Raw genomic sequence first — 54,868 nt, 5'->3', positions numbered from 1 at the left:
GTGCCGGCGGGGGCGGGGGGCGGGGGGTGGCGTTCTCTGTGCCTCTCCGCGCCGACGTGAATCGGCGCCTGGGGGGGGGGCGGGCTGTGCCCCGAGTTGTTTTTGCCAACGCCCGGCTACCGCGGCATGACGCTGGTGCTGGTCACACATGACCCGGTACTCGCGGCGCGCTGCTCGCGCCAGGTGTCGATGCGGTCGGGGCTGATCGAGGACGCGCCTGAGCCGGCCACCAGGGCCGGCAAGGTGACCGCCTGATGCCGCTGTCGCAAACACTGAGGCTCGCCTTTCGGTTTTCGCTGCGCGAAATGCGTGGCGGGCTGTCCGGCTTCCTGATCTTCCTTGCCTGCATCGCGCTCGGCGTCGCGGCAATCGGCGGCGTCAATTCGGTGGCGCAAGCGATTTCCGCCGGTGTTGCCGACCAGGGCCAGACGCTGCTCGGCGGCGATCTCCGCTTCCAGCTCAACCAGCGCGATCTTACCAGAGCCGAACGCAGCTTCGTCGACCGGCTTGGCGCGGTTTCGCACAGTGCCAACCTGCGCTCGATGGCCAGGCTCGAGGACGGCTCCGACCAGGCGCTGGTCGAGGCCAAGGCGGTCGACGGCGCCTATCCGCTCTATGGCGCGCTGGAGACTGAGCCGGTGCTGTCGCGAGAGGATCTGTTCGGCGAAAAATCCGGCGTCTTCGGCGCCGCCGCCCCGGCTCTCTTGTTCGAGCGGCTACATCTTGGCATCGGCGACCGGCTGAAGCTCGGCAGCGCGACATTCGAGCTGCGTGCAAGGCTGGTCAACGAGCCGGATGCGGTGTCGGATGGCTTCGGCTTTGCGCCGCGGCTGATGGTGTCGACCGACGGGCTTGCCGCTTCCGGCCTGATCCAGCCGGGCAGCCTGGTCGAGAACGCCTATAGGGTCCGGCTGCCCGGCGGCACCGGCGACGCACAGATCAAGGCGATCCAGGAGCAGGCGGCAAAAGAGTTCCCGCAGGCCGGCTGGTCGATCCGCACGCGCAGCAACGCGGCGCCGGCGTTGTCCTCGAACATCGAGCGGTTCTCGCAATTCCTGACGCTGGTTGGGCTGACGGCGCTGGTGGTCGGCGGCGTCGGCGTGGCCAATGCCGTGCGTGCCTATCTCGACGGCAAGCGCGGCGTCATCGCCACCTTCAAGAGCCTAGGGGCTTCGGGCGGGTTCGTCTTTGCCGTCTATCTGGTGCAGATCCTGATGATCGCCGCCCTCGGCATTACGCTGGGCCTGGTGCTCGGCGCATTGATGCCGTTCGCGGCCAGCGCCGCACTCCAATCGGTTATTCCTGTGCCGGCGGAAGGTGGGTTCTATCCCGGCGCCCTCGGCATGGCAGCGCTGTTCGGGCTGCTGGTGACGCTGGCTTTCGCCTTGCTTCCGCTCGGCCGCGCCCGCGACGTGCCGGCAACGGCGCTGTTTCGCGAAATGGGTTTCGAGGGCCGCGGTTTTCCCCACCCGCTCTACATCGCCGCGGCATTGGGCATCGCCCTGCTCCTGGCGGTACTGGTGATCCTGTTTTCCGGCGACCGCCGTATTGCCTCGATCTTCATTGGGGCCACGGTGTTGTCGTTCCTGGTGCTGCGCGTCGTCGGCTCGCTGGTGCAGTGGGCGGCGAAGAAAAGCCCGCGCGTGCGTTCGACCGCGCTCAGGCTCGCCATCGGCAACATCCATCGGCCAGGCGCCTTGACGCCATCGGTGGTTCTGTCACTTGGCCTCGGGCTGACGTTGCTGGTGACGCTGGCGCTGATCGACGGCAATCTCAGGCGGCAGATCTCGGGCAGCCTGCCGGAACGGGCGCCGAACTTCTTCTTCGTCGATATCCAGAGCGGCGACGTCGATGCTTTCTCTGCGCTGGTCGGCAAAGAGGCGCCGCAGGGCAGGCTGATCAAGGTGCCGATGCTGCGCGGCCGGGTGATGGCGCTCAACGGCGTCGCTGTCGACAAGGTCAAGGTTCCGGCCGAGGGCGCCTGGGTGCTGCGCGGCGATCGCGGCCTGACCTATGACGCAAAGCTGCCGGAGAATGCGACGCTGACCGAGGGCAGCTGGTGGCCGGAGAACTATGCCGGCGAGCCGCTGGTCTCGTTTTCCGCCGAGGAAGGCAACGAGATTGGGCTGAAGCTCGGCGACACCATCACCGTCAACGTGCTCGGCCGCAACATCACGGCCAAGATCGCCAATTTCCGCCAGGTCGAATGGGAAACCATGGGCATCAATTTCGTCATGGTGTTCTCGCCCAACACATTCGCCGGGGCGCCGCACGGCTGGTTGGCTACGCTGACCGAGACGAATGCGTCGGCAGCCGACGACGCGCACCTTCTCAACGCCGTCACGCGTGCCTTTCCCGCGGTCACGACGGTCAGGGTCAAGGACGCGCTCGAAATCGTCAACCGGCTGGTGGCGCAGCTCGGCACAGCAATCAGGGCGGCAGCGGGCGTGGCGTTGATCGCCTCGGTGCTGGTGCTGGCCGGCGCGCTCGCCGCCGGCAACCGGGCTCGCATCCACGACGCGGTGGTGCTGAAGACCCTGGGTGCGACCAGGAAAACGCTGATCGCCGCTTTTTCGCTGGAATACATGCTGATCGGCCTTGCCACCGCGATCTTCGCACTGGCGGCGGGCGGTGTAGCGGCATGGTTCGTCGTCGCGCGCATCATGACGCTGCCATCGCACTTCATGCCCGAGGTGGCGGTGGCGACCATCGGCTTTTCACTGGTGGTCACCGTCGGCATCGGCCTTGCCGGCACGTGGCGGGTGCTGGGCCACAAGGCGGCGCCGGTGCTGCGGAATCTTTGAGCCAGAGCCGGTTTTGATTAAATCTCGTTAATGTTTCGGGCGGGAAGGCCAATAAAACCGGATCTCTGGCACTTCACGGAGCATTACGTTTGGTTACGGTCTTGTCCTTTACACCAAGAACCATCATATTTCGGCGCAGGCATGCTGGAGCCCCGCCAGCGGCGCCTGGGTTCAAATGGACCTGACACCGGACGGGGCAGAAGCAATATGAGGATTTCCATGGCTGATCCCGTTCGCAATTATCAGACGCGCGCCGTGCCCGGCGCCGGCGTCGATGCTGCCATCGACCAGGGCCTGCGGGCCTACATGATCAAGGTCTACAATCTGATGGGGCTTGGCCTCCTCATCACCGGCCTTGCCGCGGTCGGCACAATCATGCTGGCCACGACCAGCGATCCCGCCTCGGCGGTCGCGACGTTGCCAAGCGGCGAGATGCTGACCTCGTTCGGCTACGCGATCTTCGGCTCGCCGCTGAAATGGCTGGTGATCTTTGCCCCGCTGGCAGCGGTGATGTTCCTGTCGTTCCGCGTCCAGTCGATGAGCGTTTCGGCCGCACAGACGACGTTCTGGGTCTATGCCGGCCTCGTCGGCCTGTCGCTGTCGTCGATCTTCCTGGTCTACACCACCGCCAGTATCTCGCAGACCTTCTTCGCCACCGCCGCCGCCTTTGGCGGGCTGTCCCTCTACGGCTACACGACCAAGCGCGATCTCTCGGCGTTCGGGTCGTTCCTGGTCATGGGCCTGGTCGGCCTGATCATCGCGATGGTGATCAACATCTTCCTGCAGTCGTCGGCGCTTTCCTTTGCCGTTTCGGCGATCGGCGTGCTGATCTTCGCAGGCCTCACCGCCTACGACACGCAGAACATCAAGGAGATGTATTTCGAGGGTGACGAGACTGATGTCGCCGGCCGCAAGGCGATCATGGGCGCATTGAGGCTCTATCTCGATTTCGTCAACCTGTTCATGTTCCTGCTGCAGTTCATGGGCGACCGTCGCTAAATACGGTTTTCCTGGACCAGGAGTGTGGAAAGGGCGGCCCAATGGCCGCCCTTTTCTTTTGTGCCGGCTTTTGCTGTGATATGGGGCAGATGAACGACGTGCCTAAATTATGAGCAGCATCACCTTGCGGGCCGCGACGTCGGCCGATCTCGACCGGATCACGGAAATCTATGCCGACGCGGTGACGAATGGCACTGCCAGCTATGAACTCGAGCCACCAAGCCGCACCGAGATGGGCGCGCGCTTCGACAACCTGATGGCGGGCGGCTTTCCTTATCTGGTTGCGGAAAAGGCCGGCAGCGTGCTCGGCTATGCCTATGCCGGGGCGTTCCGGCCGCGCCCGGCCTACCGCTTCGTCGTTGAGGATTCCGTCTATGTCGCGCCCGAGGCCAAAGGGCAAGGCGTCGGGCTGCTCTTGATGCAAGGGCTGATCGAAGCGGCCAAGGCGGCAGGTTTTCGCCAGATTATCGCGGTGATCGGCGACGGCCGGCCCGATAGCGCCTCGGTACGGTTGCACGAGAAGCTCGGCTTTCGTCATTCCGGCCGCCTGGAAGGCTCAGGGTATAAGCACGGACGCTGGCTCGACACGGTGTTCATGCAGTTGCCGATCAATGGCGGGGCGTCGATCCCGCCCGATCCGCAGTCACTGCCCGAGCGGAAGTTCCGCGAACAAAAATAAGAGGTTACGCTTCGACCAGCTTCAGCGTTCGGTCGAACACGCCAAGCACCCGGCCGAGCTCCTGGCCGCGCTTGAGGATGCGCCCGCCGGCGGCGATGACGGCGAACGCGCCTTGCCGGCGCGCCAGCTTCGGATCCTTGACGATCTGGAAAAGCGGCACTTCGCTGGTGCGGCGGAAGACAGAAAAAACGGCGCGGTCGGCGAGATGGTCGATGGCATAGTCGCGCCACTCATTGGCGGCAACCATACGGCCGTAGAGTCTGAGGATCTGGTCCAGTTCGCGCCGGTCGAACTGCACCGGCTGGTCGAGGCGTTCGCGTCTTGCCTCATGCAGCGGGATCAGTATTGCGGATGCGTCCCCATCCTCCATCCCGCTGCTGCGATCAGTCATGCCTGGATCCTCGCAATGAATCGTACGCCGACCAAAGTTGGCGCTTTCGTTGCCGAATTGCAAGGCCCGGCCGAGCAAGGGCAGCGTCGTGCGGTTTCTGCAGCGTCCAGTCACGTTTGCGAAACGCCTGTTGGAATTGGTGATGCTTCGCCACAATCCTGCCTTTTTTTATCCGTGCTCATGCCCCAATGTCCGACGAATTTACCGGTGTTGCCTGAGACGGTTCGGTCCGGCACCGGCTCGTAAACCCCAAGCCCCCCGCCCACGGGTCTGCGTCGGATCGAACCAACCTCGGTTTTTCCTTGGAAAGATCGGGTGCGACGATCCCAAAACCTAAATGACCGGCGTCAGAAGCAAGCTGACGCCGGTTTTTTATTGGCCGGAGCCGTGGCGGTGCGATCCCTCCAGACAGGCTGTCGTCGGAGGCTTGAGCGCGGTTATCCTCTTCTCCCACAGGGAAGAAGGGGAGCGCTCTATTTAAGGCTTGCGGATAAAGGCTGCACCCAGGATCGGACCGGGCATGCCGTCCTTGCCAACTGACTGCAGCAGCACGGCGCAGCCGCCCTTCTTGGCGATCTCGCTCATCGGCAGTTCGTAGCGCTGCGCCTTGCCGTGCCACATGCCGGCGGTCTGGATGCTGGTGACGGCGTTCCAGTAGGTCATGCTGCGGCCGCTGTTTTCGCCCTTGCCGATCTTTATCGTCTGTGGCGGGTTGAAATAGACGATGACGACATGCGCGTCGGCGGGGCCGGTCACGGCGTCGCCGGCATCGATCATGACGCGATCGCTGGTCCGGCTGACTTTGATGCCGACGCGCATGCCTTCGCCGACCCTCTCCATGCGGGCCAGCGCGCCGTCGACTTCCTTGCGGCTGGCGCCGTTGACATGGCTGCGGCCGTTTATGACGGCTTGCGGGGTGTAGACGGAACGGCTGCCGAAGGCGCGCATATACTCATATTGCCGCTCGGTATTTTCCTTGCGGCTCAGCGTGTCCTGCCAGCCGAGGTAATCCCAATAATCGACATGATAGGCGAGCGCGACGATGTCCTCCTTGGCGGCGAGCTCGGCGAAGAATTCGTCGGCCGGCGGACAGGAGTTGCATCCCTGGCTGGTGAAGAGCTCGACGACGCCTAATGGCTTGTCGGTTGGCTCGGCAAGGGCCCCGCCGGCAAACGCCGAGAGGGCCAGCGCAAGGGCCGCAAGCCGCAATGGTCTTCGAGATGGCATGGCCGTTCCGATCCCGCCGGTGACGCCGGCTTTGTTCTGGTTGTCGAAATATGTGGCAGAAGCGTCAGTCAACGGGAAGTCACGTTGCGGTGAAATTTTGCCGTTGCAACCGCTGGCAAGGGCGCAATAGGTGGACTTGCACTACACGATGGAAGCGATTCGGGCGGCAATCAGCATGTGGCAATCTCTCCTGGCGCCGGTCGACCTGTACTGCGAGCGGACCGGGCCGGAACTCTGGGCCGAACCGCTCAATGCGCTGAGCAATCTGGCTTTTTTTGCCGCCGGGCTGTGGGGTGTCTGGCAGGTGCGCAGGCGCGGCACCGGCATCTTCGCCGAAGTGCTGGCCTGGTGGGTGGTGGCGATTGGCGTCGGCTCGTCGCTGTTCCACACCTTTGCCAACCGTGGCACGGTCTGGGCCGACGTGCTGCCAATCGCCGGGTTCACGCTGGCCTACACGCTGTTCAACCTGCGGCGTTTTCTCGGCATGAAATGGGGCAAGGCGATCGCCATCTTCGTCGCCTTCTATGCCGTCGCCGGGCTGGTGACCTTTGCCGTGCCGGACTGGCTGCGCGAGGCGTCGAACGGCACGACCGGCTATCTGCCGCCCTTCCTGGCGCTCGCCTTCTTCGGCGCCTTGGTGGCGGCGAGCGGCAACCGTGCCGGCTGGTACAATCTGGCGGGCTCGGCGATCTTCGTCGTATCGGTCGTCTGCCGGATGATCGATCCGCTGGTCTGCGGCAGCTTCCCGCTCGGCACGCACTTCCTGTGGCACATCCTCAACGGGCTGATGCTCGGTGTGCTGCTGGCGGCGACAGCGCGGTTTGGAAAGCCGGGAATAGGGGAATAGGGGAAGCGTTCCCTACTCCCTTACTGCCCTACTCCTCTCTCTATGCTGCCAGATCGCGCAGCACGTATTGCAGGATGCCGCCATTCTTGAAGTAGTCGAGCTCGTCCAGCGTATCGATGCGGCAGATGATCGGAACCTCTTTGACGCTGCCGTCGCCGTAGGTGATTCTGGCGGTCATCTTCTGCCGCGGCTTGATGTTGCCCAGTCCGTCGATCTCAACCAGTTCGTCGCCCTTGAGGTTGAGCGAGGCCCATGAGGTGCCTTCCTCGAAGACGAAGGGGATGACGCCCATACCGACAAGATTGGAGCGGTGGATGCGCTCGAAGGACTGGGCGATGACGGCGCGAACGCCCAGCAAATTGGTGCCCTTGGCCGCCCAGTCGCGCGACGAGCCGTTGCCATATTCGACGCCGGCGAAGATGACCAGCGGCACGCCTTCCTTCTTGTAGCGCATGGCGGCGTCGTAGATCGATTCCTCTTCTTTCGACGGGTAATGGATGGTGTAGCCGCCCTCGCGGCCGTTCTCGCCCAGCATGTGGTTGCGGATGCGGATGTTGGCGAAGGTGCCGCGCATCATTACCTCATGATTGCCGCGGCGCGTGCCGTACTGGTTGAAATCGGCGACGCCGACGCCGTGGTCGGTGAGGTACTTGCCGGCCGGGGAGGCCGCCTTGATCGAACCGGCCGGCGAAATGTGGTCGGTGGTGATCTTGTCGCCGAACAGACCGAGCACACGCGCGCCCTTGATATCGCCGATCTTGCCGAAGCCTGACGTCATGCCGGCGAAATAGGGCGGGTTCTGCACATAGGTGGAATTGTCGTCCCAGGCATAGGTCTGGCCTTCCGGCGCCTTGACGTTCTGCCAGTACTCGTCGCCCTTGAAGACGTCGGCATATTTGCGGGCGAACAATTCGCGTGTGACGTTCTTCTCGATGAATTCCTGGATCTCGACCGAACTCGGCCAGATATCCTTGAGATAGACCGGATTGCCGTTGCGATCCTCGCCGAGCGGCTCGGTGGTCAGATCCTTGGTCACGGTCCCAGCCAGCGCGTGGGCGACGACCAGTGGCGGCGAGGCGAGATAGTTCGCCTGCACGTCGGGCGAGACGCGGCCTTCGAAATTGCGGTTGCCGGACAAGACTGCCGCAGCGATCAAGCCCTTATCATTGATGGTCTTAGAGATCGGCGCCGGCAGCGGGCCGGAATTGCCGATGCAGGTGGTGCAGCCGAAGCCGACCAGGTTGAAGCCGATCTGGTCGAGCTCCTTCTGCAGGCCGGATTTCTCGAGATATTCGGCCACGACCTGGCTGCCCGGCGCCAATGAGGTCTTGACCCACGGCTTCTGCTTGAGGCCGAGCCGGTTGGCGTTGCGCGCCAACAGCCCGGCGCCGATCAGCACGCTCGGGTTCGAGGTGTTGGTGCAGGAGGTGATGGCGGCGATGACGACATCGCCATGGCCAAGATCGTAGTCCGTCCCCTCGACGGCATAGCGCTTGTCGATTTCGGCGGCCTTCTTGTATTCGGTCTCCATCGCCTTGGCGAAGCCAGCCGGAATGTCTTCAAGTGCGACCCGGCCTTCCGGCCGCTTGGGGCCGGCCATCGACGGGACGACGCTGCCGAGATCGAGCTCCAGCAGGTCGGTGAAGACCGGATCGGCCGAGCCGGCATCGCGCCACAAGCCTTGCGCCTTCGAATAAGCCTCGACCAGGGCGATGCGGCCTTCGTCGCGACCGGACATGGTGAGATAGCGGAGGGTTTCGCTGTCGACCGGGAAGAAGCCGCAGGTTGCACCATATTCCGGCGCCATGTTGCCAATGGTGGCGCGATCGGCCAGCGTCATGTTGGACAGGCCCGGACCGAAGAATTCGACGAACTTGCCGACGACGCCCTTCTTGCGCAGCATCTGGGTGACTGTGAGCACCAGGTCGGTGGCGGTGACGCCTTCCCTCAGCCTGCCCGTGAGGCGAAAGCCGATGACTTCCGGCAGCAGCATGGAAACCGGCTGGCCGAGCATCGCGGCCTCCGCCTCGATGCCGCCGACGCCCCAGCCGAGCACGCCAAGACCGTTGATCATGGTGGTGTGCGAATCGGTGCCGACGCAGGTGTCGGGATAGGCGGTGGTCTCGCCGTCTTCGCTGTTGGTCCACACCACCTGGCCGAGGTACTCGAGATTGACCTGATGGCAGATGCCGGTGCCGGGCGGCACCACGCGGAAATTGCGGAACGCCTGCTGGCCCCATTTCAGGAATTTGTAGCGTTCCTCGTTGCGCTCATATTCAAGCTCGACATTGCGGGCGAAAGCCAGCGGCGTACCGAATTCATCGACGATGACCGAATGGTCGATGACCAGATCGACCGGCACCAGCGGATTGATCTTTTGCGGGTCGCCGCCGAGCGAGGCCATGGCGTCGCGCATGGCGGCAAGGTCGACCACAGCCGGAACGCCGGTGAAATCCTGCATCAGAACGCGGGCCGGGCGATAGGCGATCTCGACGCCGGCAGTGCCCCGGTCGGTCAGCCAGCCGGCGACCGCCTGGATGCTCTCCTTGGTAACGGAACGGCCGTCCTCGTTGCGCAACAGGTTCTCCAGCAGCACCTTCATCGAATAGGGCAATTGGGCAATGCCTGTGAGGCCGTTCTTTTCGGCCTCGACAAGGTCATAGTAGATGTACTCGGTGCCGCTGGCGGTCAGCGTGCGGCGGCAATTGAAGCTGTCGAGTGATTTGGACACGTGCGATCCCTAACTGTCGGTTGCCGGGAGGGAACGGACGCCAGTGGGCATGCAAATCACGCGCAAAGGTGCGGGTACGGCCATTTCCGCTGTCCGTTCCCAAGCGTCCGGGCCGTTCAAGGCGGCACGCGCGCTGGTTCGGCGCAAATTCGGTTCCCGTGCCGACCGCTGGCACGGATGATGCGGATATAGAGAATTTTCTGGAATAGTTCTAGACACGGAATCGCCATTTTTGCTGCGGCGCACCGAAGCCGCACTTGAACTTTTCGGCGAAGGGGAACGGATGCGGCTGATCGCCGAAAATCTGGGCGGCGAACGCGGCGGCGAGACGGTATTTTCCGGCATCGAATTCGCGCTGGGGGATGGCCAGGCGCTGGTCGTCACCGGGGCGAACGGCGCCGGCAAATCGACGCTGCTCAGGATCGTCGCCGGTCTGTTGCCGGTGGCGGCAGGCCGTGTGCGGTTCGAAGGTGGTGGCGAAGACTTCCCGTCGGTCGCCTCGGCCTGTCACTATCTCGGCCACCTCAACGCGATGAAGACGGCGCTGAGCGTCAAGGAGAATCTGTGCTTTTGGCGCGATTTTTCGGGCGCGGGCTCTGCGGGTGTCGAAGAGGCGCTGGAAACCGTCGGCCTGGGCCGCATCGGCCATCTGCCGTTCGGCTATCTCTCGACCGGCCAGCGCCGGCGCGCGGCGATTGCAAAACTGCTGGTCAGCCATCGGCCATTGTGGCTGCTTGATGAGCCGACCGCAGGACTGGACAAGGTTTCGGAGGAGAGAGTCGGCGAATTGATGGAGAAGCACCTCGAGAGTGGGGGGATCGTGGTCGCGGCGACGCATTTGCCGCTGGGGATCGAGCGGGCACAAGGGCTGGTGATGGGCGAGGCCGTTTGATGTTGGTGCTCTACGGCGCCCCCCTCTGTCCTGCGACGGAACTCCATCCTTTGCTTGGCCTTCACGCCTGCATCAGGACCAAACCATAATGTGGTCCCTCTTCCTGCGCGACATCCGCCTGAGCATCCGCGCCGGCGGCGGAGCGCTGACTGGAGTGATTTTCTTTCTCGCCGTCATCACGACCATCCCGTTCGGCGTCGGTCCCGACCTGAGGCTGCTGGCCCGCATCGGCCCGGCGATCCTGTGGATTGCCGCCTTGCTTGCCTGCCTGCTCGGCCTCGACCGGCTGTTCCAGGCTGATCGGGAAGACGGCTCTCTCGATCTTCTGGTGCTTGGCAACGACCGGCAAATGCTGGCCTTGACCGTGCTGACGAAATGCCTGGCGCATTGGGCGGGAAGCGTGCTGCCGCTGGTCGTCGCCGCGCCCCTGCTCGGCCTGTTCATGAACATGGAGCCGGCCGGCATCGGCGCCACGGCGCTGACGCTGCTGGTCGGCACGCCGGCGATTACCTTCATCGGTGCCGCCGGTGCTGCGGTGGCGGTAGCGTTGCCGCGGGGCGGGCTGCTGATCTCGGTGCTGGTGCTGCCGCTGACCATTCCCGTGCTGATCTTCGGCGTATCGGCAAGCTATGGCGCGGTAGCGGACCCCGATCCGTTCCTGCAGCCCTTCCTCATTCTTGCCGCGCTGACCCTGTTCCTTGCCGTGCTCGGGCCGGTGGCGGCGGCGCTGGCGCTGCGGCACGGAACGGATTGATGTGTTGGCTTCAGCTCATCCCTGCGGCGCGGCGAACAATTGCGGAGCCGATGGCGCGGCGTTAAGAGAGGACATGTCGGAACAAGGCGAGACGGACCGTTTGGAAAGCGCCGCGGAGCGAGAAGCATGAGCGTACACGCGCTTTATGTCACCGCCGCCTATGCGATCACGGCCGTGGTGCTGGGCGGGCTGATCGGCTGGATCCTGCTGGACCAGCGCGGCCGCAAGCGAGAACTCGCCGAGCTGGAAGCATCCGGCGTGCGCCGGCGCTCCGATAGGGCAGTCAAGCCATGAGCACGGAAACGGAAACACCGGCGCGCCGCCGCCTGATCGTGCTGCTGCCGCTGCTGGTCTTTCTCGGGCTGGCGGGATTGTTCCTGGCGCAGCTCTTGTCCGGGCGCGACGTGTCGGAAGTGCCGTCGGCGCTGATCGGCCTGCCGGCGCCGCAGACCAACCTGCCGGCGCTCGAGGGCACCAATTTGCCGGGCCTCGATTCAAAACAGTTCGCCGGCAAGGTGACGCTGGTCAACGTCTTCGCGTCGTGGTGCGCGCCGTGCCGCGAAGAGCACCCGGTGCTGCTGGCGCTGTCGCAGGACAGACGCTTCGTCATGGCAGCGTTGAACTACAAGGACCAGCCGGAAAACGCCCGTCGGTTCCTTGGCGATCTCGGCAATCCGTTCCAGGCGATCGGCGTCGACCAGGCCGGGCGCACGGCGATCGACTGGGGTGTCTACGGTGTGCCGGAGACCTTCGTCATCGGCAAGGATGGCAAGATCGCCTACAAGCATGTCGGGCCGCTGACGCCGGACTCGGCGCAGACGCTGCTGCTGCCGGAGATCGAGAAGGCGCTGGCCGTGCCGGGCTGATTGCCCGCCGTTTCATCAAAGGTCGACGGAAGACTCAGCCGTAGATCTGCTTGTGGACCTGGTAGAGCATTTCTGAGCGATCGGCGCGCATGTCGGCGAGGTCGCGGCTGGTGAAGCTGTCGATTTCGGCGACGAGGCGGTTGTAATGCCGGCGCTTGGCGATGCTGGCGCGAGCGCGGCTCATGAGGCTGTCGATGATCATAGCGAGTCTCCTTTTGCGCCGCATTTGCGGCCAGTTGTTCCTCCCTTGATCGATACGAAGCATGACATAGTTATGGTGCGTTGCAAAAATAAGATGTTGCAATGCACCATTGCGCTGGGCGCATAGCCGGTTAACCGGATGTGACCTGCCGTCCGCGCCAGCATTCGCTTCCATAAGGCTTCTGACGCATCATCGATCTTGCTATATCGAGCGTGGGCTGGCTTGATCGCGCCTCGCCAAGCGACTGCTACCGGGAGGAACCATGGCCAGCGAATTCTACGAAGTTCTCGATCCGCGCTTTTCGCGGCTGTTCAACGGCAATGCACAGGTCGACAGGCTGTTTACCGGCTGCCGATGGGCGGAAGGACCGGCCTGGTTTGCAGCCGGGCGCTATGTGGTATGGTCCGACATCCCGAACAATCGCATGCTGCGTTACGACGAGACCGACGGCAGTGTCAGCGTGTTCCGTCAGCCGTCGGGCAATTCCAACGGCAACACCGTCGACCGGCAAGGCCGGCTGGTTACTTGCGAGCATTCCGGCCGCCGTGTCAGCCGGACCGAGCATGACGGCTCGGTCATCACCATCACCGACAAATGGCGCGGCAAGCGGCTGAACTCGCCCAATGACGCGGTGGTCAAGTCCGATGGCTCGATCTGGTTCACCGATCCGAGCTACGGCATCGATACCGATTACGAGGGCGACAAGGCCGAAAGCGAGATCGGCGCCTGCCATGTCTATCGGGTCGATCCCGGCACCGGCGAGACCGAGGCGGTGATCACCGACATGGTCAGGCCCAACGGGCTCGCCTTCTCGCTCGACGAGAGCAAGCTCTATGTAGCGGATACCGGCCGTACGCATGGTGCGCAAAACCCGGCGCACATCCGGGTGTTCAATGTCGGCCAGGGCGGCAAGACGGTCTCAGGCGGAAAGGTCTTTGCCGACTGCACCGCCGGCCTGTTCGACGGTTTCAGGCTGGATGCGGACGGCCGCATCTGGACCAGCGCCGCCGACGGCATCCACTGCTACGATCCAGACGGGACGCTGATCGGCAAGGTCAAGGTACCGGAAGTCGTTGCCAATTGCGTGTTCGGCGGCAACAAGCTGAACTGCCTCTACATCGCCGGCACGACCTCGCTCTACATGGTCCGGCTTATGGTCAACGGCGCCAAAACCTACTGAGCGGATGCCAAGCATATCCAAGGGAGGGAACCATGCCGTTCGTGAACATCCGCCTGGTCAAGGAGGTGATTGCCGATGACCCGGCCGGCAAAAAGGCCGCGATCGCCGCCCAGGTGACAGCGGCTATCACCGCCGTCACCGGCCTGACCAACAACGATGTCTGGGTGGTCTTCGAGGAGGTCGCTGCACGCGACTGGTTCGTCGGCGAAACCGACGTCGAGACGCGGAGAGGCAAGGGTTGAGCGCCGCTCAGCCAGCGCGGATGAACTCGGCGAAATCCGAAACGGCGCCGCGCATCGCCAGCCGGTTTTCCGGTTCCGCCAGGATTTTCTCAACCTCCGGCCGCCTCTTGCCGAGCAGCGCGATTTCGAGCGCTGCTTCGTCATAGAGCGCGAAAGACATTGTCCGCATGACCTCGACCAGTGCGGCGCGGGCAAACAGCGAGCGCGGCGAAGCATGCACCAGCATGGCTGGCTTGCCGACGGCGGCATCGCGCGACACCAGCCAGTCGAGCGCGTTCTTCAGGCCGCCTGGCACGCCGTGTGCGTATTCCGGGCAGGAGACGATGACGCCGTCAGCGGCGGTGACCGCATCGATCAGCGCCGCTGCTTGCGGCGGCGTCCGCTCGCCTTCGTCGTCGGGGTTGAAGATCGGCAGCCGACCAAGCCCGTCATAGACGGAGATGTGACAGTCCGGCGGCGCGTTTTGCGTGAGGGCCGCGACCAGGGCCGAATTGGTCGAGGCGGCGCGCAGGCTGCCGGAAATGGCGAGAATGTTCAGCAAAGGGACCGGCTCGGCGATTCGTTGCCGGGCACGCTACCACATGGTCTGCTTGTAATCCTCGTCAAGCCAGCGGTCGGTGGCCTCCGCCGTTTCGGCAAGCGCCAGCTGGTCGCGCAGGATCTGGCCGAGCGTCGGCAGCGTCGCACGGTCGTACCAGGTTTCGGGCTTCCACAGTTCGGAGCGCATGAAGGCCTTGGCACAATGCATGTAGGCAGCCTTGACCGTCACCACGACGACGCTTTGCGGTGCCTTGCCGTCGACCGCCAGCCGCTCGCGCAATGCCGCATCGACGGTGATGCGGGCATCGCCGTTGACACGCAGCGTCTCGTTCATGCCGGGAATGAGGAAGAGCAGCCCGACCGAGGGATTGAGAAGGATGTTCTCCAGCGTGTCGAGCCGGTTGTTGCCCGGCCGGTCGGGGATGGCGATGGTCTTCTCGTCGAGCACTGCCACAAAGCCCGGCCTGTCGCCCTTGGGCGTCACATCGGCATTGCCGGCGCCGTCGGACGAGCCGATCAGCACGAACGGGCTCTTGCCGATGAAGGAACGGCAGTGGCCGTCCAATGTCTTCAATTCCTTGCGAATCGAGCCGTCGGTCGGCCGAGGCGTCTTGTAGATCGTCCTCAGCTCGTCGCGCGTGATGATGAATTCCATCCACGTCCCCTCCTATTCTGACGCAATTCCCAGGGGAAACCGCTGCACAGACCTTTTCCTGGAGTTGCTACTTGCCGGCCTTTCCCGCTTTCTCGGTCTTGTCCTCGAGCGAATGGCGCAGGATCAGCGGCATCTGGCTGAAGGTGAACAGAAGCGTGATCGGCATGATGCCCCAGACCTTGAAGGTAACCCATGTATCGGTGGAAAAATTCCGCCAGACCGCTTCGTTGACAAGGGCTAGGAACAGGAAGAACAGGCCCCAGCGGAAGGTGAGCTTGCGCCAACCCTCGGCGTCGAGATTGAAGGCCGATTCGAAGACATAGCCGAGCAGCGATTTGCCGAAGAACAGGCCGCCGAGCAGCACGCCGCCGAACAGCGTGTTGACGATGGTCGGCTTCATCTTGATGAAGATATCGTCCTGCAGGTAGAGCGTCAGCGCACCGAAGATGAAGACGACGACGCCCGACACCATCGGCATGATCGGCAAGGTACGGGTCAGCAGCCAGGAAGCGATCAGCGCGACCGCGGTCGCGGCCATGAACAGGCCGGTGGCGACGAAGATCGGTCCGCCGAACTCGCCCAGCGCCGGGAATTTCTGCACCAGCCATGCGCCGCGCGCATTGGCGAAGAAGAATACCATCAGCGGGCCAAGCTCCAGTACCAGCTTGAGCAGCGGATTGACGGCTTCCTTCTTCTGCTTTTGCGGGTCGGATGGGTCGCGTTCGAGAATGGGTGGGCTCATAAGGTCCTTCTTACGCATGATTCAATCCAAAAAGCCTGCACCTTATTGGGATCATGCTCGTCAAGCCACGCCAGCGATCGCCCTGGCGAATTCGCTTGCGGAAAAGGGTTCGAGGTCGTCGACCTGTTCGCCGACGCCGATGAAATAGACCGGCAATTTATGCTTCGCCGCGATCGCCACCAGAATACCGCCGCGCGCCGTGCCGTCCAGCTTGGTCATCACCAGGCCGTTGACGCCGGCGACATTGCGGAAGATCTCGACCTGGTTGAGCGCGTTCTGGCCGGTGGTGGCATCGACCGTCTGCAGCACCGTGTGCGGCGCTTCCGGATCGAGCTTGCCCAGTACGCGGACGATCTTTTCCAGTTCCGCCATCAGTTCGGTCTTGTTCTGCAGCCGCCCGGCGGTGTCGATGATCAGCACGTCCGAGCCGGCCTCCTTCGCCCGCTCGAATGCGTCATAGGCGAGGCCAGCGGCGTCGGCGCCGAGCTTCGAGGCAATGACTGGCGAGTTGGTGCGCTCGCCCCAGATCTTCAGCTGCTCGATGGCGGCTGCGCGGAAAGTATCGCCGGCGGCGAGCATCACCGAGAGGCCGCCATCGGTGAGCTTTGCGGCGAGCTTGCCGATAGTCGTTGTTTTCCCGGTGCCGTTGACGCCGACCACCAGGATGACATGCGGCTTATGGCTGAGGTCGAGTTCCAGCGGCATGGCGACATGGGACAGCACCTTCTCCACCTCGGCCGCCATGATGGCGCGGACTTCGGTATCGGAGACGTCCTTGCCGTAGCGGCTGGCGGAGAGTGCATCGGTTACGCGCAAAGCCGTCTCCATGCCGAGATCGGCGCGGATCAGCACGTCCTCCAGGTCCTGCAGCGTGTCCTCGTCGAGTTTCCGCTTGGTGAAGACGCCGGCGATGTTGCCCGACAACTCCCGGGAGGAGCGCGCAAGCCCGTCTCGCATGCGCTGGAACCAGGAGCGCCTCGGCGTCGGTTCGGGCGCCTTCTGCGGCTCGGCTTTCTGCTCGACCTTCTTGGTTACGGTGACTTTGCCGGGGGCGGGCTTTGGCTCCGGCGATGGTTGCGGGACGGCCTCCGGCTCGGGCGCGATCTCGGCGAGCGGCGGCTTCGTCTCGACGGGCGCTGGCTGGCGGATCGGCGGCGGGATTTCGGCCGGCGGCGGCGCTTCGGGTGCTGGTGGCGTGATTTCGGCAGTGGGTGCCGCGTCTTGCGCAGGTTGGCGCTGCCCCTCACCCTCACCCGTTCCGGGGCGCGCCGCTTGTCTCACCCGTCCTTCGGACCCCCGTAAGGGACGGGGAGAGGGGGGCGTCAGCGCCGGAGCTTTTTCTTTGCCGCTTTCAAAACGAGGCTCGGCGTGACGATCAGCACCCTTCTCCCCGTCACTATACGGGGAGAACGTGCCTGCAGGCGGATGAGGGGCAGCGCCACGTTCGGATGGCGGAGGCTCAGTCTGGACGATTTCTGGCTGCGTCGGCTCTGGCTCAGGAATTTCCTTCGGCTCTGGCTCTGGGGCTGGCTCGGGAACGACGGGAGCGGCGTCTGACGCAGCCTGTTCAGCAGGCGCCTCTGGCTCCTCGACCGGAGCGGGTTCTGGCTGGGTGTCCGGCTCGACCAGAAGGGTCGGCGCAGGTTCGGGCTCGGCCTCTTCAACAGGCGCCGGCTGCGGCGCGGGTGCTTCCGCCTCGACCGGCGGTACGGCTTCGGGGCGAGGCTCTTCGCGTTTCAAAAACTCCGGAACGGTCTGCTCGGCGGCCGGCTTCAGCGCCTCCAGTTCGTCCCATTTGATCGGCGGCAGCGGTGCGGTCTCGTCGGGCCGCTCCTCGACCACTTCCTTCTTGCCGAACGAAAATATCTTCTTGAAAAAACCAGCCATGTCTTGCGCTCTCAGACGCCGCGGGCGGCAAGCGGCGCGGCGATCAGTCTGATACCGTCATGGCCGGCGATATCAGCCTCGACGATGTCGCCAGGCGCGCCCGCCGACAACACTGCCAGCGTAAACCCCTCGGTGCGGCCAAGGCCGTCACGCTCGACCAGGATCGACTGATGCGTTCCGGCGAGCGAGGCAAGATGGCGGCGATAGGCGGCCTCGCCGGCGGTGCGCAGGCGTGCCGCGCGTTGCTTGACGACGTCGCGGCGGAGCTGCGGCATGCGCGCGGCGGGCGTGCCTTCGCGCGGCGAAAACGGGAAGACATGAAGATGCGTCAGGCCGCATTCCTCGACGATCTCCAGCGAGTTTTCGAACATGGCGTCCGTCTCGGTCGGGAAGCCGGCGATGATGTCTGCGCCGAAAACGATACCGGGGCGCAGTTTGCGCACATCCTCGCAAAAGCGGATCGACTGGTCGCGGCTGTGCCGGCGCTTCATCCGCTTCAGGATCATGTCGTCACCCGATTGCAGCGACAGATGCAGATGCGGCATCAGCCTGGGCTCGGTGGCGATGGCGTCCAGCAGATCGTCGTCGGCCTCGATCGAATCGATGGAGGAAAGCCGCAGGCGCTTCATGTCGGGCGCCTGCTTCAGGATGGTCTTGACCAATTTGCCGAGCTTCGGTGCGCCAGCCAGGTCGGCGCCGAAACTGGTCATGTCGACGCCGGTCAGCACGATCTCGGCATAACCATTGCCGACGAGTCGCTTGACCTGCTCGACCACGGCGCCCATCGGCACGGAGCGCGAATTGCCGCGACCGTAGGGAATGATGCAGAAGGTGCAGCGGTGGTCGCAGCCGTTCTGCACCTGGACGAAAGCGCGTGCCCGGCCCTCGATGGCGTCGACCATGTGGGCGGCCGTCTCGCGTACCGAAAAAATATCGTTGACGCGCGCCTTTTCGGTGTCGTTGACGCCGAAATCCGGCAGCGCGCGATAGGAATGCGCCTTCAGCTTTTCCTCATTGCCGAGGACGAGGTCGACCTCGTCCATGGCGACGAAATCCTGCGGGCCGGTCTGCGCGGCGCAGCCGGTGACGATGATGCGGGCGGCCGGGTTCTCACGGCGGGCTTTTCTGATCGACTGCTTGGCTTGGCGTACAGCCTCGCCGGTGACGGCGCAGGTGTTGAAGATGATGGCGCCGCCTTCGAGGCCGCCGAGGCCCGCACTTTCGGCTTCACGCCGCATCACCTCGGATTCATAGGTGTTCAGCCGGCAACCGAAGGTGACGACCTCGATGCCCTTGTTGCCAAGAGGAGCCATCAGGCGGCGCTTTCGGTGTCGCGCGCCCACGCCCCGGTCGCCGGATCGAAGCTGCCGGAAAATTCCCATTCGGCGGCACCGGTGAGGATGACGTGGTCGTCGTCGCGCCACAGAACATGCAGCGAGCCGCCGCCGGGCGTTATCAGTGTGACGCTGCGGCCGGTGCGCCGGGTGCGGGCCGCGGCGACCACGGCGGCGCAAGCGGCCGAGCCGCAGGCCCTGGTCAGGCCGGCGCCGCGCTCCCAGGTGCGGATGATCATGGTCTCCGGCGAAGTCACCTGCGCGATGGTGATGTTGGCGCGCTCGGGGAAGATCGGGTGGTTTTCGAGCAGCGGGCCGAAGCGCTCGAGCTCGTAGGACCAGACGTCGCGGTCGACCCAGAAGATAGCGTGCGGATTGCCCATCGAGACGACCGACGGCGAATGCAGCACCGGGGCATCGATCGGGCCGATCTGCAGCTCGATCATGCGGGTGTCGCGGAATTCCTCGGCCAGCGGGATGTCCTGCCAGCCAAAGCGCGGCCTGCCCATGTCGACCGAGATCATTCCGTCGGCATGTTCCTCGGCGTTTAGGATGCCGGCGACTGTTTCAAAGGCAAATGTCTTCTGGCCGGTCTCGGCGGCGAGCGCCTGGACGACACAGCGCATGCCGTTGCCGCAAGCTTGCGCGCTGGTCCCGTCGGAATTCAAGATATCGATGAAAAAGGCGGTGCCCGGCGTCTTGGCGTCGTGGATCGCCATGATCTGGTCGAACCGGGTCGACGTGTCGGCATTGAGCGCGACGGCTGCCGCAGACGTCACGCGATCGGCACGGCCACGCATATCGGCAACGATGATTTCGTTGCCGATGCCGTTCATCTTGGCGAAAGGGGCCGCGCTTGCCATCGATCGAAAGGTCTCTTGCCGGTTTGGCGCCTATATGGCGGATAGCGGCAGAAATTACCAGCGCGGCGTGATTTTCACGTCACCGCGAAGACGCCAAGCACGATCAGCAGGAAGATGATCAGCACGATGCCGATGAGGATGCGCGCGCCAGTAGCGGCGGCTCCGGCCAGTGCCGGCATGCCGAGCAGGCTCGCCGCGGCCGCGATAATCAAAAGAATGATAATCCACCTGATCATAAGAGGCACCTCGCAACCGACAGGTTTGAACAACCTACAAACGTCTATGTGATGCCTCAGGTTCCGCCGCGCTAAACCTCCGGTACGTCCCAGACTTCGCCCGGCCGCAAGGCGCGAAAACGTTGCCGCGGCAGGCCGGCAGCATCGAGCGCTTCGCCGAGCTTTCTGGGCGGCTCCTCGATCGGCTCGTTGGTGAGCCGGAACGTGCCCCAGTGACAGCCGGCGGCATAGGCGGCGTTGCACAAAAGCATGCCTTGCACCGCCTCTTCCGGATCCTGGTGATGAGGCGCCATGAACCAGCGCGGCTCGTAGGCGCCGATCGGCAGGATGGCGAGGCGGAAGCCACCGTGCTTTTGCGCCATCAGCCGGTAATTGATGCCGCCATGGAAGCCGGTGTCGCCGGCGAAATAGATCTTTGCGTCGGGTGTCTCGACGACGAAACCCGCCCACAGCGCCATGCGCCGGTCGCGAGTACCGCGGGCCGACCAGTGATGCACCGGCTCGACATGGACGGCGACGCCATCGCCGATATCGACTCGGTCGCCCCAGTCATGCGCGGAAAGCCGCATACCGGGCACGGCGGCGCCGATGATTGTGTCATTGCCAAGCGGCGTCAGCAGCAGCGGGTCGTGTTTTGCCTTCAGGCGCTTCAGCGTGGCGAGGTCGAGATGGTCGTAATGGTTGTGGCTGACCAGCACGAGGTCGATCGGCGGCAAATGCGAAAAGGCGATGCCCGGCGGATTGACGCGTTTCGGCCCGGCGAAGGAGAGCGGCGAGACACGCCGCGACCAGACCGGATCGGTCAGGATGTTCAGGCCTGCTGTCTGGACGAGCAGCGAGGAATGACCGACCATGGTGAGGCGCAGCGCAGAACCATCGATGCGCTCGACCGGTCTTGCCGGCGGAAACGGGCTCGGATCCGCCGTCGGCCATTTCGAGCGCTCGCGGCTCAGTTGCCACTTCAACAGATCGGCAAAGCGACCCGGCGGCCGTCCGCCGGGATTGAAGAACAAGGTGCCGTCGAAATGATCGCTGGGCGGCCCGCTGTAATAGCGGTTGGCGGCTCTCTTTCTCGCGGCCAAGAAATCGGCTCCCTGCAGTTTGCTGATCGCCAAGAGATAATGCCGGAGCCGGCCCGCACAAGCATTGAGGTGAACGCCAAGGAAACGCCAAGGATTTGACGCCAGCGCGCCGTATCGCATCAACCGGAGAGGCCGGCCAAAGGCCAAGGCGCGACGCAATTCAGGCAATGTGCATTTTGCGACAAATTTGCAACATTAGCGGCGCAAACCGTATTTTAACCATATCGGGTTGAAATTTCGCCACCTTCTCCATCTTGGTGAGGGGGACATTGCGCGGACGGCTTCCCCAGCTCGATCCGACGGAGGTTGAAGAATGAAATTTTCGAAAACCGGCCTGCTGGCCGTATCGCTGGCCGCGCTCGTTGCGAGCGGCTGTTCGACCTCGCGGTTCTCATCGATGGACGAGCAGCAGCCGGCGCCGCTGGAAGCTGCGCCTGCCGGCAAGGTGACTGCAAACCAGTTGCCGCCACCGGCGACACCCGGCGCCGCCGACCCGTCGAAATTTCCGACTGCGCCGCAGAACACGCAGGTCGCCTCGCTGCCGCCCGACGGGACGGCGCCGGCCGGTGCGGCCGACCTGACCGCCTCTAGCGTCGCTGGTGTGTGGAAAGCAAGCGTGTCCGGCCAGAGCTGTCAGGTGGCGACGCCGCAGACCAAATTCGGGTCGGGCTACCGCGCCGGACCGCTGCATTGCCCGGCGCCGATCGACGGCATCAAATCCTGGAACGTCGCCGGCAAGCAACTGACGCTCTATGACGAGAATGGCGGCACGCTGGCACGGCTTTATTCCTCGGGCGGCGAGAAATTCGACGGCCAGACTTCCAACGGCCTGCCGATCTCGCTTACAAGGTAAGAGAACGGCCCCCATTGGTACGCAATTCCGGACGGAAAACCGCTACATACTTTTCCTGGAATTGCTCTCTTTTGTTTTTTACGCAATTCCGGACAGAAAACCGCTACACACTTTTCTTGGAATTGCTCCGGAACGACGTGACCGATGCATCTGCGTGACGGCCTCCAGACCCATGCGACCGTCAAGCAGCGCTATGACCATCTGGTCGAGACGGGCGCCATCGGGCGCGATCCGGCGCAGGAGCGGATCGCCGCTGCGCTCGACCGGCTGATCGACGAGATATCGGCAAAGCGGCTGGCGCATAAATCAAGCGCGCTGGGGTGGTTGTTCGCCCGCAAGCGCGAGGGGCACGAGGCGGTCAAGGGCCTCTATATCCATGGCGGCGTCGGCCGCGGCAAGACCATGCTGATGGACATGTTCTTCGAGCTGTTGCCGGTGCGGCGCAAGCGCCGCGTGCATTTCAACGATTTCATGGCCGACGTGCAGGACCGCATCCAGAAGCACCGGCAGGCGCGTAAAGAGGGTACGGTCAAGGAGGACGACCCGATCCCGCCGGTGGCGCGCGCGCTTGCCGAGGAAGCCTGGGTGCTGTGCTTCGACGAGTTTTCGGTCACCGACATCGCCGATGCGATGATCCTGTCCAGGTTGTTTTCGGCGTTGTTTGCCAATGGCGTGGTGCTGGTCGCCACCTCCAATGTCGCGCCGCAGGATCTCTACCGCGACGGCCTGAACCGTCAGTTGTTTTTGCCGTTTGTCGCTATCCTGGAGCGCCACGCGCACGTGCTGGCGCTGGACGCCGACAAGGATTACCGCCTAGACAAGCTCAGCCGCATGCCGGTCTACATCACCCCGGCCGATGCCGCCGCCGACCATGCGCTCGACGAGCTATGGGCAGTGATGACGCATGGCAGGCCGACGGCCGAGACGATGCTGACGGTTAAGGGCCGACACGTCGTGGTGCCGCGTACTGCCGGCGAGGCGGCGCGGTTTTCGTTCGCCGATCTCTGCGAGAGGCCGCTCGGGGCCCGCGACTATCTTGCCATTGCCAGCCGTTTCTCGACCATTGTCATCGACCGGGTGCCGGTGCTCGGCGAAGGCAAGCGCAACGAAGCCAAGCGCTTCATCCTGCTGGTCGATACGCTCTACGATCATCATGTACGGCTGGTGATGAGCGCCGCGGCACCGCCGGCGCAGCTCTATACGGCCAAGCGCGGCAACGAAGTCTTCGAGTTCGAGCGCACCGCATCGCGGCTGATCGAGATGCAGAGCCACGACTGGCTGGAGAACTGGGCGGAGAGGCAGAGGGCGCAGGGATCATCGACCGAGGCACGGCAGCTTAGGCGTGAGGGATAGTTAAGAGAGGCCGCTGCCGCCGGCGCCTATAACCGATAAACATACATGACGAACCCCTCCGCCTGCCCACGCGGCTCTTTTCGCGACTCGTAAAGTGCGCGAGCAGCAACATTGTCCGGCTCGGTGCCGACCCACGCCTCCTCACAGCCATGCTCGCAACCGAGTGCGAACATGGCGTCGAGCATCCTCGTCGCAATGCCCTGGCGTTGAAAGGCCGGCGCCACGCCGACCTCGTCTATGTAGAGTTCGCTCACCTTGTCCGGGTGGCGGTGGATGACGGCTGCGCATTGGCCAACGACGATGCCGCCGGCGAGGGCCACGACCATGAAATGACCGGGCTCCGCGAGATAGGCGGAGAGCCGATCCGGCCTGACCGGCTCGTCGAAGACTTCGTCGGCAACCCGCATCAAAAGAGCGTCATCGCCAGGAAACAGCCTTCTGATTTCCAGTGCCATTGTGTAGAATTCCTCTAGTCGGCGCCAGAATGTTGACGTTTACGTAATCCCCATTGTTTCTAACCGATTGAAATTATTCACTGCAAAATAATCGTTTGAATTTTTGTGCGGCCGGGGCTATTGCGTGCGGCGAATTTCGCGGTTCCGCAGCATTCCGGCCTCTTCCTCCGACGCCGTCATCAAATCGTCAAGGATTTGGGCGCCGTCATAGTCAAAGGGAAAACATCCTGACATGGCACGCAACAAGATAGCGCTCATCGGCTCGGGCATGATCGGCGGCACCCTCGCCCACATGGTCGGCCTCAAGGATCTCGGCGACGTCGTGCTGTTCGATATCGCCGAAGGCATCCCGCAAGGCAAGGGGCTGGACATCGCGCAGTCGTCGCCGGTCGATGGGTTCGACTCCAGGCTGACCGGCGTCAACGACTATGCCGGCATCGAGGGCGCCGACGTCTGCATCGTCACCGCCGGCGTGCCGCGCAAGCCCGGCATGAGCCGCGACGATCTTCTGGGCATCAATCTGAAGGTGATGGAGCAGGTTGGCGCCGGCCTCAAGAAATACGCGCCGAAAGCCTTCGTCATCTGCATCACCAATCCGCTCGACGCCATGGTCTGGGCGCTGCAGAAGTTTTCCGGCCTGCCCAAGAGCCATGTCGTCGGCATGGCCGGCGTGCTCGACAGTTCGCGCTTCCGTTATTTCCTGGCCGAGGAATTCAAGGTCTCGGTCGAGGACGTCACCGCCTTCGTGCTCGGCGGCCATGGCGATTCCATGGTGCCGATGATCCGCTATTCGACGGTTGCCGGCATCCCGTTGCCCGACCTCATCAAGATGGGCTGGACCTCGAAGGAGCGGCTCGACCAGATCGTGCAGCGCACCCGCGACGGCGGCGCCGAGATCGTCGGCCTGCTCAAGACCGGCTCTGCCTTTTATGCGCCGGCCGCCTCGGCCATCGCCATGGCCGAAGCCTATCTCAAGGACAAGAAGCGGGTGCTGCCCTGTGCGGCGTACCTCTCCGGCCAATATGGCGTCAAGAACACCTATGTCGGCGTTCCCGTGGTGATCGGCGCCGGCGGCGTCGAGCGGATCATCGAGATCGAGCTCACAAAGAACGAGCAGAAGATGTTCGACAATTCGGTCGCGGCGGTGCAGGGCCTGTGCGACGCCTGCGTCAAGATCGCTCCACATCTCGCGGCCAAGTAAGCCGGTAACCAAGCCCGCCAAGCAAGCTGGAGACATAGCGCATGAACATCCATGAGTATCAGGGCAAGGCGCTGCTGAAAGGCTTTGGCGCACCGGTGGCCGAGGGCGTGCCGGTGTTCAAGGCGAGCGAGGCGGAAGCTGCCGCCAAGGCGCTGCCCGGCCCACTCTATGTGGTCAAGAGCCAGATCCATGCCGGCGGCCGCGGCAAGGGCAAGTTCAAGGAGCTCGGGCCCGATGCCAAGGGCGGCGTCAGGCTGGCGAAGTCGGTGGCCGAGGTCGTCGCCAACGCCAAGGAGATGCTCGGCCACACGCTGGTCACCAAGCAGACCGGCCCGTCCGGCAAGCAGGTCAACCGCCTCTATATAGAGGACGGCGCCGACATCGAGCGCGAGCTCTATCTGTCGATCCTGGTCGACCGCTCGGTCGGGCGCGTCGCCTTCGTCGTCTCGACCGAGGGCGGCATGGACATCGAGGCGGTCGCCCACGACACGCCGGAAAAGATCATTACCGTCGCCATCGACCCGGAAAAGGGCGTGACGGCCGACGATGTGAAGAAGCTCAACGCCGCACTGAGGCTCGACGGCGACGCCGCCAAGGACGGCTCCACGCTGTTTCCGATCCTCTACAAGGCGTTTGTCGAGAAGGACATGAGCCTGCTCGAGGTCAACCCGCTGATCGTCATGAAGAGCGGCCGGCTTCGCGTGCTCGACGCAAAAGTGTCGTTCGACAACAATGCGCTGTTCCGTCACCCGGATGTGCTCGAATTGCGCGACACCACCGAAGAGGACGAGAAGGAGATCGAGGCGTCGAAATACGACCTCGCCTATGTCGCGCTCGACGGCAATATCGGCTGCATGGTCAACGGCGCCGGCCTTGCCATGGCGACGATGGACATCATCAAGCTCTACGGCGCCGAGCCCGCCAACTTCCTCGATGTCGGCGGCGGCGCGTCGAAAGAAAAGGTGACGGCGGCGTTCAAGATCATCACCAAGGATCCGGCGGTCAAAGGCATCCTGATCAACATCTTCGGCGGCATCATGAAGTGCGACATCATCGCCGAGGGCGTCATCGCCGCGGTCAAGGAGGTCGGCCTGCAAGTGCCGCTGGTGGTGCGGCTGGAAGGCACCAATGCCGAGCTTGGCAAGAAGATCATCAACGACAGTGGACTGAACGTGGTGTCGGCCGATGACCTCGATGACGCAGCCAAGAAGATTGTCGCGGCGGTGAAGGGCGACTGATGCATCGGTTGCTGGCCATAGCGCTCTGCGGCATGGCTTTTTGGGCCAGCGCGGCGACTTCGGCTGAAGATCCGGCATCGCCTGCCTGGATCGGCAAGCGGGTGAATTTGTTCATGAGTCTGTGCCCGGCGACCGCGCCTCGGTTCGGCAGGTTTAATGCGGCCGCCCGGAATAGCGGCTTCCTGGCCGGCGCGAAGGGACGTCTGATTTACAAAGCTACAGAAGTCGTTGCCTCGATCAGAAATTCGGGTGGCAGATGCGATTGCCTGGTTTCCTTTGGCACAGACAATCCGAAGCTCGCGGCGGATATGATCCTGAAAAGACTGCTTTCCAGATATGGTAGCAGGTTCCAGGCGGATGAAGATCCCAATTCCCTCGGGGAGCTCAAGACCGCAGACGGCAATCTGCCTATCCAAGTGGTGACTACGCGTGAGGCTAAGGGCCAATGGATCGGTGCTGTCGTTCACGGAAATAAAAAATGCCCAGCTTGAACACAGAACTTCATGGTCGAGGTCGCTAGGCGATGCCTCCACACAAGATAAACCTCGTCGAGGCGGCGGATGCGAAGATCAAGAAGGTCTTCGATCCGCATATTGCCGGCGACGTGAATGACAGCCAGGTCAAGATCGCCAAGTTCGGCGAGGCCTTCGACTGGCACGCACATGACAATGAGGACGAGGCGTTCCTGGTGCTGCGCGGCCGCATCGCCATCGATTTCCGCGACGGCACGGTGGAACTTGGCAGCGGCGAGTTCATCGTCGTGCCGCGCGCCGTCGAGCACCGGCCGCGCTCGCTGAGCGAGGAACCTGTCGTGCTGATGTTCGAGCCGGCGACGACGCTCAACACTGGCAACGCCAAAAGCGACCTCACCGTCGCCGACCTGAAGCGGTTGTGACCATGAGCGTGCGGCCTTCCCCGATCAACGGTTTTTAAAAAGGACCACCATGTCCATTCTCGTCGACAAGAACACCAAGGTGCTAGTGCAGGGCCTGACCGGCAAGACCGGCACGTTCCACACCGAACAGGCGCTCGCCTATCACGGCACAAAGATGGTCGGCGGCATCCACCCCAAGAAGGGCGGCGAGACCTGGACCGGCGCCAAGGGCGAGACGCTGCCGATCTTCTCCACCGTTGCCGAAGGCAAGGCGAAGACCGGCGCCAATGCCTCCGTCGTCTACGTGCCGCCGGCGGGTGCTGCCGAAGCGATCCTGGAAGCGATCGAGGCCGAGATCCCGCTGATCGTCTGCATCACCGAGGGCATACCGGTGATGGACATGATCAAGGTCAAGGCAAGGCTCGACCGCTCGACATCGCGGCTGATCGGGCCGAACTGCCCCGGCGTGCTGACGCCCGACGAATGCAAGATCGGCATCATGCCCGGCAACATCTTCCGCAAGGGCTCGGTCGGCGTTGTTTCGCGCTCGGGAACGCTTACTTATGAGGCGGTGTTCCAGACCACCAATGTCGGTCTCGGCCAGACCACCGCCGTCGGCATCGGCGGCGACCCGGTCAAAGGCACGGAGTTCATAGACGTGCTGGAGATGTTCCTCGCCGACGACGAGACCAAGTCGATCATCATGATCGGTGAGATCGGCGGTTCGGCCGAGGAAGACGCCGCGCAGTTCCTCAAGGACGAGGCAAAGCGCGGCCGCAGCAAGCCGATGGCCGGCTTTATCGCCGGGCGCACAGCGCCGGCCGGCCGCACCATGGGTCATGCGGGCGCGGTCATCTCCGGCGGCAAGGGCGGTGCGGAAGACAAGATCGCGGCGATGGAATCGGCCGGCATCAAGGTTTCGCCATCGCCGGCCCGGCTCGGCACGACGCTGGTCGAGGCGATCAAAGGTTAGTGAGTAGCGAGTAGTGAATAGCGAATAGGTAAGAACAGAGTAACGGCGCGAACCAGGGAAAATCCCTACTCGCTATTCGCTACTCTCTATTCGCTCTGAAAAGGAGACGGAGCGCGGCTCCGCGGACAAAAATGGCAAGACAAGATCAGGCCAACGACCAGTTTTCGCTTACCTCTTTCCTCTATGGCGGTAATGCCGATTATATCGACGCGCTCTATGCCGCCTACGAGGACGATCCCGCTTCGGTCGATCCCGAATGGCAGGACTTCTTCGCGGCGCTGAAGGATGACGCCGGCGACGTGCGCAGGAACGCCAAGGGCGCGTCTTGGGCCAAGCCCTCCTGGCCGATGCAGGCCAATGGCGAGCTGGTCTCGGCGCTGGACGGCAATTGGGGCCTGGTCGAAAAGCACATCGAAAAGAAGGTCAAGGACAGGGCAGCCGGCAACGGCGCAGCGCTTTCCGACGCCGACGTGCATCAGGCGACGCGCGATTCCGTCCGCGCCATCATGATGATCCGCGCCTTCCGCATGCGCGGCCACCTGCACGCCAATCTCGATCCGCTTGGCATTGCCAAGCCGCTGGAGGATTATAACGAGCTGTCGCCGGAGAATTACGGCTTCACCGAAGCCGACTACGACCGGCCGATCTTCCTCGACAATGTGCTCGGGCTGGAATTCGGCACCATCCGACAGATGCTCGATATCCTGACCCGGACCTATTGCTCGACGCTCGGCGTCGAATTCATGCATATTTCCGATCCCGAGGAGAAGGCCTGGATCCAGGCGCGCATCGAGGGTACCGACAAGGAGATCTCCTTCACCGCAGCCGGCAAGAAGGCGATCCTGCAGAAGCTTGTCGAGGCGGAAGGCTTCGAGCAATTCATCGACGTCAAGTACAAGGGCACCAAGCGCTTCGGCCTTGATGGCGGCGAGTCGCTGATCCCGGCGCTGGAGCAGATCATCAAGCGCGGCGGCCAGCTCGGCATGAAGGAGATCGTGCTCGGCATGGCGCATCGCGGCCGGCTGAACGTGCTGTCACAGGTGATGGCCAAGCCGCACCGCGCCATTTTCCACGAGTTCAAGGGCGGCTCGGCCGCGCCCGACGAGGTCGAAGGCTCGGGCGACGTGAAGTACCATCTCGGTGCTTCGTCGGATCGCGAGTTCGACGGCAACAAGGTGCATCTGTCGCTGACCGCCAATCCTTCGCATCTGGAAATCGTCGATCCGGTGGTGATGGGCAAAGCGCGCGCCAAACAGGACTATTTGTTCGGCCGCAGCCGCGAGGAGATCGTGCCGCTGGAGGAGCGTGCCAAGGTGCTGCCGTTGCTGCTGCACGGCGACGCCGCCTTTGCCGGCCAGGGCGTGATTGCCGAAATCCTCGGCCTGTCCGGCCTGCGCGGCCACCGCGTCGCCGGCACGCTGCATTTCATCATCAACAACCAGATCGGCTTCACCACCAACCCGCGCTTTTCGCGTTCGTCGCCCTATCCGTCCGACGTGGCCAAGATGATCGAGGCGCCGATCTTCCACGTCAACGGCGACGATCCGGAAGCCGTGGTCCATGCCACCAAGGTGGCGATCGAATTCCGCATGAAGTTCCACAAGCCTGTCGTGGTGGACATGTTCTGCTACCGCCGCTTCGGCCACAATGAGGGCGACGAGCCCGCCTTCACCCAGCCGATCATGTATCGCAAGATCCGCAACCAGAAGACGACGGTGCAGATCTATGCCGACCGGCTGATTTCCGAAGGCCACATCACCCAGGCCGAGTTCGAAAAGATGAAGGCCGATTGGCGGGCGCATCTCGAGCAGGAATTCGAGGTCGGCCAGCATTACAAACCGAACAAGGCCGACTGGCTGGACGGCGCGTGGTCCGGCTTGCGCTCGGCCGACAACCAGGACGAACAGCGGCGCGGCAAGACCGCCGTGCCGGTCAAGACGCTGAAGGAGATCGGCAAGAAACTGACCGAGGTGCCGAAGGATTTCGAGGCGCACAAGACGATCATCCGCTTCCTCGACAATCGCCGCCAGGCGATCGAGTCCGGCGAAGGCATCGACTGGTCGACGGCCGAGGCGCTGGCCTTCGGCGCCATCCTGCTCGACGGCAATCCGATCCGGCTGTCCGGACAGGATTCGGAGCGCGGCACCTTCTCGCAGCGCCATTCCGTGCTCTACGACCAGCGCGACGAGACACGCTATATCCCGCTCAACAATCTGTCGGCGGCGCAGGCCGGCTTCGAGGTCATCAACTCGATGTTGTCGGAAGAGGCCGTGCTCGGCTTCGAATATGGCTACTCGCTGGCCGAGCCGAAGGCGCTGACGCTGTGGGAAGCGCAGTTCGGCGACTTCGCCAACGGCGCCCAGGTGGTGTTCGACCAGTTCATCTCGTCGGGCGAGCGCAAATGGCTCAGAATGTCGGGCCTCGTCTGCCTGCTGCCGCATGGCTATGAAGGCCAGGGGCCTGAGCATTCGTCGGCCCGGCTCGAGCGCTTCCTGCAGCTTTGCGCCGAAGACAACATGCAGGTCGCCAACGTCACGACGCCGGCCAATTACTTCCACATCTTGCGTCGGCAATTGAAGCGGGACTTCCGTAAGCCGCTGATCCTGATGACGCCGAAGTCGCTGCTGCGCCACAAGCGGGCGGTGTCGACGCTGCCGGAAATGTCGGGCGAAAGCGCCTTTCACCGGCTGTTGTGGGACGACGCGCAGCTGCTGTCAGGCCAGGCCATCAAGCTCACCAAGGATTCGAAAATCCGCCGTGTCGTGCTCTGTTCGGGCAAGGTCTATTACGACCTCTACGAAGAGCGCGAGAAGCGCGGCATCAACGACATCTATTTGCTGCGCGTCGAGCAGCTCTATCCGTTCCCGGCCAAGGCGCTGATCACCGAACTGTCGCGCTTCCGTAATGCCGAGATGGTGTGGTGCCAGGAGGAGCCCAAGAACATGGGCGCCTGGTCGTTCATCGACCCGTATCTCGAATGGGTGCTGGCACATATCGACGCCAAGCATCAGCGGGTGCGCTATACCGGCCGGCCGGCCGCCGCCTCGCCGGCGACCGGATTGATGTCGAAGCATCTCGCCCAGCTTGCCGCCTTGCTCGACGACGCGCTTGGTGAATAGAACAGAACCGAAAGAAACGGACAGGCACAATGGCAACCGAAATCCGCGTTCCGACACTTGGTGAGTCAGTCACCGAGGCGACCATCGGCAAGTGGTTCAAGAAGGTCGGCGACGCGATCGCCGCCGATGAGCCGCTCGTCGAGCTCGAAACCGACAAGGTGACGGTGGAAGTGCCGGCCGTCGCCGCGGGCACGCTCGCCGAGATCGCCGTCAAAGAAGGCGAGACGGTCGGCGTCGGCGCACTGCTCGGCACGATTTCGGCAGGCGCCGGCGCGGCAGCCAATGCCGCCGCCGCTCCGGCAACGAAGCAGGAGGCGGTGTCGCAGGCCTCGGCTCCGACTGCGGCCTCGAGCGTCAAGCAGGCTGCGGCCGAGACGGCCAAGATTGCCGGCGACGCCGGCGCGATCGAGACGCGCACCATGCCGCCGGCGCCGTCGGCGGCAAAGCTGCTGGCCGAGCACAATCTCGCGGTCGACCAGGTGTCGGGCTCGGGCAAGCGCGGCCAGGTGCTGAAAGGCGACGTGCTCGACCTTATCGCCAGGGGCGCGCCGTCGCAGCCGGCAGAAATGCCCAAGGCCGCGCCTGTACCGGCACCCGTTGCCGCGCGCGCGCCGTCCGCTGCCGACGATGCGTCGCGCGAGGAGCGCGTGCGCATGACCAAGCTGCGCCAGACCATTGCGCGGCGCCTCAAGGAAGCGCAATCGACCGCCGCCATGCTGACCACCTTCAACGAGGTCGACATGAGCGCGGTGATGGCGCTGAGGAGCAAATACAAGGACGTGTTCGAGAAGAAGCACGGCGTGAAGCTCGGCTTCATGGGCTTCTTCACCAAGGCCGTCACCCATGCGCTGAAGGAGATCCCGTCGGTCAATGCCGAGATCGACGGCACCGACATCATCTTTAAGAACTACGCTCATATCGGCGTTGCCGTCGGTACAGAGAAAGGCCTTGTCGTGCCGGTTGTGCGCAATGCCGACCAGATGTCCATCGCCGAAATCGAGAAGGACATCGGCAGGCTGGGGCTTGCGGCGCGCGACGGCAAGCTTTCCGTCGCCGATATGCAAGGCGGCACGTTCACGATTTCCAACGGTGGCGTTTACGGGTCGCTGATGTCGACGCCGATCCTCAATGCACCGCAGTCCGGCATTCTGGGTATGCACAAGATCCAGGAGCGGCCGGTGGTGGTCGGCGGCCAGATCGTCATCCGGCCGATGATGTATCTGGCGCTGTCCTACGACCACCGCATCGTCGACGGCAAGGAAGCGGTGACCTTCCTGGTGCGGGTCAAGGAAAGCCTGGAGGATCCTGAGCGGCTGGTGCTCGACCTCTAAGGGGGCGGCCGACGTGGGCCGGAGCATGGATCTGCGCCGCCGGATGAGTTCGTGCCGTTTCCGGTCCGGTTTGTTTGTCACAATCTGCGCACTCGGCGTGCAGACGGTCTCCGCGGCCCTTGCCGCCTGCCCGCTCGAACTGGCCGTCTATGGCGATCCTGAGAACGCCGCCGAGATCGATTTCAGGCCGACCATGGGGTCGGCTACCGTCACCAATACCTTCAAGATGGTGCTCGACAACGGCGTCGTGCTCGACGGCATCGTCATGTGGACGGAGGGCGTGGCGCGGCCGCATGGGTCGCTGATGTATAAATGCCCGGCCGGCGACGTCACCGGCGACGAGCTCGCCGCCTGCACGGTGTGGGAGAGCGTCATCTACACTGCCGACGACCAGGGCAATATCGCGTTGCTGCCGGGCGAAGGAAAGGATGCGCCGAAGAAGCTGATCTTGCCTGACTTGGGAGCGTCGTTGCAGATGTCGGCGGCCTATGGCGCCAACGGCTTTTCCAGGGTGCCCTGGGACGTCTTTGCCCTGAAGGGATGTCAGGAATGAGCGCGAGCGGAAAGATCCTGCTGGTGACCGGCGGTAGCCGCGGCATTGGCGCCGCTACATGCAGGCTTGCCGCCAAGGCCGGCTATCGCATTGCGGTCAATTACGCGTCGAATGCAAAAGCCGCCGAAACGGTGGTCGCCGACATCGAGGCTGCTGGCGGAGAAGCCTTCACAGTCAAGGCCGATGTCGGCAGCGAGACGGACGTATTGGCCATGTTCGAGGCTGTCGATGCCCGTTTCGGTCGGCTCGACGCGCTCGTCAACAATGCCGGCGTGGTCGACCAGAGCGCGCGCGTCGACGAGTTTAGCGCTGCAAGGCTGGAGCGCATGATGCGCATCAATGTGATCGCGCCGATGCTTTGCGCCCGCGAGGCGGTGAAGCGGATGTCGACCAGGCATGGCGGCAAGGGTGGCGCCATCGCCAATGTTTCTTCGATCGCGGCAAGGCTTGGCGGGCCGGGTCAATATGTCGACTACGCCGCCTCGAAGGGCGCGCTCGATTCCTTCACCATCGGGCTTGCCCGCGAAGTGGCCGGCGAAGGCATTCGTGTCAACGCGGTCAGCCCGGGCATCATCGACACCGAAATTCATGCCTCCGGCGGTCAGCCGGATCGCGCCGAGAGAATGCGCAAGGTGGTGCCCATGCAGCGCGTCGGCACCGCCGAGGAAGTCGCAGCCGCAATTCTGTGGCTGCTGTCGGACGAGGCGTCCTACACAACAGGCGCCAATCTGGAAATCGGCGGCGGCCGCTAAAGCAAAAGGGACAGTATCATGGCCTATGATGTCGTTATCATCGGATCGGGACCAGGCGGCTATGTCTGCGCCATCAAGGCGGCGCAGCTCGGTCTGAAGACGGCGGTGGTCGAAAAGGACCCGACCTTCGGCGGTACCTGCCTCAACATCGGCTGCATCCCGTCGAAGGCGCTGCTGCATGCGTCCGAGATGTTTGCCGAGGCCGGCCATTCCTTCGAGGCGCTCGGCGTCGAGATCGGCGCGCCCAAGCTCAACCTTGGGAAGATGATGGCACACAAGGATGCGACGGTAACGGCCAACGTCAATGGCGTCGCCTTCCTGTTCAAGAAGAATAAGATCGACAGTTTTCGTGGCACCGGCAAGGTAGTTGCGGCCGGCAAGGTGTCGGTGACCTCCGATGACGGCAAGGTCGAGGAGATCGAGACCAAGAACATCGTCATCGCCACCGGCTCCGACGTCGCCGGCATTCCCGGCGTCAAGGTCGATTTCGATGAGAAGGTGATCATCTCGTCGACCGGCGCGCTGTCGCTGGACAAGGTGCCGGGCCATCTGGTGGTGGTCGGCGGCGGTGTCATCGGTCTGGAGCTCGGCTCGGTCTGGGCGCGGCTTGGCGCCAAGGTCACCGTGGTCGAGTTCCTCGACACCATCCTGGGCGGCATGGATGGCGAGGTCTCCAAGCAGTTCCAGCGCCTGCTGTCGAAGCAGGGATTTGAGTTCAGGCTGGGCGCCAAGGTGACCGGCGTCGCCAAGGCCAAGAAGGGAGCGATTGTCACCTTCGAGCCGGTCAAGGGCGGAGCAGCCGAGACGATCGAGGCGGACGCGGTGCTGATTGCGACGGGACGACGGGCCTATTCGGACGCTCTCGGGCTGAAGGAGACCGGCGTCGACGTCGATGAGCGCGGCCGGGTCAAGACCGACGGCCATCTCAGGACCAACGTGCCTGGCATCTATGCCATCGGCGATGTCATCGCCGGACCGATGCTTGCACACAAGGCTGAGGACGAGGGCGTGGCGGTGGCCGAAACCATCGCCGGCCAGGCCGGGCATGTGAACTATGACGTGATTCCGAGCGTCGTCTACACCACGCCGGAAATCGCCTCGGTCGGCAAGACCGAAGAAGAATTGAAAAAAGCCGGCGTCGACTACAAGGCCGGAAAATTCCCGTTCAGCGCCAATGGCCGCGCGCGCGCCATGCTGCATACCGACGGCTTTGTGAAAATCCTGGCCGACAAGGCCAGCGACCGTGTGCTCGGCGTCCACATCGTCGGGTTCGGCGCCGGCGAGATGATCCACGAGGCGGCCGTGCTGATGGAATTTGGCGGCTCGTCGGAAGACCTGGCCCGCACCTGTCACGCCCATCCGACAATGTCGGAAGCGGTAAAGGAGGCGGCATTGGCGACGTTCTTCAAGCCGATCCATATCTGAGCAAACGCGGTGAATCGCAAACCTTAGAGATTGGCTGAAACGTCCAAAGCCCTCGACGGCTGCTCCCAAAAACAAAACGGCCCGCTTTTCAGCGGGCCGTTCATATATCAAATCAGCAGTTTGATCACTGAGCCGGGGCAGGTGCTGGTGCCGGGGCCGGGGCTGGCGCAGGGGCCGGAGCGGGTGCAGGCTCTGCCGGAGCGGGAGCCGGAGCGGGTGTTGCCGGAGCTGGCGCAGGAGCCGGTTCGGCTGGTTTCATCGGCTCGGCGGGCGCTGGGGCCGGAGCTGGTGTGCTGGCTGCGGGCGGTTCGGCAGGCGCAGGTGCCTCGCTACGTCTTCCAAAAACATAATAGGCGACAATTGCCAGGATAACGACGACCAGGGCAATCAGCCAGCCGCTGCCGCCGCCGCTTGGCCGCGCGGAGCCCGGCGAGGTGAATGGGTCGTTCGGATTGGGTGTGTTCGCCATAAAAGTGTCCTCCGTGGATGAAAAACATCAAGTAATAGCCATCAACGTACAATCGTTGAATCGGTTTCACATTAGGCGTTGAAAACGCCGAAAACAGGGCAATTCTGATCCGGAATCCCTTGCAGGCATGCATTTCCACCGCAAAATGGGTTCGGTCGAGCCAAAGCGAACCTTTTTCAGTTTCTTGACACGAAGCGCGGCTGGTCCGCCGTCGCGCCGCGAGTAGGGGTTGACCCAGGCGTGGCGATGATTCGGTGTGCAACTCCGCCGTGTTGTTCAGTTGACGGCAGTCACCGTATAGCCGGTCTTGCGGAAACCCTCGACCAAGCCTTGCGCTCCGGGAAGGTGCATGGCGCCGACCGCCATGAAGACATTGCCGTGGGCGAGGATCGGCGCTGCACGATCAACCATCACCCTGTTGCGGCTGGTGATCATGGTCTGCTCGAATTCGGCGTAACCCGATTGGTCGTCGACCTGTTCGGGGACGACAGCCCGAAACAGCGGTACGTACATGCCAGTGTCGCCACGGCGGTAAAGCACGATCATGGTTTCGTTGACGTCGTTCACCTTGTCGCCAAGCTTCAGCGTATCGACCAGACCCTTCAGGTGAAAGGCGATCGGCAGCGAAGCCATGGCGCGCAGCTGGTCGGCGATTGTCTCCAGCCCCTCGACTGATTTGCCCGCAGCCTCGGCGTCCTTGGCAAGCTTGACGTCGAGCACCGGCGCGCCGCCAGCCTGGCGGGCGACTTCGCATGCTGGTAGCGCCACCATCGCCGACAGCAACCAAGGTTTCATCTTGGCGACAGTCGCTGGCGGGATGCCACGCGCGTCGAGCGCCTTGTCGACCACCGCCGCGTCCTCTGGCGACAGCAGCGACGAAAGCGTCGTCTTGTCGGTGAACATCATCAGATCCGGCTCTTTCAGCAATGCTGCCATCATCTTCTGCTTATCGAGCACTTCGGTGGTTTCGATGATGACGGTGCCAGCCGCATCAAACGCCTTCTGCGCGGCGGGTGGCAGCGTGGTGACGCGCGGGTCGGTAAGGTGCATGGTGCCGAACAGGAAGGACGGTTTTTCGCCCGATTTTTCCAGCTTCCACAGCAAGCCTTTGCCGTTCGGTGTTGCTGCCGCGTCCGCCTCGATCTTGCGGTAGCCAGCCGGGTCGTTCTTTTGCAACGCGCTGAGCATATCGGTACCGGTGCAGGCCGGGGCCTCGGCGCGTGCCTTGCCCGCGGCGAGCAGCGCGATGATGAGGAAGGAGAGGAAAAACAGGGCGTTGAGCGCGACGAGCAGCTTCAGCGACACTTGGGTCGCGCGGTCGGCGATGGCGATGAGGCGTTTCATGCTGCGCTTCTAGGCGCAAAAAGCGGCAAAACGGTTAATCAGCGCATCAAAATTGTTGCGAGATCGTCACCTATTCAAGCGTCCATCACGCACGAGGATGAGCTGCTTCGTAAATCTCGAGCAGCCTCGCGGTGTCGACGCCGGTGTATATCTGGGTTGTCGACAGGCTGGCGTGGCCGAGCAACTCCTGGATGGTGCGCAGGTCGCCGCCGCGCCCAAGCAGATGCGTGGCGAAAGAATGGCGCAGCGCATGCGGCGTCGCGGTGTCGGGCAGGTTGAGCGCCGAGCGCAGCTTGGCCATGTCGCGCTGAACGATCGCGGGGTTCAGCGGGCCGCCGCGCGCACCGCGAAACAGCAGGCCCTTGGGATCGAGATGCCAGGGGCAGAGGCGGCGGTATTCGGCAATCGCCCGCAGCGCTACCGGCAGCACCGGCACCAGCCGCGTCTTGCCGCCCTTGCCGGTGACGCGCAGCACAGTATCACCAGGTGAGGATAGATCGGCGCCCGACAGGCCGAGCGCCTCGGAGATCCGCAAGCCGGACCCATAAAGCAGAGTCAGCACGGCGGCGTTGCGCGCGGCAATCCACGGCTCCTCCGCCAGTTGGCCTTCCACCGAGACGACGTGTTTTGCATCGCTTGCGGTCAGCGGCTTGGGCAGCGATTTCGGCTGCCGCGGTGCGCGCAAGGCTGCCGCACCTGCCGCATTGGCGAGGCCGCGCCGTTCCAGGAAACGCAGCAGCGAGCGGATGCCGGCCAGCCCGCGCCCGAGCGTGCGGGCACCGGCGCCCTCGGCACGGCGGGCAGCGAGAAAGCCGCGCAGATCGGCTGGGCGCAGATCGGCGATGTCTGAAATACCAGGCGAGCCGCCGCAATGGCTGGTCAGGAAATGCAGGAACTGGCGCGTGTCGCGCTCATAGGCCTCGACGGTTTCGGGCGACAGCCGGCGTTCGCGCGCCAGCATCTTCAGCCAGGCCTCGCGCGCCGCCTGAAGATCGGGTTTTGCCGGTATGAGGAATTCCTGCATTGCGCTCTTCCAGTTCCCCGCCATCTTCCGGCATGCGGGTTAGGAAGCGGTGAAGAGCGGCATCATTGAAATGACGATGGGCTGGGGTTAGAGCAAGGCAAAGGATTTTCCGCAGATGAGCAAACCGCAAAACCCCGTCCAGATGGCCGTGATCGGTGCCGCGCACGGCATCAAGGGCGAATTGCGCGTCAAGAGCTTTACCGGCGACCCGCTGGCGCTGGCCGATTACGGTCCGCTCTACGCCAGGGATGGCCGCGCCTTCCAGATCGTCGACATCAGGCCTGCCAACACCGTCGTGGTGGTGCGCTTCAAAGGCGTCAACGATCGCAATGCCGCCGAGGCGCTTGCCGGCACCGAATTGTTCGTCGACCGTTCGGTGTTGCCTGATGAGGGCGAAGAGGACGAATTCTACCACGCCGATCTCGTCGGGCTGGAGGTCAAGGACGACACCGGTGCCATTATCGGCAAGGTCGTCGCCGTGCATAATTTTGGCGGCGGCGACATTCTCGACGTGACGCTGGCGGGGCGCAAAGGCGTGCTTATCCCGTTCACGCGGGCCGCTGTTCCGGAAGTGTCGATCGCCGGCGGCTTTGTCCGCATCGATCCGGCTGCGGCAGGGTTGGTCGAGGACGGAGAATCTGCCGAGCGCGACAGCTTCGACCCCAAGGGCCGGCCGCGCGGGCCGAGGGACGCCGGAGGCAACCGGTGAGTTTTTCGGCTTCGGTGCTGACGCTCTATCCCGAGATGTTTCCCGGCGCGCTTGGCCTGTCGCTGGCCGGCCGCGCGCTCGACACCGGCATTTGGTCGCTCGAAACGATCCAGATCCGCGACTTTGCCCGCGATCGTCACCGGACCGTGGACGACACGCCGGCCGGCGGCGGCGCCGGCATGGTGATGCGGGCAGACGTGCTGGCCAGCGCTATCGACCATGCCTCGCCGGCAGGCGATCCACGTCCGCGCCTGCTGATGAGCCCTCGCGGCAAGCCGCTGACACAGCGCCGTGTGCGTGACCTCGCCGCCGGGCCGGGTGCGGTGATCGTCTGCGGCCGCTTCGAAGGCGTCGACCAGCGGGTCATCGAATCGCGAGGCCTCGAGGAAGTCTCGATCGGCGATTTCATCCTGTCCGGCGGCGAGCCGGCGGCACTCGTGCTGCTCGACGCCGTGGTGCGCCTGCTGCCCGGCGTGATGGGCAATGCGGTATCGGGCGAGGAAGAGAGCTTTGAAAACGGCCTGCTCGAACATCCGCATTATACGCGGCCGCAGGAATTCGAGGGCCGGCCGATTCCCGAAGTGTTGATTTCGGGCAATCACAGCAAGATCGCGGCGTGGCGGCGGGCCGAAGCGGAGAGGCTGACGAAGGAGCGACGGCCGGATCTTTTAGCCGCTCAGCCCTTATCGAAATAGTAGAAGGCCAGGAACAGGCCGACGGCAATGACGAAGCCGCGCACCGCGTTCTGCGGCACGCGCCTGGCGATCCAGACGCCGGCATAGCCGCCGAGCGCGCCACCCGGGATCATGATGATCGCCTGCAGCCAGGCGATGACGCCGCCAGAGACGAAGACCAGGATGGCAACCGCAGCGATGACCACGGCCAGCATGTTCTTCAATGCGTTCAGCCGATGATAATCGCCGGACTGGGTGAGACCGAGCGTCGCCAGCATCATGACGCCCATGCCGGCGCCGAAGAAGCCGCCATAGACGGCGGTGGCGAACTGCGCCAGCGACCCGACCAGCGAACCCACCGCGGCTTCATGCTCCGGCTTGGGCGCCGGTTTCAGCCATGGCCCGGCAGCGAACAACGCTGTTGCCGCCAGCAGCAGCCACGGCACCAAGGCGCGGAACGACGGGTTGTCGAGGCCTAGAAGGATGAGCGCGCCAGACAGCGCACCGAGAGCCGAAATGAGGCTGAGCAGCAGTGCGCCGCGCCAGAAATGCTTGATGTCGTGCCAATAGGCCAGCGTCGAGGTGATATAGCCAGGAAATTGCGTCACCGACGATGTCGCGTTGGCGACGATCGGCGGCAGGCCGGCCAGGGTCATGGCGCCAAAGGTTATGAACGTGCCGCCGCCGGCAACGGCGTTGACCGCGCCTGATAGAAAGCCGGCGAGAAAGAGCAGGACCGCGTCCAAGATTGGCATGAGGGGTGTCGTCGCTGGAGGAAAAATGCTTATCTTCCGGCTTAGAAAGCTTGACGCGCGGGCGCAACCCCCTGGACCACAAGCGATCACGGGATTGCCACAGCGGCGCCAGCCAAAAAGAAGCAGCGCCAAAAAAGAGCCAGCGAAGGCGTGACAAAGCGCCGAAATAGCTGTATGTGCGCGCCGAACCGGAAGAAAATCTGCCAAGAGCGATCTTCTGGCCCGTCAACAATGACGGTGTAGTCGCCCCTGCCCGATGTTCTCGAACAGAAGTTCTCGAACGAAGGGCATAGCCGAGCGGTCGATGCGACTGCAAGGCGAGTGTCGGACGCTCTGACTGTCGGAAGAACAAGAAGTGGATTTTGAGATGGACATCCTCCGTCAGCTCGAGGCCGAGCAGGCCGCCAAGATCGAAGCCAAGCGCAAGCTCCCCGAATTCCAGCCCGGCGATACCGTGCGCGTTCAGGTCCGCGTGACCGAAGGCACCCGCACCCGCGTCCAGGCCTATGAGGGCGTCGTCATCGCCCGCGCCGGTGCCGGCTTCCAGGAAAATTTCACCGTCCGCAAGATCTCCTACGGCGAAGGCGTGGAGCGGGTGTTCCCCGTCTATTCGCCGATGGTCGAGGGCGTCGAGATCGTGCGCCGCGGCAAGGTGCGTCGCGCCAAGCTGTACTATCTGCGTGACCGTCGCGGCAAGTCGGCGCGTATTTCGGAAAACACCGGCGTGCGCGCCCGCAAGCTCAACGATGAAGAGCGCGATGCGCTGAACGCCGAGAAGGCGCGCATCGAGGCCGAGAAGGTGGCCGCCGCCCAGGCGCTGGCCGCTGAGAAGGCGGCGCAGGACGCCGCCGAGAAGAAGGCCGCCGACGAGGCCGCCAAGGCCGCGGAGGCAGCTGCCGCCGAATAAGGCGTCGTCGAAACCCATGGTTTCGGAAAGGCGGCTTCGGCCGCCTTTTTGTTGTGCGAGGTGGATTCGATTTTGCCGGTCCGCAATCGATACGGATCGTTCCGTAATGCCGCCATTGAAAGCATCGGAAACTCATTTTCGTGCCGAGCGGCGCATCGGAGCGGCTTGCAAGGCGCCTGCGGAAAGCTAAAGTCGGCGCCGGATTTCCTGCATGCCTCGGTCGATCGAGGCGGTTCAGTTCTTGGGGAGCGTGTCATGACCAAATCGAAACTGCTGCTGGCCGGCCTGCTGGCTTGCCTTCTCTTGCCCATCGCGGGCCTGGCGCAGGCGCTGCCCGATCTTGGCGGCAGGAAAGTGGTGGTGGTGACCGAAAACGCCTATCCGCCGCTGCAGTTTATCGATGCCAAGACCGGTAAGCAGATCGGTTGGGAATATGACGCGATGAACGAGATCGCCAAACGGCTGAACTTCAAGGTCGAGTACCAGAACACCTCGTGGGACGCGATGATCCAGGCGGTTTCCGACAACCAATACAACATCGGCATGACCGGCATCACCATCAAGGACGACCGCAAGCAGAAGGTCGATTTCTCCGATCCCTATATGCGCTCGGAACAGTTCATGCTGGTGCGCGGCGACGAGAAACGCTTCACCGATGCCAAGACGTTCGCTGCCTTCAAGGACGGGCTGATCGGTGCGCAGGCCGGCACCACGCCGTTCTACACCGCCGTCTACAGCGTGCTCGACGGCAATGAGCAGAACCCGCGCATAAAGCTGTTCGAGACATTCGGCGCGACGGTGCAGGCGCTGAAGGCCGGCGACGTCGATGTCGTGCTCACCGACGGCACTGCCGGCAAGGGCTATGTCGATGCGTCCAATGGCGGGCTGAAGCTGATCGGCGGGCCGCTCGGCACCGAGGATTTCGGCTTCATCTTCCCCAAGGGCTCCGACCTGGTGAAGCCGGTCAACGCGGCGATCGCCGCGCTCAAGGCCGACGGCACGCTCGACGCGCTCAACAAGAAGTGGTTCCTCGACTACAAGATGGGGCAGTAGGCCCGCTTGTTGCGCGCATTTCATGACGATTGTGCGCGGGAACTCGCGCTGACTCTGCGCTCGTACACCCCCCTCTGGCCTACCGGCCATCTCCCCCGCAAGGGGGGAGATCGGATTTCGCATCGGTTTTCGCTAATTTTCAGTGTTGCAGAACGGACGGCGAGGTCAAAGCTGCCGATCTCCCCCCTTGAGAGGGAGATGGCCGGCAGGCCAGAGGGGGGTGTGACAGAACGCTGCCTTCGTGACTCTGTCACCGGTACCGCTTGATGCCGTCGCCGCCTCTCGCCTCGGCCAAATCCGACTTCCCGTGGTGGCTTGCCGTGGCCCTGGCGATCGCCTTGGCCGCCGCCGTCTTCATCGTTGCCAGCGACCTCTATGCCCAGGTCTTCGCAACCGTCGCCAAGGGCATCGGCGTCACCATCTTCGTCACCGTGGTCGCCTTCGCGCTGGCTTGCGCGATCGGGCTCGGCGTCGCTCTGATGGGCCTGTCGGGCTCACGCTGGCTCAGCCAGATCGCCCGCTTCTACGTCGAGATCATCCGCGGCGTACCGATGCTGGTGCTGTTGTTCTGGATCGCCTTTGCCGGCGCGCCGGCCTTCGTCGCAGCGTGGAACGCGCTGACGGCGCCGCTGCAAAGCGCCGGCCTCTTCGGTGAGCTGCTGGTACGCGACGTCTCGCTTTTATGGCGCGCCGTCATGGCGCTGACCATCGGCTATTCCGCCTTCATCTCGGAGGTGTTCCGCGCCGGCATCCAGGCGGTCGAGAAGGGCCAGATCGAGGCGGCGAAGGCGCTCGGGCTGACGCGCACGCAGCGCTTCCGGCTGGTCGTCTTTCCGCAGGCGATCCGCACCATCCTGCCGCCGCTCGGCAATGATTTCGTCGCCATGGTCAAGGATTCCTCGCTGGTCTCGGTGCTCGGCGTCGCCGACATCACCCAGATGGGCAAGATCTACGCCGCCGGCTCGTTCCGCTTCTTCGAAACCTATTCGATCGTCGCCTATATCTATCTCATCCTGACCGTCGGCCTGTCGCTGGCCATGCGGGCGCTGGAGAAGCGGCTGCGCCACCAGCATGGGGAATAGAAGGCAGGCGAAAACGGCGCTACCATCGAGCGGACGCGACCGGGGAGGACCCATGATCATCGACAAGGCCAATGCGGCGCTTGAAGCGGTCTACACGGCCGACACGCCTGAGGCGCTCGCCAAGGCCTATGCGCAATGGGCCGCGACCTATGACGGCGAAACCGCGGCGCTCGGCTATCTCCTGCCGTTCCTGATCACCGCCTGGGTGGCGCGCTACGTGCCGCCGGGCGAAGGACCGCTGCTCGACGCCGGCTGCGGCACCGGCCTGTCGGGGCCGTCGCTCAAGGCGCTAGGCTACCACGACGTTGCCGGCCTCGACCTGTCGCAGGACATGCTGAAAATCGCCGGCGGCCGGCAGGCCTACAGCGAGCTGAAACAGGCGATACTCGGCGGGCCATTGCCCTGGCCGGACGGCTATTTCCGGGCCTTTTTCTCGACCGGCGTGTTCACCATCAGCCACGCGCCGGCGTCGGGCCTGCATGAGCTGGTGCGCATCACCCGGAAGGGCGGCCACGCCATCTTTACGGTCCGTGACCAGGTGTTTGAAAGCAGCGGGTTCAAGGCCGTGTTTGGCGAACTGGAGCAGGCGAAAAAATGGCGGCCGGTCGAGGAGAGCCCATGGTTCCGCTGCTACGCGATCGCCGAGCCCGACGCGCTGGTGAAAACCTTCGTGTTCGAGGTGCTGTGAAGCGCCTGCGAAGGCAGACGCGATTGCTGAAAAGCCAAAACATTGATATGAGCAGCGCCATGGAAGAGCTTTTTGGCGATCCGGCCTATAAAGGTTTCGTGCTGCAGGACAGGAAACGCCTGCCGTCGCGATTTTCCGCGCGCGTCTGCGGGGCGCTGACCAGCCGACTTCGCTAGGGCGGACTCGCCAGGCTGTTTCGCCGGCCGACCGGCGTCCCTTTCCCTTTTTAAATCGACGGATTTACGCACATGAGCGCACCGCGCACCCTCTACGACAAGATTTTCGACGACCATGTCGTCGACCGCCAGGACGACGGCACCTGCCTGCTCTATATCGACCGCCACCTCGTCCACGAAGTCACCAGCCCGCAGGCTTTCGAAGGCCTGCGCATTACCGGCCGCAAGGTTCGGCATCCGGAAAAGACGCTGGCTGTCGTCGACCACAACGTGTCGACTTCGCCCGAGCGAAAGTTCGGCATCAAGAACGAGGAAAGCCGCATCCAGGTCGAGGCGCTGGCCAAAAACGCCAAGGATTTCGGTATCGAATATTATTCCGAGAAGGATATCCGCCAGGGCATCGTCCACATCATCGGTCCCGAGCAGGGCTTCACGCTGCCCGGCATGACCATCGTCTGCGGCGACAGCCACACCTCGACGCATGGCGCGTTCGGGGCGCTGGCGCACGGCATCGGCACCTCGGAAGTCGAGCATGTGCTGGCGACGCAGACGCTGATCCAGCGCAAGGCCAAGAACATGCTGGTGCGCGTCGACGGCGCACTGCCGGAAGGCGTCACCGCCAAGGACATCATCCTCGCCATCATCGGCGAGATCGGCACAGCCGGGGGCACCGGCTATGTCATCGAATATGCCGGCGAGGCAATCCGTGCGCTGTCGATGGAAGGTCGGATGACGATCTGCAACATGTCGATCGAAGCCGGCGCGCGCGCCGGCCTGATCGCGCCGGACGAGACCACCTTCGCCTATGTCAAGGACAAGCCGCGCGCCCCCAAGGGCGAAGCCTGGGATGCCGCGCTCGCCTATTGGAAGACGCTGCAGTCCGACGAAGGCGCGCATTTCGACAAGGTCGTCGTGCTCGACGCGGCAAAGCTGCCGCCGATCGTCTCCTGGGGCTCCTCGCCCGAAGACGTTGTCTCGGTTCAAGGCATCGTGCCGAACCCAGACGACATCACTGATGAGAACAAGCGCACGTCCAAGCAGCGTGCACTCGACTATATGGGCCTGATACCGGGCACCAAGATCACCGATATCGAACTTGACCGCGTCTTCATCGGCTCCTGCACCAATGGCCGCATCGAGGATCTGCGCGCCGCCGCCAAGGTGATCGAAGGCAAGAAGGTCAATCCGCGGGTCAGCGCGATGATCGTGCCGGGCTCCGGCCTGGTCAAGGAACAGGCCGAGGCCGAAGGCCTCGACAAGATCTTTGTCGCGGCCGGCTTCGACTGGCGCGAGCCGGGCTGCTCGATGTGCCTTGCCATGAACGACGACCGGCTGAAGCCGCATGAGCGCTGCGCCTCGACCTCGAACCGCAATTTCGAAGGGCGCCAGGGCTTCAAGGGCCGCACCCATCTGGTGTCGCCGGCAATGGCGGCGGCGGCGGCAATTGCCGGCCATTTCGTCGACATCCGCGAGTGGAAATAGCGCAGGGCGCGCCCAGTCGGATATGAGAGTGCCCGAGCCGCAATGCGGTTCGGGCATTCTTCAGCCGGGCCGCCTGACGAATTCGTGAAATCCCTCACGTCGGCCGGGTTGGTCCTTTGCAACGACCAGCGCCAGTTGGCGCTCGTCGAAGAGTTTGAACCATTCATCCCATTCGACCAGTTCATGGCCGCCGGCATTGACCGGACGTTCGGGCTCATCCTGGTCCTGATAGGCATGCTGGCCGAAGACCAGCCTCAGCATGGGCTGCGTTCCGGCTTCGGGCGACACGTCGACGATCGCCGGAAAGCCGGCGCGCGCCGCCGCCCAAGAGCGAATTGCATCGTGATCGGTCAGCATGATCGTGTCGGCCATCGGAGCGTCTCCTGGTTGCCGTCGTGAAACGCCGCTCGCCGTTCGCGGTTCCGCCCAGCGGCTGCGTCGACGCACCTGTCGTATATTCGCTTTCGCTTAACCGCTTGTTTGGGCTTCCGCTCTAACGTCTCCTGAGGGAAGCGAGGGGAAATTACAGCGCTTGGACACCGGCCTGCTCATAGCGCTGCTCAATCCAGGCATCGCCCTCACACTCGGCACTGCATTTCTCGTGCTGTGGTTCTATCAGCGTCACCGTCCCTATCTGGCCGTGCTGGCGGCGGGCTACTCGGCCTCGGCCGCAGGCTTCCTGCTCCAGTATTTCACGCTGCCTGTCGGTATGGCGCCCACCAAGCTCATCTCGATCCTGTGCTTCACCTTTGCCACTTGCTGTCTCGCCGGCGCGGTCATTGCGCGCTATGGGCGGCGCGTGCCTTACACGGCGGTCGGCATTCTGGCCTGCGGCGGACTGGCCGCGTTCTCGTGGTTTCTTTTTGCCCGGCCGGATCTCACCTGGCGCATCCTTGCCATCAATTTCAGCTTCGGCGGCATCAGCCTGGTTGTTGCCGCCGAGTTGCGCGCAGTGCGCAACAACGGCCCGACAGAAATGGTCCTGTTCGTACTGTCGCTGCTTTCCGGCATGAACTTCCTGGCGCGGACCCTTGCCGTCGTCATCGCGCATGGGCCGTTCACCAGCTATGAAGGGCTTTACACCTCCTCCTATTGGACGACGGCGCTGCTGTCGCATGCATTGCTGTCGCTGCTTATTGCACTTTGCCTGTTTGGCGCCGCCGCGCTCGATGTGACGAAGGCCCTGAAGACCGAAACCCTGACAGACCCGCTGTCGGGCCTGCTCAACCGCCGCGGCTTCGAGGAGCGCGCCACGCTGGTGCTGCAGCACTGTGCCACGGCGCGATTGCCGGTTACGCTGGTGCTGGCCGATCTCGATCATTTCAAGGCACTCAACGATCAGCATGGCCACGCGGCCGGCGATCGCGTCATCGTCGATTTCGCCGCCAAGCTTCTGTCGGCTGCAGGTGCGCGCGGCGTTGCCGGCCGCGTCGGCGGCGAAGAGTTCGCCGTGCTGTTGCCGCTCAGCGACCTTGGCGCGGCAAGACTGTATGCCGAAACCATTCGCACGCTCTATTCGGCGGGCCGAATCGACGGGCTTCCGCCCGAGACAAGAGTGACCGCGAGCTTCGGCGTGGCCGCCCGCACCAGCCACGAAGGGCTGGACCCGCTGATGCGCCGCGCCGACGAAGCGCTCTACAAAGCCAAAAGGAATGGCCGCGACAGCGTGTGCCTGTCCCATCAGCGGCCTGAAACGGTCGTCCTTCCCAATCGGACCAGTGCTGGCTGAGCGTCAGCGGCGGCTTCGAATTAACGTCTTTTTCGCCCGTTGGTGATCTGCTGTTCGGGGGGAGTGCCAAAACGCCATGGGCAGCGCTAATTTCATCCTGCTGATCAACCTGTTCGTTGCCGGGCTGCTGGCGGCGGCCTTCATGACGATCGCGGTCTATGACGCCGGCCGGGTGTCGGCGCGCTGGCTGGCGTTCGGCTATGTGCTCGGCATGGCTTATTTCGCGATCGAGTTCAGCATTCCTGCCTTCGACAATGCGCGCCCCGTAGTTGTCGCCGCCTTTGCCGCTTTCCTTGCTGCTACCATCGCCTTCAATGGCGGGCTTGCCCATAAATACCGCGTTTCGCCGCCTTGGCCGCCGATGCTGCTCTTCCTGGTCTTCGCCACCCTCGCGGTCTACTTCGTGCAGGACCTGCCACGCCAATCGTTCGTGCGAATGGCGGCCTACCAGCTTCCCTATGCGGCCATGCAGTTCACCGGGCTGGCGATCGTCTTGTCGTCCAGGCAAAGACGCGAGCGGCTCGACTATATGCTGATGGCTGTCCTTGCGGCCAGCACCTTGCAGTTCGCCAGCAAACCCTTCATCGCCCATGCGCTTGGTGGCTGGGGCGCCAACCCGCAATCTTATGCGCAGACCAGCTATGCGTTGGTGTCGCAGTCGGTCGGCACCGTGTTCGGCCTGGCGCTTGCGCTGGTGACATTGGCTATCCTGGTCCGCGACGTGCTCGCCGAGGCGACGTCGAAATCGGAAACCGACACGCTTTCGCGGCTGCTCAACCGTGGCGGCTTCGAGCGCCATGCCGAGATCGCACTGCGTGACGCCATGCGGCGCGCCGTTCCAGCGGCACTGGTCATTGCCGATCTCGACCATTTCAAGCGCATCAACGATACTTACGGCCACGCGTCGGGCGATCGGGTCATCGAGACCTTTGCCGGTTTTCTCCGCGATGCCGCGGCCGACCATCATGTCGCCGGCCGCATCGGCGGCGAGGAATTCGCGATTTTCCTGCCGGGGACCAATCTAGCCGCCGCCCGGCTCTTTGCCGAGGGCACGCGGAGCGCCTTCGGTGCCACGCCGATCGACTGCCTGCCCGCGGATCACCGCTGCAGCGCCAGCTTCGGCGTTGCCGAGCTTGGTCCGGGCGAAAGCTTTTCCGACCTGTTGCGGCGCGCCGACAAAGCGCTCTATCAGGCGAAGGGCAGCGGTCGCGATTGCGTGCGTGTCTCGGTGGGGCCGGCTGTTGCCCTGCCGGCGCCGTCAACCAAGGGCGGCGTGGCCGTCAGCGGCAGGGGCTGAGCTCCGGCATTTCGCCGTCGGAGAGGCCGTACATATAGCTGCGGCCCTTGACGAAAACCGGCGGCCTATAGCAGTCGCCGCCGCGGACATCGTCCGATTCGTTTTCGTAGATCACGTCGGGCTGGCCGGCGCTGGTGTAGTCGGACAATTCCTTGGCCAGCTTGCCCTCGCCAACGAGGATACGCTTGTAGCCGGCGGCGCTGTCGATGACGAGATTGCCGAAGGAATCGGCATAGACGCGGTCATGATGGCGCGTCCCGGCGAATGCCGGTGCGACGACGCCGACGGCGAGCGCCGCCAATAGGAACCAGGGAAGGCGCGATCCTGCTGAATTCGAATGCATGGCGTGCTGCTCCATTGCTAAGAGGCAAGCCTCCTCGAATCAGAAATTAATCTTTTATTAACCTTTGTTAAGAGGGCAACCGCAGCAGGGGCGAGGTCTCGGAAAATATGGTTAATACCCGATCGCCCACCGGCCATCATTCGGCCACGCCTTGTTCCCACCATCCCCAGCATCGGGCGCGACTCAAAAAGCATGAAATCCGGTGGCTTGCCGGAGCATCGCGGCGGGCTCGATACGCGGTGGGGAAAGCAGCAAATGAGATTACGCCGCACGTTTCGGATGACGCTGGCCATTCCGCCGCTGCTGGCTGCAGCCGCCTGCGCGCCGCAGACCAGCGCGCCCAAGCTCAGCAACACGGCCGCCGCTTCCGTGTCGCTTGCTCCCGCCGCTAGCGAACCGACGGCACCGCAGCCGCGCACAGCTACTTACAACTGCGCCGACGGTAGCGTGATGACCATCGAGAATCTCGGCACGTCGGTGCGCGTCCTCGGCCAGAACGGCGCCAGCGCCGAGCTGCCGGCATCACCGGCCAATCAGACCAGCCGTTACGGCGAGGCGCATGACGCAATCGTGATCGATGGGCGTGAGGCGCTGGTGATGAAGGGCGGTGCATCACCGCTGGCCTGCAAGCGCTGATCCGCCCCTTGCGCCAGCCATATTTTGCAGTGCGGCGACATTGTGCCGGCGCAAGGCGACAGCCCTAATCGATTGAAGCTGAAAGCCTCGCTTTCATCAGACTAAATTACGTTTTCGAAACGGTTTTCCGGCTTTGACGCGGTGCAAAAAGAGCATTAGAAACCGGCTGTCCGAAGTCGCAACCGGAAGCGGTAATGCCGCATTCCCACCTGAGGCTCCAGAGACGCCGAACTGGGGGAGCCATGAGCAAATCACCAGCCACCCGCGAATTTGCCAGACGTGAACGGCCGCTTTCGCCGCATCTGACCGTCTATCGGCCGCCGATCACCATGACGATGTCGATCGTCCACCGCATCACCGGCGGGGCGCTCTATTTCGGCACGCTGCTGGTCGCGCTGTGGCTGATGGCGGCGGCGAGCTCGGAGGCGACCTTCAATGCCGTCAACTGGGCCTTCGGCTCGTGGCTGGGACGGCTGGTGCTGTTCGGCTACAGCTGGGCGCTGATGCACCACATGCTGGGCGGCGTGCGCCATCTTATCTGGGACACTGGGGCAGGGCTGGAAAAGCATACCGCATCGAGGATCGCCTGGGCGACGCTTGCCGGCTCGGTCACGCTGACGCTGCTGATCTGGATCGCCGGCTACATGGCGCGGGGAGCCTGACATGAACGGCAAGAACACCGACATGCGCACGCCGCTGGCCAAGGTCCGCGGCCTCGGTTCCGCCCGCGAGGGCACCGGCCATTTCTGGCGCCAGCGGCTGACGGCGATCTCCAACATCCCGCTGGTCCTGTTCTTCGTCGGCTTCCTGATCGCACTCAACGGCGCCAGCTATCTCGAGGTGCGCGCCGCACTTGCCAATCCGTTCGTTGCACTGGTGCTGGCGCTGGTGCTGTTGTCGGTGCTCTACCACATGCGGCTCGGCATGCAGGCGATCATCGAAGACTATGTGCATGGCGAAGGCACCAGGCTGGCGCTGCTCGCCCTCAACACATTCTTTCCCGTAGTCGTCGGCGTCGCTTCGGTCTTCGCCCTGCTTAAACTGGCATTTGGAGGCTGATTTTTTGGCCAAGGACGCGAAGAACGCCAACACGGCTTCCGCCTATAGCTATGTCGATCACAAATTCGACGTCGTGGTCGTCGGCGCCGGCGGCGCCGGCCTGCGCGCCGCGCTCGGCATGGCCGAGCAGGGCCTGCGCACCGCCTGCATCACCAAAGTGTTCCCGACGCGCTCGCATACGGTTGCGGCGCAGGGCGGCATCGCCGCCTCGCTCGCCAATATGGGGCCCGACAACTGGCAGTGGCATCTCTTCGACACCGTCAAAGGCTCAGATTGGCTGGGCGACACCGACGCTCAAGAATACATGGTGCGCGAAGCGCCGGCGGCGGTCTACGAGCTCGAGCACTACGGCGTTCCCTTCAGCCGCACCGAGGACGGGAAAATCTACCAGCGGCCGTTCGGCGGCATGATGATGAATTTCGGCGAGGGGCCGCCGGTGCAGCGCACCTGTGCGGCCGCCGACCGCACCGGCCACGCCATGCTGCACACGCTCTACGGCCAGTCGCTGAAGCACAATGCGCAGTTCTTCATCGAGTATTTCGCGCTCGACTTGATCATGGAGCCGGACGGCACCTGCACCGGTGTCGTCGCCTGGAACCTCGACGATGGCACCATCCACCGTTTTTCGGCCAAAATGGTGGTGCTGGCGACCGGCGGCTATGGCCGCGCCTATTTCTCGGCCACCTCGGCGCATACCTGCACCGGCGATGGCGGCGGCATGGCCGCACGCGCAGGCCTGCCGCTGCAGGATATGGAGTTCGTGCAGTTCCACCCGACCGGCATATACGGCGCCGGCTGCCTGATCACCGAGGGCGCGCGCGGCGAGGGCGGCTATCTCGTCAATTCCGAGGGCGAGCGCTTCATGGAACGCTACGCGCCGTCAGCCAAGGATCTGGCTTCGCGCGACGTGGTCTCGCGCTGCATGACGCTGGAAATCCGCGAGGGCCGCGGCGTCGGCCCGAAGAAGGATCACATTTTCCTGCATCTCGACCATCTCGACCCGGCCGTTCTGCACGAGAGGCTTCCAGGTATTTCGGAATCGGCAAAGATCTTTGCCGGCGTCGACCTGACCAAGGAGCCGATCCCGGTGCTGCCGACGGTCCACTACAATATGGGCGGCGTGCCGACCAATTACTGGGGCGAGGTGCTGAACCCGACGGCGTCGAATCCGGACCAGGTGTCGCCCGGGCTGATGGCGGTCGGCGAAGCCGGCTGCGCCTCGGTGCACGGCGCCAACCGGCTTGGTTCGAACTCGCTGATCGACCTGGTGGTGTTCGGCCGCGCGGCGGCAATCCGGGCCGGCCAGGTGATCGACCGCACATCGGCGATCCCTTCGCCCAACGAGACCGCCGTCGAAAAGATAATGGACCGCTTCGACCGGCTGCGTCACGCCAACGGCTCGACGCCGACAGCGGTTTTGCGCGAAAAGATGCAGAAGGCGATGCAGGAGGACGCGGCGGTGTTCCGCACCCAGGAATCGCTGGAAAGCGGCTGCAGGCGCATTTCGCAGATCTGGGGTGAACTCGGCGACGTCAAGGTGTTCGACCGCTCGATGATCTGGAACTCCGACCTGGTCGAGACGCTGGAGCTGGAAAACCTGATGGCCAACGCCATCACCACCGTCTACGGCGCCGAGGCGCGCAAGGAAAGCCGCGGCGCGCACGCGCGGGAGGACTTTTCGGCCCGCGACGACGCCAACTGGCGCAAGCATACGCTGGCTCGGCTCAACGAGGCCGGCGAGGTGGCGCTCACCTACCGGCCGGTGCACACCGAGACGCTGCTTAGGGAAGCAGACGGCGGCATCAACCCGGCCAAGATCGCGCCAAAGGCCAGGGTGTATTGAGATGAGGCTGCTGGCGGTTGCGGGATATTCCGGCACGCCCCTTCCGGCCAAGCTCGGCCTGAAGGACGGGATGATTGCCGCTTTCGTCGCCTTGCCGGCCGAACTCGAGGATTTGACCGAAGCCGTGGATTTTGCCGAGCTCGACCGGCTGGCCAACTGGTCGGCGATTTCGGGCGTTCATGAGAAATACGATGCCGTACATGCTTTCACCCGGCAGCGTGTCGAGATCGAGGACCGTCTCGGCGACGTCGAAGCGGCGATCAAGCGGGACGGCATCGTCTGGGTCTCTTGGCCAAAAAAGGCATCGAAAGTGCCGACCGACGTCACCGAGGACGTTATCCGCACAGAGGCGCTGAAGCTCGACCTCGTCGACGTCAAGGTCGCCGCCGTGAACGAGATCTGGTCCGGGCTGAAGCTCGTCATCCGAAAGGACCTGAGGTAATGGTCGAACTCACGCTTCCGAAAAACTCGAAGATCATGGCCGGAAAAACCTGGCCGAAGCCGGAGGGCGCGACCAATCTGCGCGAATACCGCATCTACCGCTGGTCGCCGGACGATGACGAGAACCCGCGCATGGATACGTATTTCGTCGACATGGACGATTGCGGGCCGATGGTGCTCGACGCGCTGCTCTGGATCAAGAACAAGATCGATCCGACGCTGACGCTGCGCCGCTCCTGCCGCGAAGGCATCTGCGGCTCCTGCGCCATGAACATCGACGGTTCGAACACGCTGGCCTGCACCAAGGGCTGCGACGACATTTCCGGCGCGATCAAGGTCTATCCGCTGCCGCACATGGCTGTGGTCAAGGACCTGGTGCCCGACCTCACCAATTTCTACGCACAGCACGCCTCGATCGAGCCGTGGCTGAAGACGGTGTCGCCCGAGCCGGCCAAGGAATGGCTGCAGAGCCATGAGGATCGCGAAAAGCTCGACGGGCTCTACGAGTGCATATTGTGCGCCTGCTGCTCGACCTCCTGCCCGAGCTACTGGTGGAACGGCGAGCGCTATCTCGGCCCGGCGACGCTGCTGCAGGCCTATCGCTGGCTGATCGATTCCAGGGACGAGGCGACGGGCGAGCGGCTCGACAATCTCGAAGACCCGTTCCGGCTCTATCGCTGCCACACCATCATGAACTGCGCCCAGACTTGCCCCAAGGGGCTCAACCCGGCCAAGGCGATCGCCGAGATCAAGAAGATGATGGTGGAGCGACGGGTTTAGGCGGCGGGCGGGTTGCAGCCGAGATCGTCTCGTCCGCAGCGATCCTTCGCGCCCCCTCTGTCCTGCCGGACATCTCCCCCTCAAGGGGGGAGATTAGCAGCTTGGAGGACAGCGCCCTTTCTGCAGCCTCGAAAAGTGGCGAAGCGGTGATGACAGCCAATCTCCCCACTAGACGGGGAGATGTCCGGCAGGACAGAGGGGGGCGCTGTCCCGCCGAGTTCGAAAGGATAGCAAACTTATGACCGATATCGACCTTCCCATCCTCTCTCCCATCGAAGCCCGCGTGCTCGGCTGCCTGATCGAGAAGAAGGAGCTGACGCCGGACGTCTATCCGCTGACGCTCAACGCGGCACATGCGGCGGCCAACCAGAAGACGGCGCGCGAGCCGGTGATGTCGGTCGAACTTGGCGAGGTCAGGCGGGCGCTTGGCCAGCTGGAGCAGAAGGGCCTCGTCAGGCAGGTGTTCGCGTCGCGCGTCGAGCGCTACGAGCATATCGTGGCGCAGCGCTTTTCCCTGACCTCGGCGCAGATCGCGCTGCTCGGCCTGTTGCTGCTGCGCGGCCCGCAGACGGCCTATGAATTGCTGGCGCGAAGCGAGCGCATGGCGCGGCTGCCGTCGATCGACGAGCTTCGCGGCAATCTCGATCTGCTGATCGGCCGCAGGCCGCCGCTTGTGCAGCAGATCGACCGTGGTCCCGGCCAGCGCGAGGATCGCTATGTCCATCTGCTCAGCGGGCCGCCGCAGCTGTCGGCTGCCGCAGCGCCTCTGCAGTCGTCCTCGCCGGCGTCGGATATGGAAATGCGCGTGCGGGCCCTTGAGGAGGAGGTCGCGGCATTGCGCGCCCGCCTCGACGCGCTGACCGGCGAAGGCACTACATAGTCACTCGAACGTCGGCGATCCTTCGCGCCCCCCTCTGCCCTGCCGGGCATCTCCCCCTCAAGGGGGGAGATTGCGCTGTCATCTCCACTTTCGCCAATCACCAAGGTTGAAGGACGAGAGCCGTCGCCAAAACTGCCAATCTCCCCCCTGTTTGGACCGGGGACATCGCGAACAGCTGTGCGAGGACATCGCGAACAGTTTGCCATCCTATCGTTGG

General features: G+C 63.7%; 57 protein-coding genes and 1 pseudogene. 40 read left to right on the top strand and 18 right to left on the bottom strand.

Features of this window, described 5'->3' with window-relative positions; all coding sequences use genetic code 11:
* Positions 1 to 77: 77 nt before the first annotated feature.
* The 4 genes and pseudogenes from NKJ17_RS28325 to NKJ17_RS28310 form a co-directional block, all read left to right on the top strand.
* Positions 78 to 255, top strand: a pseudogene (locus tag NKJ17_RS28325) (ABC transporter); the annotation flags it as partial.
* A complete protein-coding gene (locus tag NKJ17_RS28320) occupies positions 255 to 2,804 on the top strand; it encodes an ABC transporter permease (protein WP_352507342.1) in 2,550 nt (849 codons plus the stop codon). The pseudogene NKJ17_RS28325 and the gene NKJ17_RS28320, both read left to right, overlap by 1 nt.
* A 219-nt stretch (positions 2,805 to 3,023) precedes the next feature.
* Positions 3,024 to 3,803 (top strand): Bax inhibitor-1/YccA family protein, encoded by a 780-nt coding sequence (locus NKJ17_RS28315; RefSeq protein WP_352507341.1) that lies wholly within the window; start codon positions 3,024 to 3,026, stop codon positions 3,801 to 3,803.
* 109 nt (positions 3,804 to 3,912) lie between these two features.
* Positions 3,913 to 4,482: a GNAT family N-acetyltransferase gene (locus NKJ17_RS28310; protein WP_352691082.1), complete on the top strand. Its 570-nt coding sequence runs from the start codon at positions 3,913 to 3,915 to the stop codon at positions 4,480 to 4,482.
* Positions 4,483 to 4,486: 4 nt separating this feature from the next.
* On the opposite strand, the gene NKJ17_RS28305 is transcribed toward NKJ17_RS28310, so the two are convergent.
* Positions 4,487 to 4,873 carry a DUF2794 domain-containing protein gene (locus NKJ17_RS28305; protein WP_254817869.1) on the bottom strand — a complete coding sequence of 129 codons (387 nt, stop codon included), beginning with the start codon at positions 4,871 to 4,873 and terminating at the stop codon, positions 4,487 to 4,489.
* A gap of 477 nt (positions 4,874 to 5,350) precedes the next feature.
* On the bottom strand, positions 5,351 to 6,100 hold the full coding sequence (locus NKJ17_RS28300; protein WP_352507393.1) for a DUF1223 domain-containing protein: 750 nt from the start codon (positions 6,098 to 6,100) through the stop codon (positions 5,351 to 5,353).
* A 175-nt stretch (positions 6,101 to 6,275) separates the two neighbouring features.
* Between NKJ17_RS28300 and NKJ17_RS28295 the strand changes: the two genes are divergently transcribed.
* Positions 6,276 to 6,947, top strand: a complete 672-nt coding sequence (locus tag NKJ17_RS28295) for a ceramidase domain-containing protein (protein ID WP_352507340.1) — start codon at positions 6,276 to 6,278, stop codon at positions 6,945 to 6,947.
* Positions 6,948 to 6,987: 40 nt separating this feature from the next.
* Here NKJ17_RS28295 and acnA read toward each other — a convergent pair whose 3' ends face one another.
* Positions 6,988 to 9,678, bottom strand: a complete 2,691-nt coding sequence (gene acnA / locus NKJ17_RS28290; protein ID WP_352507339.1) for an aconitate hydratase AcnA — start codon at positions 9,676 to 9,678, stop codon at positions 6,988 to 6,990.
* A 283-nt stretch (positions 9,679 to 9,961) separates the two neighbouring features.
* On the opposite strand from acnA, the gene ccmA reads away from it, so the two are divergent.
* The 4 genes from ccmA to NKJ17_RS28270 all read left to right on the top strand — a co-directional run bounded on the left by ccmA (position 9,962) and on the right by NKJ17_RS28270 (position 12,190).
* On the top strand, positions 9,962 to 10,570 hold the full coding sequence (gene ccmA, locus NKJ17_RS28285; RefSeq protein ID WP_352507392.1) for a heme ABC exporter ATP-binding protein CcmA: 609 nt from the start codon (positions 9,962 to 9,964) through the stop codon (positions 10,568 to 10,570).
* An 88-nt stretch (positions 10,571 to 10,658) separates the two neighbouring features.
* Positions 10,659 to 11,324: a heme exporter protein CcmB gene (gene ccmB, locus NKJ17_RS28280; protein ID WP_352507338.1), complete on the top strand. Its 666-nt coding sequence runs from the start codon at positions 10,659 to 10,661 to the stop codon at positions 11,322 to 11,324.
* 126 nt (positions 11,325 to 11,450) lie between these two features.
* Positions 11,451 to 11,618: a heme exporter protein CcmD gene (ccmD, locus tag NKJ17_RS28275; RefSeq protein WP_352479673.1), complete on the top strand. Its 168-nt coding sequence runs from the start codon at positions 11,451 to 11,453 to the stop codon at positions 11,616 to 11,618.
* Complete coding sequence (locus tag NKJ17_RS28270) at positions 11,615 to 12,190, top strand: DsbE family thiol:disulfide interchange protein (RefSeq protein ID WP_254817862.1); 576 nt, start codon at positions 11,615 to 11,617, stop codon at positions 12,188 to 12,190. The genes ccmD and NKJ17_RS28270 overlap by 4 nt, the downstream gene beginning before the upstream one ends.
* Before the next feature lie 34 nt (positions 12,191 to 12,224).
* On the opposite strand, the gene NKJ17_RS28265 is transcribed toward NKJ17_RS28270, so the two are convergent.
* Positions 12,225 to 12,392, bottom strand: coding sequence for a hypothetical protein (locus NKJ17_RS28265; protein WP_254817861.1), 168 nt, complete (start codon positions 12,390 to 12,392; stop codon positions 12,225 to 12,227).
* A gap of 262 nt (positions 12,393 to 12,654) precedes the next feature.
* On the opposite strand from NKJ17_RS28265, the gene NKJ17_RS28260 reads away from it, so the two are divergent.
* Positions 12,655 to 13,572, top strand: a complete 918-nt coding sequence (locus NKJ17_RS28260; protein WP_352507337.1) for an SMP-30/gluconolactonase/LRE family protein — start codon at positions 12,655 to 12,657, stop codon at positions 13,570 to 13,572.
* A 32-nt stretch (positions 13,573 to 13,604) separates the two neighbouring features.
* A complete protein-coding gene (locus NKJ17_RS28255) occupies positions 13,605 to 13,814 on the top strand; it encodes a tautomerase family protein (protein ID WP_352691081.1) in 210 nt (69 codons plus the stop codon).
* A gap of 7 nt (positions 13,815 to 13,821) precedes the next feature.
* On the opposite strand, the gene NKJ17_RS28250 is transcribed toward NKJ17_RS28255, so the two are convergent.
* The 8 genes from NKJ17_RS28250 to NKJ17_RS28215 all read right to left on the bottom strand — a co-directional run bounded on the left by NKJ17_RS28250 (position 13,822) and on the right by NKJ17_RS28215 (position 21,153).
* Positions 13,822 to 14,355: an NADPH-dependent FMN reductase gene (locus NKJ17_RS28250; protein ID WP_352507335.1), complete on the bottom strand. Its 534-nt coding sequence runs from the start codon at positions 14,353 to 14,355 to the stop codon at positions 13,822 to 13,824.
* Between the two features lie 33 nt (positions 14,356 to 14,388).
* Entirely contained in the window at positions 14,389 to 15,009 is a 621-nt protein-coding gene (locus NKJ17_RS28245; protein WP_352479669.1) for a pyridoxamine 5'-phosphate oxidase family protein, read from the bottom strand.
* Between the two features lie 67 nt (positions 15,010 to 15,076).
* Positions 15,077 to 15,751 (bottom strand): septation protein A, encoded by a 675-nt coding sequence (locus tag NKJ17_RS28240; RefSeq protein WP_352507391.1) that lies wholly within the window; start codon positions 15,749 to 15,751, stop codon positions 15,077 to 15,079.
* 60 nt (positions 15,752 to 15,811) lie between these two features.
* On the bottom strand, positions 15,812 to 17,638 hold the full coding sequence (ftsY, locus tag NKJ17_RS28235) for a signal recognition particle-docking protein FtsY (RefSeq protein WP_352479668.1): 1,827 nt from the start codon (positions 17,636 to 17,638) through the stop codon (positions 15,812 to 15,814).
* Between the two features lie 11 nt (positions 17,639 to 17,649).
* The gene (gene mtaB / locus NKJ17_RS28230) at positions 17,650 to 18,951 is read right to left on the bottom strand and encodes a tRNA (N(6)-L-threonylcarbamoyladenosine(37)-C(2))-methylthiotransferase MtaB (protein ID WP_352507333.1); all 1,302 of its coding nucleotides are present in this window, start codon (positions 18,949 to 18,951) and stop codon (positions 17,650 to 17,652) included.
* Positions 18,951 to 19,835 (bottom strand): diaminopimelate epimerase, encoded by an 885-nt coding sequence (gene dapF, locus NKJ17_RS28225; protein ID WP_352691079.1) that lies wholly within the window; start codon positions 19,833 to 19,835, stop codon positions 18,951 to 18,953. The genes mtaB and dapF overlap by 1 nt, the downstream gene beginning before the upstream one ends.
* Before the next feature lie 74 nt (positions 19,836 to 19,909).
* Positions 19,910 to 20,071 (bottom strand): DUF1328 family protein, encoded by a 162-nt coding sequence (locus NKJ17_RS28220; RefSeq protein ID WP_031195454.1) that lies wholly within the window; start codon positions 20,069 to 20,071, stop codon positions 19,910 to 19,912.
* Between the two features lie 71 nt (positions 20,072 to 20,142).
* Complete coding sequence (locus NKJ17_RS28215) at positions 20,143 to 21,153, bottom strand: MBL fold metallo-hydrolase (protein ID WP_352691078.1); 1,011 nt, start codon at positions 21,151 to 21,153, stop codon at positions 20,143 to 20,145.
* A 313-nt stretch (positions 21,154 to 21,466) separates the two neighbouring features.
* On the opposite strand from NKJ17_RS28215, the gene NKJ17_RS28210 reads away from it, so the two are divergent.
* Both NKJ17_RS28210 and zapE read left to right on the top strand, forming a co-directional pair.
* Entirely contained in the window at positions 21,467 to 22,006 is a 540-nt protein-coding gene (locus NKJ17_RS28210) for a protease inhibitor Inh/omp19 family protein (RefSeq protein ID WP_352479663.1), read from the top strand.
* A gap of 144 nt (positions 22,007 to 22,150) precedes the next feature.
* Positions 22,151 to 23,359, top strand: coding sequence for a cell division protein ZapE (gene zapE, locus NKJ17_RS28205; protein WP_352691077.1), 1,209 nt, complete (start codon positions 22,151 to 22,153; stop codon positions 23,357 to 23,359).
* Positions 23,360 to 23,385: 26 nt separating this feature from the next.
* Here zapE and NKJ17_RS28200 read toward each other — a convergent pair whose 3' ends face one another.
* Positions 23,386 to 23,814 (bottom strand): GNAT family N-acetyltransferase, encoded by a 429-nt coding sequence (locus NKJ17_RS28200; protein WP_352691076.1) that lies wholly within the window; start codon positions 23,812 to 23,814, stop codon positions 23,386 to 23,388.
* Between the two features lie 232 nt (positions 23,815 to 24,046).
* On the opposite strand from NKJ17_RS28200, the gene mdh reads away from it, so the two are divergent.
* The 11 genes from mdh to NKJ17_RS28145 all read left to right on the top strand — a co-directional run bounded on the left by mdh (position 24,047) and on the right by NKJ17_RS28145 (position 35,652).
* Entirely contained in the window at positions 24,047 to 25,015 is a 969-nt protein-coding gene (mdh, locus tag NKJ17_RS28195) for a malate dehydrogenase (RefSeq protein ID WP_352507328.1), read from the top strand.
* A 41-nt stretch (positions 25,016 to 25,056) separates the two neighbouring features.
* Positions 25,057 to 26,253 (top strand): ADP-forming succinate--CoA ligase subunit beta, encoded by a 1,197-nt coding sequence (gene sucC / locus NKJ17_RS28190; protein WP_352691074.1) that lies wholly within the window; start codon positions 25,057 to 25,059, stop codon positions 26,251 to 26,253.
* Complete coding sequence (locus tag NKJ17_RS28185) at positions 26,253 to 26,744, top strand: hypothetical protein (protein ID WP_352691072.1); 492 nt, start codon at positions 26,253 to 26,255, stop codon at positions 26,742 to 26,744. The genes sucC and NKJ17_RS28185 overlap by 1 nt, the downstream gene beginning before the upstream one ends.
* 32 nt (positions 26,745 to 26,776) lie before the next feature.
* A complete protein-coding gene (locus tag NKJ17_RS28180; RefSeq protein WP_352691071.1) occupies positions 26,777 to 27,148 on the top strand; it encodes a cupin domain-containing protein in 372 nt (123 codons plus the stop codon).
* Between the two features lie 49 nt (positions 27,149 to 27,197).
* Positions 27,198 to 28,100, top strand: a complete 903-nt coding sequence (gene sucD, locus NKJ17_RS28175) for a succinate--CoA ligase subunit alpha (RefSeq protein ID WP_352691069.1) — start codon at positions 27,198 to 27,200, stop codon at positions 28,098 to 28,100.
* Between the two features lie 131 nt (positions 28,101 to 28,231).
* On the top strand, positions 28,232 to 31,219 hold the full coding sequence (locus tag NKJ17_RS28170; protein ID WP_254817845.1) for a 2-oxoglutarate dehydrogenase E1 component: 2,988 nt from the start codon (positions 28,232 to 28,234) through the stop codon (positions 31,217 to 31,219).
* Positions 31,220 to 31,248: 29 nt separating this feature from the next.
* Positions 31,249 to 32,550: a 2-oxoglutarate dehydrogenase complex dihydrolipoyllysine-residue succinyltransferase gene (odhB, locus tag NKJ17_RS28165; RefSeq protein ID WP_352691067.1), complete on the top strand. Its 1,302-nt coding sequence runs from the start codon at positions 31,249 to 31,251 to the stop codon at positions 32,548 to 32,550.
* A 97-nt stretch (positions 32,551 to 32,647) separates the two neighbouring features.
* Positions 32,648 to 33,103, top strand: coding sequence for a hypothetical protein (locus NKJ17_RS28160; RefSeq protein ID WP_502896082.1), 456 nt, complete (start codon positions 32,648 to 32,650; stop codon positions 33,101 to 33,103).
* Positions 33,100 to 33,855 (top strand): SDR family oxidoreductase, encoded by a 756-nt coding sequence (locus NKJ17_RS28155; RefSeq protein ID WP_352691065.1) that lies wholly within the window; start codon positions 33,100 to 33,102, stop codon positions 33,853 to 33,855. The genes NKJ17_RS28160 and NKJ17_RS28155 overlap by 4 nt, the downstream gene beginning before the upstream one ends.
* An 18-nt stretch (positions 33,856 to 33,873) precedes the next feature.
* The gene (gene lpdA / locus NKJ17_RS28150; RefSeq protein WP_352691063.1) at positions 33,874 to 35,280 is read left to right on the top strand and encodes a dihydrolipoyl dehydrogenase; all 1,407 of its coding nucleotides are present in this window, start codon (positions 33,874 to 33,876) and stop codon (positions 35,278 to 35,280) included.
* Between the two features lie 30 nt (positions 35,281 to 35,310).
* Positions 35,311 to 35,652, top strand: coding sequence for a hypothetical protein (locus tag NKJ17_RS28145; protein WP_352691061.1), 342 nt, complete (start codon positions 35,311 to 35,313; stop codon positions 35,650 to 35,652).
* Positions 35,653 to 36,025: 373 nt separating this feature from the next.
* Here the strand turns inward: NKJ17_RS28145 and NKJ17_RS28140 are convergent, their stop codons facing one another.
* Together NKJ17_RS28140 and NKJ17_RS28135 are read right to left on the bottom strand one after the other, a co-directional pair.
* Entirely contained in the window at positions 36,026 to 37,093 is a 1,068-nt protein-coding gene (locus NKJ17_RS28140) for a TraB/GumN family protein (RefSeq protein ID WP_352691059.1), read from the bottom strand.
* Between the two features lie 85 nt (positions 37,094 to 37,178).
* Positions 37,179 to 38,117 carry a tyrosine recombinase XerC gene (locus tag NKJ17_RS28135; RefSeq protein ID WP_352508964.1) on the bottom strand — a complete coding sequence of 313 codons (939 nt, stop codon included), beginning with the start codon at positions 38,115 to 38,117 and terminating at the stop codon, positions 37,179 to 37,181.
* Between the two features lie 115 nt (positions 38,118 to 38,232).
* Between NKJ17_RS28135 and rimM the strand changes: the two genes are divergently transcribed.
* Together rimM and trmD are read left to right on the top strand one after the other, a co-directional pair.
* Positions 38,233 to 38,826: a ribosome maturation factor RimM gene (gene rimM, locus NKJ17_RS28130; RefSeq protein ID WP_352508963.1), complete on the top strand. Its 594-nt coding sequence runs from the start codon at positions 38,233 to 38,235 to the stop codon at positions 38,824 to 38,826.
* Entirely contained in the window at positions 38,823 to 39,521 is a 699-nt protein-coding gene (gene trmD / locus NKJ17_RS28125; protein ID WP_352508962.1) for a tRNA (guanosine(37)-N1)-methyltransferase TrmD, read from the top strand. Before rimM ends, trmD begins: the two co-directional genes overlap by 4 nt.
* Here trmD and NKJ17_RS28120 read toward each other — a convergent pair.
* Positions 39,503 to 40,255, bottom strand: a complete 753-nt coding sequence (locus tag NKJ17_RS28120) for a sulfite exporter TauE/SafE family protein (RefSeq protein ID WP_023679781.1) — start codon at positions 40,253 to 40,255, stop codon at positions 39,503 to 39,505. The two genes, trmD and NKJ17_RS28120, sit on opposite strands and share 19 nt — an antisense overlap.
* A 367-nt stretch (positions 40,256 to 40,622) precedes the next feature.
* On the opposite strand from NKJ17_RS28120, the gene rplS reads away from it, so the two are divergent.
* From rplS to leuC, 5 genes are all read left to right on the top strand, one after another.
* Positions 40,623 to 41,162, top strand: coding sequence for a 50S ribosomal protein L19 (gene rplS, locus NKJ17_RS28115; RefSeq protein WP_254817835.1), 540 nt, complete (start codon positions 40,623 to 40,625; stop codon positions 41,160 to 41,162).
* 255 nt (positions 41,163 to 41,417) lie between these two features.
* Complete coding sequence (locus NKJ17_RS28110) at positions 41,418 to 42,215, top strand: transporter substrate-binding domain-containing protein (protein WP_352691057.1); 798 nt, start codon at positions 41,418 to 41,420, stop codon at positions 42,213 to 42,215.
* 266 nt (positions 42,216 to 42,481) lie between these two features.
* Positions 42,482 to 43,297, top strand: a complete 816-nt coding sequence (locus NKJ17_RS28105; protein WP_352691056.1) for an amino acid ABC transporter permease — start codon at positions 42,482 to 42,484, stop codon at positions 43,295 to 43,297.
* A 52-nt stretch (positions 43,298 to 43,349) separates the two neighbouring features.
* Complete coding sequence (locus tag NKJ17_RS28100) at positions 43,350 to 43,985, top strand: class I SAM-dependent DNA methyltransferase (protein WP_352508959.1); 636 nt, start codon at positions 43,350 to 43,352, stop codon at positions 43,983 to 43,985.
* Positions 43,986 to 44,233: 248 nt separating this feature from the next.
* On the top strand, positions 44,234 to 45,643 hold the full coding sequence (gene leuC, locus NKJ17_RS28095; RefSeq protein ID WP_352508958.1) for a 3-isopropylmalate dehydratase large subunit: 1,410 nt from the start codon (positions 44,234 to 44,236) through the stop codon (positions 45,641 to 45,643).
* A gap of 60 nt (positions 45,644 to 45,703) precedes the next feature.
* Here leuC and NKJ17_RS28090 read toward each other — a convergent pair whose 3' ends face one another.
* Positions 45,704 to 46,015, bottom strand: a complete 312-nt coding sequence (locus NKJ17_RS28090) for a hypothetical protein (RefSeq protein ID WP_352691055.1) — start codon at positions 46,013 to 46,015, stop codon at positions 45,704 to 45,706.
* A gap of 160 nt (positions 46,016 to 46,175) precedes the next feature.
* Here NKJ17_RS28090 and NKJ17_RS28085 point away from each other — a divergent pair, with 160 nt between their 5' ends.
* A complete protein-coding gene (locus NKJ17_RS28085; RefSeq protein WP_352508956.1) occupies positions 46,176 to 47,372 on the top strand; it encodes a GGDEF domain-containing protein in 1,197 nt (398 codons plus the stop codon).
* A 76-nt stretch (positions 47,373 to 47,448) separates the two neighbouring features.
* A complete protein-coding gene (locus tag NKJ17_RS28080) occupies positions 47,449 to 48,669 on the top strand; it encodes a GGDEF domain-containing protein (protein WP_352508955.1) in 1,221 nt (406 codons plus the stop codon).
* Here the strand turns inward: NKJ17_RS28080 and NKJ17_RS28075 are convergent.
* Positions 48,653 to 49,012 carry a hypothetical protein gene (locus NKJ17_RS28075; RefSeq protein WP_352450158.1) on the bottom strand — a complete coding sequence of 120 codons (360 nt, stop codon included), beginning with the start codon at positions 49,010 to 49,012 and terminating at the stop codon, positions 48,653 to 48,655. The genes NKJ17_RS28080 and NKJ17_RS28075 overlap by 17 nt on opposite strands.
* A gap of 255 nt (positions 49,013 to 49,267) precedes the next feature.
* Between NKJ17_RS28075 and NKJ17_RS28070 the strand changes: the two genes are divergently transcribed.
* The 7 genes from NKJ17_RS28070 (at position 49,268) to NKJ17_RS28040 (ending at position 54,651) form a co-directional block, all read left to right on the top strand.
* Complete coding sequence (locus NKJ17_RS28070) at positions 49,268 to 49,648, top strand: hypothetical protein (RefSeq protein ID WP_352508954.1); 381 nt, start codon at positions 49,268 to 49,270, stop codon at positions 49,646 to 49,648.
* Between the two features lie 242 nt (positions 49,649 to 49,890).
* Positions 49,891 to 50,310: a succinate dehydrogenase, cytochrome b556 subunit gene (gene sdhC / locus NKJ17_RS28065; RefSeq protein ID WP_292663224.1), complete on the top strand. Its 420-nt coding sequence runs from the start codon at positions 49,891 to 49,893 to the stop codon at positions 50,308 to 50,310.
* Position 50,311: 1 nt separating this feature from the next.
* Positions 50,312 to 50,707, top strand: coding sequence for a succinate dehydrogenase, hydrophobic membrane anchor protein (sdhD, locus tag NKJ17_RS28060; RefSeq protein ID WP_292663226.1), 396 nt, complete (start codon positions 50,312 to 50,314; stop codon positions 50,705 to 50,707).
* A 4-nt stretch (positions 50,708 to 50,711) separates the two neighbouring features.
* Entirely contained in the window at positions 50,712 to 52,550 is a 1,839-nt protein-coding gene (gene sdhA, locus NKJ17_RS28055; RefSeq protein WP_352691053.1) for a succinate dehydrogenase flavoprotein subunit, read from the top strand.
* 1 nt (position 52,551) lies between these two features.
* Positions 52,552 to 52,992 carry a DUF3052 family protein gene (locus NKJ17_RS28050; protein WP_352691052.1) on the top strand — a complete coding sequence of 147 codons (441 nt, stop codon included), beginning with the start codon at positions 52,552 to 52,554 and terminating at the stop codon, positions 52,990 to 52,992.
* Positions 52,992 to 53,771 carry a succinate dehydrogenase iron-sulfur subunit gene (locus NKJ17_RS28045; RefSeq protein ID WP_292663232.1) on the top strand — a complete coding sequence of 260 codons (780 nt, stop codon included), beginning with the start codon at positions 52,992 to 52,994 and terminating at the stop codon, positions 53,769 to 53,771. The genes NKJ17_RS28050 and NKJ17_RS28045 overlap by 1 nt, the downstream gene beginning before the upstream one ends.
* A gap of 238 nt (positions 53,772 to 54,009) precedes the next feature.
* Positions 54,010 to 54,651, top strand: a complete 642-nt coding sequence (locus NKJ17_RS28040) for a YceH family protein (RefSeq protein WP_352691051.1) — start codon at positions 54,010 to 54,012, stop codon at positions 54,649 to 54,651.
* Positions 54,652 to 54,868 lie beyond the last annotated feature (217 nt).

It is taken from the genome of Mesorhizobium sp. M0208 (assembly GCF_040322015.1).
Lineage (GTDB): Bacteria > Pseudomonadota > Alphaproteobacteria > Rhizobiales > Rhizobiaceae > Mesorhizobium.
The sequence above is the reverse complement of the archived record's forward strand: the minus strand, read 5'-3'. Positions and strand labels throughout refer to the sequence as shown.

Bases quoted from the DNA above. Each gene is read 5' to 3' on its own strand.
- NKJ17_RS28320 (WP_352507342.1), top strand. From the start codon at position 255: ATGCCGCTGTCGCAAACACTGAGGCTCGCCTTTCGGTTTTCGCTGCGC.
- NKJ17_RS28315 (WP_352507341.1), top strand. From the start codon at position 3,024: ATGGCTGATCCCGTTCGCAATTATCAGACGCGCGCCGTGCCCGGCGCC.
- NKJ17_RS28310 (WP_352691082.1), top strand. From the start codon at position 3,913: ATGAGCAGCATCACCTTGCGGGCCGCGACGTCGGCCGATCTCGACCGG.
- NKJ17_RS28305 (WP_254817869.1), bottom strand. From the start codon at position 4,873: ATGACTGATCGCAGCAGCGGGATGGAGGATGGGGACGCATCCGCAATA.
- NKJ17_RS28300 (WP_352507393.1), bottom strand. From the start codon at position 6,100: ATGCCATCTCGAAGACCATTGCGGCTTGCGGCCCTTGCGCTGGCCCTC.
- NKJ17_RS28295 (WP_352507340.1), top strand. From the start codon at position 6,276: ATGTGGCAATCTCTCCTGGCGCCGGTCGACCTGTACTGCGAGCGGACC.
- ccmA (WP_352507392.1), top strand. From the start codon at position 9,962: ATGCGGCTGATCGCCGAAAATCTGGGCGGCGAACGCGGCGGCGAGACG.
- ccmB (WP_352507338.1), top strand. From the start codon at position 10,659: ATGTGGTCCCTCTTCCTGCGCGACATCCGCCTGAGCATCCGCGCCGGC.
- ccmD (WP_352479673.1), top strand. From the start codon at position 11,451: ATGAGCGTACACGCGCTTTATGTCACCGCCGCCTATGCGATCACGGCC.
- NKJ17_RS28270 (WP_254817862.1), top strand. From the start codon at position 11,615: ATGAGCACGGAAACGGAAACACCGGCGCGCCGCCGCCTGATCGTGCTG.
- NKJ17_RS28265 (WP_254817861.1), bottom strand. From the start codon at position 12,392: ATGATCATCGACAGCCTCATGAGCCGCGCTCGCGCCAGCATCGCCAAG.
- NKJ17_RS28260 (WP_352507337.1), top strand. From the start codon at position 12,655: ATGGCCAGCGAATTCTACGAAGTTCTCGATCCGCGCTTTTCGCGGCTG.
- NKJ17_RS28255 (WP_352691081.1), top strand. From the start codon at position 13,605: ATGCCGTTCGTGAACATCCGCCTGGTCAAGGAGGTGATTGCCGATGAC.
- NKJ17_RS28245 (WP_352479669.1), bottom strand. From the start codon at position 15,009: ATGGAATTCATCATCACGCGCGACGAGCTGAGGACGATCTACAAGACG.
- NKJ17_RS28240 (WP_352507391.1), bottom strand. From the start codon at position 15,751: ATGAGCCCACCCATTCTCGAACGCGACCCATCCGACCCGCAAAAGCAG.
- ftsY (WP_352479668.1), bottom strand. From the start codon at position 17,638: ATGGCTGGTTTTTTCAAGAAGATATTTTCGTTCGGCAAGAAGGAAGTG.
- mtaB (WP_352507333.1), bottom strand. From the start codon at position 18,951: ATGGCTCCTCTTGGCAACAAGGGCATCGAGGTCGTCACCTTCGGTTGC.
- dapF (WP_352691079.1), bottom strand. From the start codon at position 19,835: ATGGCAAGCGCGGCCCCTTTCGCCAAGATGAACGGCATCGGCAACGAA.
- NKJ17_RS28220 (WP_031195454.1), bottom strand. From the start codon at position 20,071: ATGATCAGGTGGATTATCATTCTTTTGATTATCGCGGCCGCGGCGAGC.
- NKJ17_RS28210 (WP_352479663.1), top strand. From the start codon at position 21,467: ATGAAATTTTCGAAAACCGGCCTGCTGGCCGTATCGCTGGCCGCGCTC.
- zapE (WP_352691077.1), top strand. From the start codon at position 22,151: ATGCATCTGCGTGACGGCCTCCAGACCCATGCGACCGTCAAGCAGCGC.
- NKJ17_RS28200 (WP_352691076.1), bottom strand. From the start codon at position 23,814: ATGGCACTGGAAATCAGAAGGCTGTTTCCTGGCGATGACGCTCTTTTG.
- mdh (WP_352507328.1), top strand. From the start codon at position 24,047: ATGGCACGCAACAAGATAGCGCTCATCGGCTCGGGCATGATCGGCGGC.
- sucC (WP_352691074.1), top strand. From the start codon at position 25,057: ATGAACATCCATGAGTATCAGGGCAAGGCGCTGCTGAAAGGCTTTGGC.
- NKJ17_RS28185 (WP_352691072.1), top strand. From the start codon at position 26,253: ATGCATCGGTTGCTGGCCATAGCGCTCTGCGGCATGGCTTTTTGGGCC.
- NKJ17_RS28180 (WP_352691071.1), top strand. From the start codon at position 26,777: ATGCCTCCACACAAGATAAACCTCGTCGAGGCGGCGGATGCGAAGATC.
- sucD (WP_352691069.1), top strand. From the start codon at position 27,198: ATGTCCATTCTCGTCGACAAGAACACCAAGGTGCTAGTGCAGGGCCTG.
- NKJ17_RS28170 (WP_254817845.1), top strand. From the start codon at position 28,232: ATGGCAAGACAAGATCAGGCCAACGACCAGTTTTCGCTTACCTCTTTC.
- odhB (WP_352691067.1), top strand. From the start codon at position 31,249: ATGGCAACCGAAATCCGCGTTCCGACACTTGGTGAGTCAGTCACCGAG.
- NKJ17_RS28155 (WP_352691065.1), top strand. From the start codon at position 33,100: ATGAGCGCGAGCGGAAAGATCCTGCTGGTGACCGGCGGTAGCCGCGGC.
- lpdA (WP_352691063.1), top strand. From the start codon at position 33,874: ATGGCCTATGATGTCGTTATCATCGGATCGGGACCAGGCGGCTATGTC.
- NKJ17_RS28140 (WP_352691059.1), bottom strand. From the start codon at position 37,093: ATGAAACGCCTCATCGCCATCGCCGACCGCGCGACCCAAGTGTCGCTG.
- NKJ17_RS28135 (WP_352508964.1), bottom strand. From the start codon at position 38,117: ATGCAGGAATTCCTCATACCGGCAAAACCCGATCTTCAGGCGGCGCGC.
- rimM (WP_352508963.1), top strand. From the start codon at position 38,233: ATGAGCAAACCGCAAAACCCCGTCCAGATGGCCGTGATCGGTGCCGCG.
- NKJ17_RS28120 (WP_023679781.1), bottom strand. From the start codon at position 40,255: ATGCCAATCTTGGACGCGGTCCTGCTCTTTCTCGCCGGCTTTCTATCA.
- rplS (WP_254817835.1), top strand. From the start codon at position 40,623: ATGGACATCCTCCGTCAGCTCGAGGCCGAGCAGGCCGCCAAGATCGAA.
- NKJ17_RS28110 (WP_352691057.1), top strand. From the start codon at position 41,418: ATGACCAAATCGAAACTGCTGCTGGCCGGCCTGCTGGCTTGCCTTCTC.
- NKJ17_RS28105 (WP_352691056.1), top strand. From the start codon at position 42,482: ATGCCGTCGCCGCCTCTCGCCTCGGCCAAATCCGACTTCCCGTGGTGG.
- NKJ17_RS28100 (WP_352508959.1), top strand. From the start codon at position 43,350: ATGATCATCGACAAGGCCAATGCGGCGCTTGAAGCGGTCTACACGGCC.
- leuC (WP_352508958.1), top strand. From the start codon at position 44,234: ATGAGCGCACCGCGCACCCTCTACGACAAGATTTTCGACGACCATGTC.
- NKJ17_RS28090 (WP_352691055.1), bottom strand. From the start codon at position 46,015: ATGGCCGACACGATCATGCTGACCGATCACGATGCAATTCGCTCTTGG.
- NKJ17_RS28080 (WP_352508955.1), top strand. From the start codon at position 47,449: ATGGGCAGCGCTAATTTCATCCTGCTGATCAACCTGTTCGTTGCCGGG.
- NKJ17_RS28075 (WP_352450158.1), bottom strand. From the start codon at position 49,012: ATGCATTCGAATTCAGCAGGATCGCGCCTTCCCTGGTTCCTATTGGCG.
- NKJ17_RS28070 (WP_352508954.1), top strand. From the start codon at position 49,268: ATGAGATTACGCCGCACGTTTCGGATGACGCTGGCCATTCCGCCGCTG.
- sdhC (WP_292663224.1), top strand. From the start codon at position 49,891: ATGAGCAAATCACCAGCCACCCGCGAATTTGCCAGACGTGAACGGCCG.
- sdhD (WP_292663226.1), top strand. From the start codon at position 50,312: ATGAACGGCAAGAACACCGACATGCGCACGCCGCTGGCCAAGGTCCGC.
- NKJ17_RS28050 (WP_352691052.1), top strand. From the start codon at position 52,552: ATGAGGCTGCTGGCGGTTGCGGGATATTCCGGCACGCCCCTTCCGGCC.
- NKJ17_RS28045 (WP_292663232.1), top strand. From the start codon at position 52,992: ATGGTCGAACTCACGCTTCCGAAAAACTCGAAGATCATGGCCGGAAAA.
- NKJ17_RS28040 (WP_352691051.1), top strand. From the start codon at position 54,010: ATGACCGATATCGACCTTCCCATCCTCTCTCCCATCGAAGCCCGCGTG.